This is a genomic window from Candidatus Avelusimicrobium sp. (assembly GCF_056976295.1).
The window spans coordinates 115,344-173,014 of the sequence record NZ_DBMCTG010000001.1 but is presented as its reverse complement, the minus strand read 5'-3'; the positions used below and the strand labels follow the sequence as shown (position 1 = coordinate 173,014).

The following is a 57,671-nucleotide window of genomic DNA, read 5'->3' as shown; positions in this document are numbered from 1 at the left end:
TTTTAGGAGTGCTTTTGAGTATTTTGTGCGCCTGGCCGACCGCTGCCAAAGCCGATAACTGGGGCATTGGTGTAAAAGTTGGCGTGGGCGAAAATGACCCCAAAACAATGAAAGATATGCAAGATAACGCCGGCTACTACGGTCTAAATTCGGATCTGGAAGAAAACAACGGCGTGTTTGGTTTAGAAGCCTTGTATGAATTTGACTTGAATGACAATGCCGATAAATTGGGTGTCAAATTAGGGTTGGACTTTTTTGGCGAAAACAAATTGGAAGTATCTTCCCCCGCGGGGTCCGGCGCATTAAAGGAAAACTCCTTTTCCGTTCCTTTGACGGTATATTATAAAAAAGATAACGGATTAAAACACTGGAGTCCTTTTGTGGGCGCGGGGCTTTCTTTGTACCGTACGGAATTCAAGGTTGAGGACACCGGCAGCAGCGAAAAAGTCACCAAAAGCAAAGTAGCGCCGCATATTATGGCGGGTGCTGAATATAGATTTTCCCCCTTGTTTGCGCTTGGCTTGGAAGCGAAATATAATTTTGGGGCCAAAATTAAAAAAGACGGAGATGTCCTGTCCGACCATTCCGGTTTTGGTGGCGCGATTACGGGCCGTTTCTACTTTTAGTTATTGATAAATTGTTTTGCACAAGGGCTTGCGCGAGAGTTTTACGCAGGCCCTTTTTTATCGGCATAAACGGGGTTTTTCCGGGCGCAAAAAACCGGGTGCTTGCAACTGCACCCGGTTCATCAAGGATTCAGTAAAAAACCCGCTCTTACGAGCGGGTTTAAATTATTTTTTAACGGACAAATAGCCCATTAAGCGGTAGATTAACTTGGAGACGTTAAACTCCGTAATGGTATCAGCCTTGCGTTGGCAGGCTTCCACTACATCCACCGCCACGATTTTTTTATGTTTAATGACTTCGCGGAACAAGTCCAGCGCTTCATACCACATAAAACCGCCGGGTTGCGGTGTGCCCGTGGCCGGAATAACAGCCGGGTCAAAGCCGTCCACGTCAATAGTGATATAGACGGTATCCGTCAATTTTTCAAGCACTTGTGGAATCAGTTTTTTAATGTCACGGTGTTCGTGCATTAAAAACGTGGTAACCTTGCCCGCATTGCAGTATTGTTTTTCTTCGCTGGCTACGCTGCGGATACCCACCTGTACCACCGGTACCTGACGGCTGGCCGGATAAAGCGCGCAGGCGTGGCTTTTAGGCGTGCCTTCAAAGGTTTCGCGCAAATCGGCGTGAGCGTCAAAGTGCAGGATGCTTAAATTTTTATATTTATCAATATACGGCTGGGCCAGGGCTTGCGTTACCGTGTGTTCACCGCCAATATAAAACGGGATGGCTTTGTATTGCATTAAATTCCGCACGGTTTTATCAATATTTTTAAAAACCGTGTTGGTGGAACCTTTGCAGTTGATGGCGGGTTGGGTGTTGATGCCCAATTCCCAGGTTTCGGTTTTGGTTTCTTCGTCCCACAGTTCAATTTGGGTAGAGGCTTCAATTACGGCAGCCGGCCCCTTGGCGGTACCGTGCCCGTAGCAGACCGTTTTTTCAAACGGCACAGGCACTACCACGAATTTACAAAGGGGCAGAGAACTATATTTGCTCTCTAGCCCCATAAACTTATCGGTTTGTACGTTATCGCTCACAAATATTACCGGAGTTATTTGACAAACACAGCCGCAGCCACTACGGTGGTCCAAAGGCCTTCCACGCAGATGGCGGACTGGGTAATGTTGGTCGTGCGGACGATTTTTCCGCTCATTTTCCAGATTTCTTCTTTCTGGTCCCACGTCGTATTGTTATCAAACTCAATACCCAACGTGGTAGAGAGCATCAAAGCGGCCAAGTCTTCCGCATAGTCGCCGGCCTGTTTATCGGTTTCGCCGAAACTGTGGTGTTCGGAAATATATCCGTGAGTGGTTTTCCCTTCTTTCGGGATAGCCAACCCCACCGAGGCGGAAATCAAGCGGCGGTATTCGTTGCTGGTATTTCTGCTGATTACACAATGCAGAATTTGGCCCGGGTGCAATTCTTGAAGCCCTTTGGAAACGGGCACGGTTTTGCAGCCGGGAGGGAAGATGCTGGACACAGGCACCAAGTTGAAACTGGCAATTTTGGCGTCTCTCAACGCTTCTTCAAAACTGGCCAATTTTTCTTTGTGTCTGCCAATTCCTTTGGTAAGGAATATCTCTTTGGGTACAAACGCTTCGTACATTTTTATTTTTCCACTAATTCCTTGATGTTGAGAATTAATATAATATTAATTATAACAAATAACACTGAAACAAAACACGTTTCTTTATTATTGTTACGGATTTTCTAACCGGCGGTTGCCCGCATAAGGGCAAAACCGCTACAATTAAGAGTGTATTATTTTAATATGAAAAAAACAAAATTACTTTTGGTTACGGCTTTGCTTTTAACCGCGACGGGAGCGTTTTCTATGGCAGATATGTTTAATAAAGACGGTGTTTTACATTTTAATTACCAGGCGCAGGACTTGGCCCCGGCCGAGGCCGAAGCGCGCGTGAAACTGGAAAAAGATTTAGCCGCTTTAATTGCTATCCCGCAAGCGGAACGCACCTTTGAAAATACCATTATGGGCTACGAGCGCGCTTTTGACAATTACGGCAACGCCTTGGGGATGAGCGGATTTTTGTCTTATGTGTCCACGGATAAAAAATTCCGCGATGCCGCCAACGATTTACAAATGCAAATCAGCCAATATATGGTGGACGTAGCCACCCGGCGCGACGTCTATAAAGCCATACGCGAATATACCGATACCAACCCCCGGTTGGATCCGGTGCAGGCAAAACTCGTTAAAGAAATGCTGATCGGGTTTAAAAACAGCGGTATGGATTTAAATGATGCGGACTTGGAAAAATTTAAAGCCTTAAATAAAGAAAAAGCCGAGTACATCATTAAGTTTGATAAAAATATCCAAGAGTACAAAGACCCCTTGGCCGTTACGCAAGAACAGTTGCAAGGATTAGGCGAAGATTATATTCAAAAACTATCCAAAACCGATGACGGAAAATACTTGGTTACGTTAGATTACCCCGACTATGTACCTTTTATGCAAAATGCCGATGACGAACAAGCCCGCAAAGAATTGGAATTTAAATTCAACCGCCGCGGCGGACAGGAAAATGTGGAACTGTTGGAAAAAACACTCACCTTGCGCCGCGAAATTGCCCGCTTGCTCGGTTATAAAAATCACGCCGATCTGCGGTTAGAGGACCGTATGGCCAAAAACCCCAAAACGGTAATGGCCTTTTTGAAAGACTTGCAAAAAAAATTAAAACCTCTTGGCAAAAAAGAAGATAAAGAAATGATTGCCTACAAAAATTCCAAAACAGGCAAAAACAGCCGCACGCTTTACTCGTGGGAGAGCGGCTATTGGAGCAATAAATTCCGCAAGGAAAATTTGGAACTGGACAGCGAAAAAATCAAAGAATATTTTCCTTCCCAGGTAGTGATTGACGGTATGCTTGATTTGTTTGGCGGTGTTTTTGGCATTACCTTTGAACCGGTGGATATTCCCGTATGGCACCCGGACGTAAAGGCCTTTAAAATTAAAGACAAAGCCTCGGGTGAACTGGTGGCCTACTTTTATATGGACCTTTATCCGCGTGAAGGCAAATACAAACACGCAGCCTGCTTTGGCTTGGTAGAGGGGGAGGAAAAGCAGAACGGCACTTACCAAATTCCGTTCGTGGCGATAGTAGCCAATTTAAATAAACCCTCCGGCGATACGCCTTCTTTATTAAAACACAGTGAAGTGGAAACTTTATTTCACGAGTTCGGGCACGTTTTGCATAATGCCTTAACCAAAGCCAAATATTCCTCCTTTTCGGGTACCAGCGTCAGTTGGGACTTTGTAGAAGCCCCCAGCCAAATGTTGGAACGCTGGGCGTGGGATCCGCAGGTGCTTAAAAAAATCAGCAAACACTATAAAACAGGCGAAGCCTTGCCGGATGATTTAATCAAACGGATGATTGCGGCCAAGAATTTCGGCGCGGGCGGAATGTACTTGCGGCAAGATTTTTTTGCCCAGTACGATATGACGCTCCATACGGCGGATACGACGCCAGACACCACCAAACTGTATTTTGAACTAACCAAAAAAATTCGCGGGCTTCCGCTTACAAAAGGCACGATTCCGCAGGCTTCGTTCGGGCATATTATGGGCGGTTATGATGCCGGATATTATGGTTATTTGTGGTCGGAAGTGATTGCCGAGGATTTCTTCGGCGAGTTTAAAAAGAACGGCATTTTTAACCCGGAAACGGGCTTGAAATTCCGCCGTGAAATTTTGGAGAAAGGCGGTACGCTGGACGAAGAAAAAATGGTAGAAAACTTTTTAGGCCGTCCGGCGGACAATAAACCGTTCTTAAAATCTATTGGGTTGGAGAATTTATGAGCGCGGTAATCGGTATTGATGTAGGTGGCTCCACCACTAAAATTGTGGGCTACACGGACGGCGGAAAATTAATTTCCGTTTTAAAAGTAGAAGCGGCCGACCCGTTGACCTCGGCTTACGGCGCGTTGGGTAAATTTATTAACGAAAATAATTTAACGCTGCCGGAAGTAAAGCAAATTATTTTAACGGGTGTCGGCTCCTCCTTGTTTAAAAAAGAGGTGTACGGAATACCCACTTCCAAAGTGGACGAATTTGAAGCCATTGGCCTGGGCGGGCTTGCGCTGTCCGGCAAAAAGGAAGGGCTGATTGTCAGTATGGGTACAGGAACGGCCTTTGTCCGCGCCGGGAAAGACGGCATCCGCCATATCGGCGGCTCAGGTGTGGGCGGCGGCACGGTGCTGGGTTTGTGCAGTAAACTGTGCGGGGCCACCTCGTTTAAAACGGTGGTGGAAATGGCTGCCGGCGGCTCTTTACAGCGGGTAGATTTAAACATCGGCGACATCAGCAAGGGAATAATCCCCACCTTGTCTGCCGATACAACAGCCTCCAATTTTGGCAAAATGGAAGACGGAGCCAGTCATAATGACTTGGCTCTCGGTATTTTAAATATGGCTTTTCAAACTATTGGGATGATGGCTGTTTTTGCCTGCCGCAACGATAGCGTGAAAGACGTAGTTTTAACAGGGACCTTAACCTTGGTTCCGTGCGCAAAAAAAGTATTTAATGCTTTGCACAAAATGCACGGCGTAAACTTTATTATTCCCCAAAATGCCATTTATGCCACGGCAACGGGGGCGGCTCTTTCGTATCTTTATAAAAACGGGACAAAGAATGACGGCAAATAAAAATTCGTACAAAAAATCCAGTTTTGGCCCGGCCTTTTTATTTTTAGAAAAAGCCCGCAGAACAGCCTTGGCCGATTATTACGAATTTTGCCGCTTAATGGACGATATTGCGGACGAACCTGATGTAAAAAATCCGGAAGGGGAACTTTCCTTTTGGAAGGAAGAAGTGTCGCGTATGTATGAAGGAACACCTGTTACAGATTTGGGTCGCCGTTTACAAAAGGATGTCCGCTTCTTTGGTATGTTGCCGGACCGTTTTTTACTTTTAATAGAAGGGATGCAAGCCGATTTAGCGGGCCGTACCTATCAGACCGAACAAGAGTTGGAGTGGTATTTGCTGCGTGTGGCCGTGATTGTGGGGCGTGCGACGTTGGACATTTTGGGCGTAAAGGGCCAGCAGGCCGACCAATTATCCTGGGAATTGGGCAGTGCGGTGCAAATTACCAATATCATCCGCGACGTGGCCGACGATAAAAAACTGGGCCGCGTGTATCTTCCGGCGGAATTGCTTGCCAAATATGGCTTGACGCGCGAGGCTGTTTTGCAGGAAGAAATGCCTCCCAAATTGGCTGGGGTTTTGCGTGAGTTGTCTGCCCGGGCCGAAAAGCATTACCAAAAGGCTTTCAGTTTAATGGGCCTGTTCCCGCGCCTAAAAATGCTGCCGTGTAAAGTAATGGGGTATGTATATTTAAAAAATCTTGCTAAAATAAGAAAAGAAGGTTTTTTAGTATCGGTTCCGGTTAAATTAACCAAGGGCGAAAAATTACGAAGCGTATTTTATGCACTATTCAAAACTATTTTCTAACGGTATTTTAATTGCTTGTTTGCTTACTCCGGTCTCCTCGTTTGCGGCGGATAAAGTGTCTGCTTGTGTGGAGAGCGGCAAAACGCTTTATGCCGCAAAAAATTATACCAAGGCCAAAGAAACCTTTACACGTTGTGTGAAAATGGATGCTTCTAATGTGGATGCCCTGTTGTCTTTGGCGGGAGTGCTTTTAACGCAGGACGATTTGAACGGAGCCGAAAAATATTTTAACGAAGCGTTAAAATATATGAAGCGTAATTCTCCCTATTGGTCTTATGTCTATTCTATGTTAGGGGATATTTCGCTTAAACGCCAGCAGAACGACCAGGCCCTTAAAATGTATTCTAAATCGTTGGAATATAATGCCGCTAATGTAAATTCCTTGGTCGGAAAAGGTGTTATTGTGGAATATCAGGGCGATAAACAGGGCGCGGCGGAATATTACCGCTCGGCGATTGCCGTGGAACCGATGAACTTAATCGCGCGGAAGAGGCTTGTTAATTTGGAGCCGGACTATTTAACCGACGAGGAAATACTGGAAGCGCTGAAACAGCGCTATGCCGTCAAGCCGGAAACGGCCGAACTGACGGATGCGGACAGAGAATTATTTGCCGCAATTCACCGCGACGAACAACGCCAAGGCGTAACGTATTTAAAAAACAAATATCCCAAAATGCCGGGCGAGTATGTGGTAACGCTTAATAAAGGAACGGGTTTTGAGCGGGAAATTTTAACGCTGGACGGCTACAAAGCGCTTGAAAAAAGTATCGGGCAAGACGCGTTTAATGTATTCAACCGCGCGGGTGTAGCGGTGCGGGATATTTATAGCCTGCGCGATATGAAAGGCAACAAAATCTACACGCCCGAAAGCACCTTAACCGACAGCGGTTTTTATGTTTATACCGAAGCCTTAAAAAACCGTAAACGCTTTTTGCTCCCCAGCGAATCCGTTCCGCCAACCCCGGCCTTTTTGGCCCAGTTGGAACAGCGGCAAGAGGACTTGAAAAAGGCGGGCTATATTGAAATTTCCCGCTCCGAAGTAAAAATGTTGGAAAACCAAACCTTGTGTTCCGAGGATACTTTGCGCAAAAATTTGGGACTGTATGTTTTAAATATGTCCAAAAACGAGCGCCGCTATTTTGTCCAAGCCCGCACGTCGGACGATAAGGCGGGGGTGTCTTACTATTATGTAATGTCCTCACGCAAGAAACGCAACCCCAAAGTAAAAGTTCCCTCCAACGCGTTGGTGGAAACTTACGCTCTTTATGGCTACACGCTATGCGCGAGCGACGGCGAACTTATCCAATAAAAGCAGATTTGTTGACATAAAAATCCCCCGGGACTACGCGCCCGGGGGTACTTTTATATATTAAAAACCCCGGGGAAATTGTAAAAAATTCCCCGGGGTTAAAGTTTTATATTTTGCCACAGAATCCGCGCGCATAAGGCGGGCTACTGGCTAATACTTACAAGTTATCTGCCGCGCAACGATTACAGTTCGTTTTGGGCGAGGACTTCTTGCAAGGTTTTGGCAGATTTTTGCAGGTCGGCCGCTTCTTGTTCGTTGATTTCAAACGGAACGTGTGTCTCTACACCGTTTCTGCCCACGATAGCCGGCATACTCAGCGCAATACCCGAAATGCCGTATTGGCCTTTCATTAAAGAAGAAATCGGCAAGATAGATTTTTCGTTGCGCACAATGGCTTCGCAAATGCGGCGCACGGCCATAGCAATACCGTAATAAGTGGCACGTTTGCGTTTGATAATTTCATACGCGCTATTTTTTACCTCATCAGCGATACGCTTCATTGCTTCCTCGTGCTTAAAGAAACCGCGCATTTCGCAGAATTTATTTAATTTAATGCCGGACACGTTGGCGCAACTCCAAGCGGCAATTTCGCTGTCGCCGTGTTCGCCGATAATAAATGCGTGTACGCTGCGGCTGTCCACGTCCAAATGTTGGCCCAAGTTGTATTTCAGACGTGCCGTATCCAACACGGTTCCGGAACCGAATACACGGTTGGCCGGGAAGCCGCTTAATTTAATGGCGACGGTAGTCAAAATATCCACCGGGTTGGCTATGATAAGCAAAATGCCTTTGTAATCAATTTTTTTGATTTCCGGGATAATAGACTTAAAGATAGCAATATTCTTTTTGACAAGGTCCAAGCGGGTTTCGCCAGGTTTTTGGTTGGCTCCCGCCGTAATAATGATAAGGCCGGCATCTTTTAAATTGCTATAATCACCGGCATAGATTTTCATCGGTTTGGCAAACGGCAGGCCGTGGCTGATATCCAGGGCTTCCCCCTCAGCGCGGGCTTTATCGGCATCAATAAGTACCATTTCGGTAAACATACCGCTCTGCATCAAACTAAAAGCGGAGGACGAGCCGACAAATCCGCAGCCAATAATGCCAACTTTGCTAAAATTGATATAATTTGTTTCCATACTTTTACTTCCCCCTTGGGGCTTTTGCCCCGCTGCTATTACTATACAAAATCTGTCTCTCTTATGGCACCATTAAAAAGAATTACTACTTAAAACTCCACGCGTTGCCCATAGTGTTTTCAATAAATTCCAGCAGCCCTTTGTGGAGCAAAATCCGCTTATTGGTGCGGATGCGGTGAACTTTGTCCGGGTGTTCCTTGGAGGGAACCTCCAAATATATTACGGTAGTTCCGCGCGTCATATCCAAATAAGTACGCAACTTTTGCAGATTATTTTTGGAATAGTTTGCCGGAATATGGATGGTAAATTCCTTGGCGATATTGGAAATCAAATCCGTTACGCTGCTGACGCCCTTTAAGTTAAGTTCAATGCGTGCGCTGTCCTCGTCCACCTTAATATCGCCCATAAAGTTCAAAATGGCATTAGGCGCCAATTTGTGCGACATTCCCTCATAGGCCGAAGCAAACGCATTAACCAAAATAGAGCCGGTACAGTCCTCAATCATCATTTGCGCCCACTCTTTCTTTTGTTTGTTTTGACGTTTTTTAAAGAGTGTAATAATGCCTACAATGTTAAGCCGTCCCGCGGCGCGCCCTTCCAAAATATCAATAATCGGTGTACAGCGCAGTTGCTTTAAATAGTTTTGGTATTTAGCAATCGGATGCCCGCTGAAATAAAGGCCCAAGACCTCTTTTTCATACGCGAGTAACTCGCTTTGGGTAAGCGGGTTCGCCTTAACGGTTGGCTTTTTCTTTACGCTTAGCACAGCCGAAAAATCGTCGCCAAACAGGTTGCCCGCATCTTTTTCTTTTTCTTTGGCTACCAGGTGGGCGGTATCCACGGCATTGTCTATATTGGCTAACAGCGTGGCGCGGACGGCTTTGGGATCCTCTCCCGGCATCATAGAGTCCAATGCCCCGGCCTTGGTTAAACTTTCAATTGTTTTCTTGTTGGCTTGGAACAGGTCAATACGGCTGCATAAATCTTCCAACGATTTATAAGGCCCGTCCTTTTTGCGTTCGCTGACAATAGAAAGACACGCTTCTTCCCCTGCGTTTTTAATGGCTTCCAAGGCGTAGCGGATGTATTCCTTGCCGTCAATTTCCTCTACTGAAAATTCCGGCTCGGATTTATTTACGTCCGGCGGAAGGGTGGAAAAACCCATTTTTTTGGCTTCTTCCAAATAGGTAACAATTTTGTTTTCCTTATCGTCGGAACCGATAGCGTTGTGCCCGATTTCGTTGGTCAGGGCCGCGCACATAAATTCAATGGGATAATTGGCTTTTAAATACGCGGTTTGATACGACACCAAACCATATGCAAACGAGTGGGATTTGTTAAAACCGTAGCCTGCAAAGGCCTTCATTTGTTCGTAAATATGCGTAGCGATTTTTTCGGAAATGTTATTCTTTTTACAACCCTCTACAAATTTCTTGCCGAACTTTTCCATTACGTCCAGTTTCTTTTTACCCATAGCCTTACGCAAGGTATCAGCCTCGCCGGGGGTAAAGCCGCCCAATGTTTTGGAAATTTGCATAATCTGCTCCTGATACACCATACAACCGTAGGTGTCTTTGAGGGTTTCTTCCAACATAGGCGTTTCATAGACGATTTTTTCTTGTCCGTTTTTGCGGCGCACGAACATATCCATCATACCTGATTCCATCGGCCCGGGGCGGTAGAGCGCCACCAAGGCGGACACGTCGCTAAATTGGGTCGGCTGCAACTTTTTAATCAGGTCGCGCATACCGCCGCTTTCCAACTGGAAAATGCCCAGCGTTTTGCACGCGCAAAGCATATCGTAGGTTTTTTTATCATCTAACGGAATTTTATTAATATCAAAATTGGGGTCGTGGCGGGCGCGAATCATTTTTTCGGCATTATCAATGACCGTTAAAGTACGCAAACCCAAAAAGTCCATTTTAAGTAACCCTAAATTGGAACACGGCTCCCCTTCAAACTGCGTAGTAATAGAATCACGCGCCCCGCGTGCCAAGGGGACATATTCGGACACGGCATCCTTAGTAATCAGTACCCCTGCGGCGTGGATGCCCGTATGGCGTTTTAATCCTTCAATTTTGCGGGCCATTTCAAAGAGTTTTTTGCTCTGCGGGTTGCGGTCAATTTCGTTTTTAAGTTCGTTGATTTCCAACGCCTTTTCCAATGTCATTTTAGGGTCATTGGGAATCATTTTGGCAATACGGTTGGATTCGGCTACCGGAATTTCCATCGCGCGGGCCACATCTTTTAAGGCCAGTTTGGCTTTCATTGTACCAAAGGTGATAATTTGGGAAACTTTATCGTGTCCGTATTTGCCGCGCACGTAGTCAATTACGCGTTCGCGCCCCGCGTCGGACATATCAATATCCAAGTCGGGCATACTTACGCGGTCCGGGTTCAAAAAGCGTTCAAACAGCAGTTTGTTGACGATAGGGTCCACCCGCGTAATATCCATACTGTACGCAACCAAAGACCCGGCGCCGGAACCGCGCCCCGGCCCTATCGGGATTCCGTTTGCGCGTGCCCAGTTAATAAAGTCCTGTACGATAAGGAAGTAGCAGTCAAAGCCCATTGTAATAATAACATTAAATTCAAACTCCAACTGTTTCCAATAATGCTCTGGCACATTGCCGTTCATTTTTTTGATAAGCCCTTTGCGGCAAATATCTTTAAAATATTCGGCGGAGTTGGGAAACTCTTTGGGAATATCAAAATTCGGCAAAATAAATCCGTGTTTTGGAAATTCCAAATTGCATTTTTCGGCAATTTCCAATGTGTTGGTGCAGGCTTGCGGCGTGTGCGAAAACAGCGCGCACATTTCTTCCGGCGATTTAAAATATAACTCGTGCGACATTTGCAAACGGTTGGGGTCGTTTAATGTCTTGCCCGTAGCAATACAAACCGCCACATCGTGTGCCAGCCAGTCATCCTTTTTGTAATAGTGGCAATCGTTGGTGGCCACTACGGGGATGCCCGTGCGTTTGGCAACATCTTTTAAAAGGGGCAGCGATTCTACTTCCTCCCGTATGCCGTGGTCCATCAGTTCAATGTAATAATTCCCAACTCCAAAGATATCTTGATATTCTTTGGCCAGCGCACAGGCTTTTTCAAAGCCGCCCGGCTCGCGGACATATTGGGATAAAAAACCCTTTAAACAGCCGGATAAACAGAGCAGTCCGCCGCTGTGTTGGGCTAAAATTTCCTTGTCTATGCGCGGGTGGTAATAAAAGCCGTCCACCCAGGCCATAGAGTTTAATTTCATTAAATTGCGGTAGCCCTCGTAGTTGCGGGCCAATAGGGTTAAGTGCCCGGTGCGCGACTTGTCCTTTTCGTTATATTTGCCTTCGGTAATGTAGAACTCGCACCCGATAATAGGCTTGATACCTGCCGCACGGCCTGTGTCGTAAAAGTCCAGCGCGCCGTACATATTTCCGTGGTCGGTCATTGCCATAGCGGGAATACCCTGCGCCGCTAAATCTTGCAAAAATTGCGAAGGTTTATGGTTGGATGAGATGCGCAGCATCCCGTCCAAGAGAGAATATTCCGTGTGGTTGTGCAGTTGTACAAATTCAGCCATAGAGGCAAATCCTTTTAAATGGGCGGACAGATAAACGGTCCGGGCGGGTCCAAATGTTATAAGATATTTATATGAAACATTATAGTAAATTAAAAGAGACAACGATTTCCTCCAAAACACTCTATAAGGGTGTATTGGGTGTAAAGATGGACGAAGTAAAACTGGTTAACGGTAAAACCTCCACCCGGTTGTATTTTGACCACCGCGGAGCAAGCGGTGTGCTGCCGGTAGAGGACGGATATGTCTATTTAGTCCAGCAATACCGCTACCCGATTGGCCAGGTTACCTTGGAAATTCCTGCCGGAAAGCGTGAAGAAAACCAAACTTTTTTGATGTGTGCCGAAGCCGAACTCAAACAAGAAACAGGATTGACGGCTAAAAACCTGCAAGAGGTAATGACGTTTCATCCTTGTAATGCTTTTTCCAACGAAGTGCAGCATTTGTACTTGGCAACGGGGCTGACCCGCGGGGAAGACCAACCGGATGAAGACGAATTTTTGAATTTAGAGCGAATCCCGTTGGATAAAGCCTATCAAATGGTGGAAAATGGCGAAATTACGGATGCCAAAACGGTGATTATGCTCCAATGGTATAGAATACATTTCCCTACTTTTTTTACCGAAAAAAAGTAGCAAAAAACTCGCCGCCCAAAGCGTTATAAAAAACAGAGTTGAACGGATATTTTGATAACTCGCCCTAACAGACTCAAACAAATCAAAATATTTTTCCGTTCAACTCGTTTTTTATCAGCAACGCACGGGCGGCCCAAACAGACTACTGTACAAGTGGGAAAAGGGGTGTTTTTGCCTTATACGCACCAGCCGGACGGGCCAAGACCCGTACGGAGTTTGCTTTTTCGTTTCACGGCGGGTTCAAAGGATTGCCAAAAACAACAAAGGAGGACTCTACTTTTTAGACTTGGTGCCCCCATCATAGGGGTCGCCTAATTCGCGGCGGATAAGTTCGTCAGCCAGGTTTTTGCCCTCGCCGTTGGTTACATCACACAGCAGGCGGAAATATTTATCCCGGCCGCAGTCGGAAAGTGTAATAGGTTTTTGGTCCAAAAACGCTTGGGTAAATTCCTTAGCCATTTGTGCCAATTTCTTTTCTCTGCCCGTTTTGCCCTTGATTTCGGGGGTGTCCACTCCGCGCACGCGCACAGGTACTTTTTCGCAATACACGGCAAGGGAACAGTTTAAATTAATTTTAAACGTGTCCCCGTCATATACCGAGGCAACAGACACATTTCTAAACATTTCCCCGTCCGCCACTTCGCCTGTTTGGGTGAGCGGTTTCCCCTGCTGTTGCATAATGTACAAAACAGCGGTGGCAATAACCGTTGCCCAAAATTTTACCTGCTTGTTGGTCTTGCGTGCGGAGGTTTTTCTTTTACGGGGCATTTATTTCTCCGGAAACAGTACATTTAGCGCACCGGGCTGTATGGTGATTTCCAGTTGGTCTTTGGTTTTGCGGGGTTCGCCGTCAATATGATAAACAATGTCGCCCGGCGAACGGATAACCGCGTGCTTGGCGTGCGTGGTTTCCGTAATACCAAAGGGTCGCCAGTTATCGGTAAAGAAAGACGGTGCTGCCAGGGCAAGTTTCCATTTGGGAGCATCTTGCACGATAACCATATCCAGTTCGCCGTCGCTTAAATTGGCTTTGGGGGCAATTTTAAAGTTACTGCCATATTGGCGTCCGTTGGCAAAAACCAACGTCAGGGGCGATAACGCGCAAGGGGTGCCGTCCAAATCCAACTGTAAGGTTTTAGGCTTGTAAGAAAAAACTGTCTGTGCGCCGATTTTAAAATAAGGCCACATCCCGCGGATTCCTGTTTTCCCCTGCTCCATAAATTTCCAGGCAATTTCGGCTTCAATGCCGACCCCGGCTAAATTTAAAAAGAGTTCCCCGTTAGCGCGGCCCGCATCGCACTTGTGCATTTGGGGGCGTTGCAAACGCATTACGGCTTCTTCAAACAAAAAGGGCATACCCAATTCGCGCGCAAAGCCGTTTCCCGACCCCTTAGGGATTACACCTAATGCCGTATTTGTACCCACCAGCCCGCGTGCGGTTTCGTTGATGGTGCCGTCCCCGCCGATTGCCACCACGGCTTCGTATCCGTTGGCGGCGGCTTCTTGGGCCAGTTCCGTGGCGTGTCCGGCGGACTTAGTCAGGCGCATATCGGCCCCCGGAAAATTGAGTTGGATACATTTTGCCATTGTTTCCAGCCGGTCTTGGTCCAGAAAGGTTTTCCCGCTTTTAGGATTTAAAATAAAAAGAATTTTCATAATTTTTTCAGTTTTTCTTCTTCCGTTTGGCTGTTTTTAATGGTTTCGCACAAGCGTTCGGTTTTTAAGAGGCCGTTGCCTATTTGGGCCACTTTGCTTCCGGCAGATAATACAAATATCATCAGTACCGCAAAAAGACCGAGGTTTGCCAATGTGCTTAAATTTTTCATTGGCAGTAACATAGGCCCGTATTGGGTATTAATTTGCATATCCGCAAATTGCATAACGGGCATTACGGCCCCGCCGTTTACAAACACCTTGTACATCCCGGTTAGGGAGAAAAAAATTAATCCTAATCCGGCGCAAATCAGTAAGTATCCAAAAATTTTGTTCATAGAAAAATTATAACAAAACGGGCAGTAAATCTGTAAGTTTGTCCGTTCAAAAACAGCAACCGCCACGCGGGGAAGCCTCTGTATTTGATATACTTTATTATATATGTATTAAATGCTATGTTAAGAAGGTTTTATGAAAACAAGTACAGAAATCAGAAACGGTTATTTGCAATTTTTTCACTCCAAAGGCCTGCCGGTTATCGCGTCCAGTTCCCTTATCCCCCACTCGGACCCGACACTTCTTTTTACCTCTGCCGGTATGGTTCAATTTAAAGCCAACTTTTTAGGCATTGACGATTCTCTCAAAAATGCCACTACCTGCCAAAAATGCGTACGCACCACGGATATTGACAGTGTAGGTTTTACCGAACGCCATTTGACGTTTTTTGAAATGTTGGGCAACTTTTCTTTTGGGGATTATTTTAAAAAGGAAGCCATTGACTGGGCTTGGGAATATTTAACCAAGACGCTTGGCTTGTCGCCGGACAGACTGTATGTCAGCATCTATAAAGGCGGTATTGCTCCGCGTGACGAAGAAGCCTACAACTTGTGGTTGAAGTATGTGCCCAAAGAACGCATTTTTGAACTGGGCGAAGCGGACAACTTTTGGACGATGGGTTCTACCGGTCCGTGCGGCCCGTGCAGCGAAATTTATTACGATTTCGGCGATAAGGGCTGCAAAAATCCGCATTGTGATATCACCTGTGATTGCGGACGCTTTGTAGAAATTTGGAACATTGTATTTGAAAGTTATAACCGCCAAGAGGACGGGACCTTTAAACCTTTGCCCCACAACAATATTGATACGGGTATGGGTTTGGAACGGTTGTGTATGGCAATGCAAAATGCCAAAAACGTGTTTGAAACGGACCTTTTCACCCCGCTTATCAACCGCGCCAAACAAGATTTGCATATTACGGGAAACACCAAAGAAGAAGTTTCCGCCTTGCGCATTATTGCGGACCACGTAAGAAGTTCCAGTTTTTTGATTGCCGAGGGGATTTTGCCTTCCAATGAGGGCCGCGGGTACATTTTGCGCCGCTTGATTCGCCGCGCCGCCCGTTATGCCAAATTAATGGGCAACGATAAACCCTACCTTTATACGCTGGTGCCCGTGGTAAAGGATATCTTTGCGGGGTTGTATCCGGAAATTGACAAAAATTTATCCCATATCCAAGATGTGCTGAAACTGGAAGAAAGCACTTTCTTAAAAACCTTGGTAAACGGAGAAGAAAAACTATCTGCCTTGCTCTCTTCTTGCGGCAACACCTTGCCCGGCGAAGAGGCTTTCCATTTGCACGAAACCTATGGTTTCCCCTTGGAACTGACCAAGGAAATTGCGGCTTCCAAAGGTATCACTGTGGAAGAAAAAGGTTACGAAAAGGCCAAATCTGCCGCGCAGGAAAAAAGCCGCTCGTATGCGGACGAGTTTACCAAAGACAAAGCCTATATGATGCAGCACGTGGAAACCCACAACCCGGCCACCGTATTTACGGGGTACGATACGTTGACGGACGAGGGCACGGTGTTGATGTTATTAAATGACAAATTTGAACTGACGGACGAAGTAAACGGCGAAGGTTATGCTGTTTTTGACCGCACTCCGTTCTATGCCGAATCCGGCGGACAGGTGGGTGATAAAGGCATTATTTTGGCAGACGGAAAAGAAATTGCCCGCGTGGACGATGTGCAAAAGCCCATCTCTAAGGTGTTCTTACATAAATTTTCCGGCTTGCTGAAAAAAGGCCAAAAGGTTACTCTTGCGGTGAACGCGGCCTTGCGCAAACGCTGTATGGCGAACCATAGCGCAATTCACTTGGTCAATGCGGCCTTGCGTCAGGTATTTGGGCCGTCCGTACATCAAAGCGGTTCTTACGTCTCTCCGGAGCGTTTCCGTTTTGACTATACACTTTCAAAAACCCCGACCGCCGAGGAATTAAACACGGCTTGGGAAATTGCCAATCAAGCCGCCGAAGATGCTCTGCCCGTGGCTTGTGAGGTGCGTCCTCTTGCCGATGCCGAAAAATTAGGTGCGGTAACTTTGCTTGGCGAAACATACGCCGACCCTGCGCGCTTTGTGTTAATGGGTGGCAGTTTTGCTCATCCGGAACAAAAGTACAGTTTGGAACTCTGTGCCGGTACACACGTTAAGAATACGGCGGACGTAATGACGGTTTTGGTGCTTAAAGAAGGTTCTGTTTCCGCCGGAGTGCGCCGCGTAGAAGGTGTGGCGGGATATGCCGCGCTGGACTATTTAAAGAACGTAAACCGCCAGGCCGAAGAATTGTCCGTACGCTTGGAAGTTCCGTCCAAAGATGTTTTTGCCCGCGTTAATGCGATTGCGGACGAATTGAAAGAAGTGAAAAAACGCTACCTGCAATTCCGCGAAAAAACCTTGGCCGCCGGAGGCATTAACGAAATGAGTTTCACGCTGAAAAACGGCACGGTTTTGGTCGTGCGTAATGCCGAAGGAGCCGAGCCGAAGGAATTGCGCAATATTGCCGATACGATTGCACAAAAATATAAGCAAGCATTAATTATTGTAACTTGCGATAAAGAGGGCAAACGTGCGTTTGTTGTTAAGACAGCGGGAAAATTACCTAATACGGATGCTGCTGCGGTTGCCAAGCAAATTGCGGCAGATCTAAACGGCCGCGCGGGAGGACGCGCCGACTTCGCCCAAGGCGGCGGCGAGGCCAAACGCCCGTGGCAAGAGTTTATTGACGGCTTAAAAGGTTCGTTATAAGGCTTTTGCCGGACACTAGCACCGCGAGTTTTCTCTGCGGTTGCCGGTATAGTTCTGTAACCAAACACCCTGGGGTTTCTTTCCCCAGGGTGTTTGTTATGTCCCTGTTATAGTGATTATCCGCCCCCATCATCGTCGTTTGGTATCTGTCGTTTTGTCCTCATCCCCGATAACATTTTTTGGAAACAACGATACAATAGCAGATGCCGACGCGCCAACAAGTGGCGGTTAATTCTTATTGAAGTAAGTTGCCTGCTTTTCTATCCCATAAAAAAACCACCCGTAAGGGTGGTTAAATGGTGGTAGGAATAGGATTCGAACCTATGTAGGGCGTAGCCCGACGGTTTTACAGACCGTTGCTTTTGACCGCTCAGCCATCCTACCGAACAAAACATTAAAAACGCCGGAACTTAAAAGTCCCGGACCGTAGTTATTACTTAAACAACTAGGTACAAATATTATAACAAAAAATTACGTTTCTGTCATTTCTTTATCTATGTATAAAATTATTCTCCGCATAAAAGGTTGCCGTCGGGCCATAAAAGGGGAAAAATTGCTAGAATATCACTATGCAAAAGACTGCCCTTACCCCTTTAATGAAGCAATATTTTGACACGCGGGCCAAATACCCCGATATCGTGTTGTTTTTCCGTCTGGGTGATTTTTACGAAATGTTTGATGACCAGGCGCGCGAAATTAGCGCCCTTTTGGGTCTTACTCTTACTGCGCGCAACGGTATGCCGATGTGTGGTATTCCGTATCACGCGGCCAATAACTATATTGTCCGCTTATTAAATGCGGGAAAAAAAATTGGTATTTGCGAGCAAACCAGTACGGTAATGGACAAAAACACCAAACTGTTTGAACGCAAAGTTATTCGCGTGATTACCCCCGGTACGCTAATGGAAGACACCTTGCTGGATGCCAACCAATCCAATTATTTGGTTTCTGTTATGTCGTTGCCGGCGGGGTGGGCAATGGCGTGCGTGGAGGTTTCCACAGGAGAATTTTGGATAAACCAGAACGATAAAGATATTTCTTTAACCAATCTGGCCGCCGCTTTGGCCGCGGTAAATCCTTCCGAAATTATTGCGGATAAAGACACTCTTTTGCAACTTAAAACTAAAATTGTTTTGCCCGCTAATTTAACGCTTACCGAGCAACCCGCTTTTGACGGGGACTATACCCTTCCGGAAAATTGGCCTGCACTGAGCGCTTGGGGCAGTAAGCGCAGTGCCTTGGCGTGCGCGCTCCTTATTATGCGGTATTTAAACGTTACCGAGCCTAGTTTTAAACGGGTGCTGGTTCCGTCCTACCGAGAACTTAAAAATTGCTTGCAAATTGACGAAAATGCCGTAGCCTCTTTGGAATTGGTTAAAAGCCAGGAAGGGAACAGAAAAGGCAGTTTATGGGCCTTGCTGGATAAAACTAAAACAGCGGTGGGCAGCCGCAAGTTAAAGGAGTGGATTTTGCATCCGCTTATGGACCCGGCGGATATTGCCGTGCGCCAAAACGCGGTGGAGGGATTTGTAAATAATCAATCTGCCCTTGCCGATTTATCTGCTTTGTTGGAAAACATTTCCGATATTGAACGCATTATGACGCGCACCGCTACGGGTACGGCTTCTCCGCGCGATATGTCTGGCCTACGCAATTCCCTTTTAAGCGTGGACCCGATTGCCCGTTGGTTTGAACAATACGGACACGTCGCGCCGTATTTGGCTGCATCGTTCAAGGAGCATTTGCCAGTGCTACGCGATATGGCGCGTGTGCTGTATGATGCTATTAGTGAAAATCCGCCCTTAAAAATTTCCGACGGACACGTCATCCGTCAAGGTTACAATGCCGGGTTAGATGAACTTCGCTCGCTCAAAGCCAATAGCAATAAATGTATGGAAGATATCTGTGCGCGCGAACGCGAAAAAACAGGTATTACTACCTTAAAAGTGGGTTATACTTCTGTTTTTGGTTATTATTTTGAAGTTACCAAAAGCCATATTGCCAAAGTGCCTTATAACTATGTGCGCAAGCAAACCTTGGTAAATGCCGAGCGTTTTATTACCGAAGAACTCAAACAACTGGAAGACAAAATCTTAAATGCCGAGCAAAAAATTATCCGTTTGGAAAGCAGTTTGTTTGATGAAGTCCGCAAAACCTTGGCGGCGCAAATTAACCATTTGAAAGCCTTTGCGCAAATTGTTGCGGAACTGGACGTATATATGTCCCTTGCGTTGGATGCTATGAAAGGCAACTGGACTAAGCCGGAGGTAAACAACGGAACCGAACTCTATTACGAAAACGGAAGACATCCGTTAGTGGAAGACACCTTGCCCGCGGGCAGTTTTGTGCCGAATAATTTGGATATCGGCAGCCAGCAAATCCAAATTATGCTGATTACCGGCCCCAATATGGGGGGAAAGAGCGTATTTTTAAAGCAAACCGCTATTATTACGATTTTAGCGCAAATGGGCAGTTTTGTGCCCGCTTCGGCGGCGCGTTTGGGCGTGGTGGATAAAATTATGACGCGTATCGGCGCGCACGATGCATTGGGCCGGGGCAATTCTACCTTTATGGTGGAAATGAACGAAACGGCCCATATTTTGGCTTCTATGACTCCGCGCAGTTTGATTTTATTGGATGAAGTCGGCCGCGGAACTTCTACCTTTGATGGCATTTCTATTGCGTGGGCCATTGTGGAATATTTATATAAACCGCACGGCGGCCCCAAGGTGCTGTTTGCCACGCACTATTTTGAACTGGTGGATTTGGAAAATAAGTATGCCCGCGTGCGCAACTATCACGTGGAGGCCAAGGAATATCAAGATGCTTCCGGCGAAAGCAAACTGGCTTTTTTATATCAAATTTTACCGGGCGCGGCAGACCGCTCGTATGGGATTCACGTCGCTGAGATTGCGGGCTTGCCGGCGGCCTGTACCTTGCGCGCCAAAAAGGTTCTCAAAGATTTAGAGGCAAAAAAAGGTTCCAAAATTTCCGCCAAAGAGCAAGATATGGTAAAAGATTTATTTTCCTCTCCCATTGTGGAGGAAATCAAACTGGCCGATACCGACCAGTTGACCCCTATGGCGGCATTACAGTTAATTTGCGAGTGGAAGAAACGGATTAATGAGTAATATTCATCTATTGGACGAAAAAACCGCCGGAAAAATCGCCGCGGGCGAGGTAATTGAACGCCCGGCGGGCGTGCTTAAAGAACTGCTGGAAAACGCAGTGGACGCGGGCGCGAGTGCCATTAATATTGATATAGAAGGCGCCGGCCGCACCTTAATCCGCATTAACGATAACGGGTGCGGAATGAGCGAAGATGACCTGCTGTTAAGTATCCGGCGCCACGCTACCAGCAAAATTAATTCATTTAGTGATTTGGAAACCTTGCAAACGTTTGGTTTCCGTGGGGAAGCCCTGTATTCTGTGGCGGCCGTATCGCGGATGGCGATTACCAGTTGCCGGGAAGGCGGGCAGGGGCATCGGGTGGAAATTCACGCTGGAAAGATTTTTGCCCAAAGTCCGGCTCCGTCTATCAAGGGAACTACGGTGGAAATTCGTGATTTATTTTATAATGTTCCCGCGCGCCTCAAATTTTTGAAAAGTGATTCATACGAACGTGCCTGCCTGTTAAAGGTGATTGAGGAAAGCGCACTTGCCAATTTAAAGGTGGGCTACCGCGTGATGATTAACGGACGTTCTGTGTATGATTTACCCGCCCAAACAGGCGAACTGCCGCAAAGCGCCGTGAACCGCGCCAAACAAATTTTGGGCGAAGAAGTGGCGCAGTCTCTTTTATTTAAAGAATTTGGGGAACTGGGCCTGAAACTCTTTTTGACCCCTGCCGACAAATTGGTTTCCGTTCGGGATATGCAATATATTTTTGTAAACCGCCGTCCGATTGATTCCAAAACCGTCCAACAGGCTATTTATAAGGCTTATCAAAATGTCCGCCCGAAGGACCGCCACCCGGCCTTTTTGGTGTATATGACGTTAAATCCTGCGGATTTTGATGTAAATATTCATCCTCAAAAGCGCGATATCCGCTTTGTAAACGAAAGCAAGGTGTTTGGTTTTGTAATGAACGCCGCGGGAGAAACTATTTTCAAAAATGCACGTCCGGTGCAAGTAACGCTGCCGCCCAAAATAGATTTGCCCATACCCGCGCAGCCCGCGGCGGAGAAATTATTTACACCCTCCCCTATGGAAACTTTTGCCCAAACGGTGGCGGAACCTTTAAAATTGGGTGATTTTAAACCTAAAAATAATTTTACTTTACGGGAAACCGAGGAACCGGCCGAATATGTGGCCCGGCCGGAGGAACCGTCCAAAATTCCGTCTGTTCCGGCTAAGTCCGTGGCATCACCTGCTGAACCGGCAGACTTGGTTTCTGCTGATGCGCCGAAGTGGTACCGTGGCCCGTATCATTATTTGGGCCAGTTACAGCGCAGTTATCTGTTGTTTGAAAATCCGTTGGGGTTGGTGATAATTGACCAGCACGCCGCGCAGGAGAGAGTTCTTTTTGAACATTATTTGGAGGCTTTCGAAGCCCGCTCCGTAAAGGTGCAAAAACTGCTTTTCCCGGTACACGTTGACTTGCCCCCGTCCAATACGGAAACGCTTTTGTCTTGGGCCGGTTGGCTTAAAACGGCGGGTTTTGAGTTAGAGCCTTTTTCTGCCCGTACGGTACTGGTGCGCACAATGCCGCATATGATTCGCTTTAAAGAGGACGATATGAAAGAATTTATCGTCTCTTTGTCGCAAGTGGTAGGGGACCCGTCTAAATCTACCGAAACCTTAAAGCGCAAAATGGTGGCAATGCTGGCCTGTAAAAAAGCCATTAAAGCGCACGACCAAATATCGCCTGCCGAAGCCGAAGGCCTTTTAGAAAATATGAAGAAATGCAAGGACGGAATGCATTGTCCGCACGGACGTCCGTGCGTAGCGCAACTGGATATGAAGCAGTTGGATAAACTTTTTGGTCGCTAATTTATCAAACGCCTAATAAAAAGCCCCGCCTGCAAGCGGGGCTTTTGCTGCTAAATGTAACTTTTGTGTTTGGGCCCAATTGGCATAGTTTTAGGCGCAGGGCAAACCTCCGGTTTTTGTTCTTGTTCAACGCGTGGTTCTGCCAAAATTATTCCATAGGTACAATGGGAAACTATATCATTTTTTAAGGCATTAGGTTTTTTATAATTAGGGTTCTTTTGGAGAAACTCCTCTTCTGTTAGGCTAACCCACAGTGGAAGTTTTTTATTTTTCCAATTTTTATAGGATTGATAAGTTTCTTCTTCTGTTTGGTCAAGCGATTGTTTAAAGGTAGTACCACGGGTTACTTGTTCTTGTAAACGGGCGTCCTCTTGGTATTGTTGTTGGTCATTGGTAATGGCGTATTGTTCCCCTTTTAAAAAGCGCGTTTCATAGTATTTCCCAACGGCCGGGTCTATTGGATCCGTAGGAAATAACGCAATATGGGCAAAATCCTTGCATTTAAGCAGCGTTGGCAGATCATTGGAATAGGTGTTACGTAAATGGCCGCTGCCAGCATATACCAAAATCAGATCATAATGGGGTTCTACCGCCTTTATTCGTCCGGCCCATTGGTAATTGCGTTCCAAAACCCCAAACGGGGATATCCCAATAAATTGATATGCGGAAGCCCACCGGGTAAATAAGGGATCGTCGCACTCTGTGTATGATAAAAGTGGGAGTTTATCCTGTGGAGTTACCTCAACCAAGAATTTTCTTAATTTTACGAAGACATTTTTGTCTTCTGCATAATAGGGGGTATCATCTAATGCCAGTTGGTCTATCCCCAATGTGTCGGCCGCTTGGGTTACTTCCGGATAACTAGAATATAGTTCGGAATTTTGGCCCGGTTTTTTAAGCAAGGAATCATTACTTTCTCCCGTCCAACTTAAAAACTCTTGGGCGAGTAAAATTTTGGCATTTGGGCGCGCGTTGCGGGCGGCCTTCAAAATATTAATTACTTCTTGCGGGGCGGATTTAGTGTCGTGAGAGATGTTCTCTGAAATAAAAATATATTTGTGCGTAAAGGCGTGCGAATAGTCTGGCACGGAATTCTTATATTCTATTTGTGGTGCAACCATATTAGGATTTTCTTTTAAGTCCAATTCCAGGGCTTTTGCCTCCAACCGGGTGGATGCTAATAAGCGCTCTTTTGCCCTTTCATTTAAACGCAAAAACTCCTGCCAAGAAATAACCTTTGATAGGTTTATATCCGTTTCTTGGCGCAGGGTTCTCTGCATCTCTAAATTTTTATTAGTTGTAAGGGTGCGGATAGATATTTGGAGCCGTTTGTCCAAATCCGCGTTTTTACCACATTGTCCCCACACCGGGGCGAGGGTAAATAAAAAAGCAGTGAAAAGAATAATTAGTTTTTTCATATTAATATGATAAGGTTTTTCTTTCCCCGGGACAAGGGCCAAAAGGCCTAAATTCCCCTAGGTCCGGTCCTCTTTATTTTCAGGCGAAAAAAAGGTATCCTGTATTATATATCTCTATTGGAGGGGTTATGTCTGATATTCCCGTTTTAGAACGTGTTTTATTTTCGCAGGAACAACTCGCGGCGCGCTGTGCAGAACTGGGCCGTCAAATCTCCGCCGACTACCGCGGTAAACAGCCGTTATTCGTAGGTATTTTGCGCGGGTGCATTTTATTCTATTCCGATTTGATGAAGAACATCAGCGTAGATTGCAATATGGATTTTATGTGCTTATCTTCTTATGCGGGCGGAACGGCCAGCACCGGTCAGGTGCGCACGATGTTGGATTTGCGTGAAAGCATTAAAGGCCGCCACGTTGTTATCGTAGAAGATATTGTAGATACCGGGCTTACCTTGGATTACTTGCTCGGCAATTTAAAAAACCGCGGCGCGGCCAGCATTGAAATTTGCTGTCTGCTGGATAAACCCTGCAACCGCAAGGCTGATGTCCACCCCAAATACATTGGTTTTACCGTGGGGGATGAATTTGTGATTGGGTACGGATTAGATTATAACGAACTGTACCGCAACTTGCCGTATATTGGAGTATTTAGAAAATAATGAAGAATAATAAACGTCCGAACAACCGCCGGATTGTATCCGTCGGTCAAATTGTAGGCTGGTTGGCTATTTTTGCGCTGGCCGTGTTGTTGTTTAATAAACAGGGCCCCAAGCAGGCGGAATTAGACTATTCCGACTTTAAAAACAAAGTAGCCGCAGCCGAAGTGTCGGACTTGACGGTGGCCCCGGGTGTTATCTCCGGGATGTATAAAAAACAGGACGGGCAGTTCGCTCCCTTTAAAACGGTGCGTATGGAAGACCCGGACCTAGTGAACCAATTATCCGCCGCCAAAATTAAATACAAAGCCGAAAAGGACAACAGTTGGTTGGGCAATATTCTGTTCAACGTATTGTGGATTGTCCTTTTAATCGGTTTGTGGTGGTTTATTTTTCTCCGTCCGCAAAGAAATGACGGCAAAAGCGCCCTTAACTTTGCGCGCTCCAAAGCCAAAATGCAGGACCCTTCCCAGCAGACCGTAACTTTTAAAGATGTGGCCGGCTGCGACGAAGCCAAGGAAGAATTGGAAGACGTTATTAAATTCTTAAAGAACCCCAAAAAATTCCAGCGCTTAGGCGGAAAACTGCCCAAAGGCGTGCTTTTGTATGGGGCGCCCGGAACGGGGAAAACTTTACTGGCAAAAGCCGTAGCGGGAGAAGCGGGAGTGGCTTTCTTCTCCGCGTCTGCTTCGGAATTTGTGGAAATGTTTGTAGGTGTGGGCGCGGCGCGCGTGCGTGATTTGTTTGACCAGGCCAAAAAGAACTCTCCTGCCATTATCTTTATTGACGAATTGGATGCCGTAGGCCGCCGCCGCTTTGCCGGTATTGGGGGCGGGCACGACGAACGCGAACAAACCTTAAACCAACTGTTAATTGAACTGGACGGCTTTGAAAGCAAACAAGGCATTATTTTAATGGCTTCCACCAACCGCCCGGACGTGCTGGACCCGGCCTTAATCCGCCCCGGCCGTTTTGACAGACATATTTCCGTTCCCGCGCCGGATTTAAAAGGCCGTGAGGAAATTTTAAAAGTTCACGCCAAAAAAGTAAAATTGGGCCAGGATGTAGATTTGAAAGTTGTGGCCAAAGGAACCCCCGGCTTTGTAGGGGCCGATTTGGCAAACGTCATTAACGAGGCTGCTATTTTGGCCGCGCGTGCGGACGAAGAGGCTGTAACTTCTGCCGATATGGACGAAGCCATTGAACGCGTAATTGCAGGGCCGCAGAAAAAGAGCCGTATTATTTCCAAACACGAACAGCGTGTCATCGCCGCGCACGAGTGCGGACATACATTAGTAGCGCGCCTGACGAACCACTCGGACCCGGTGCATAAGGTTACGATTATTCCCCGCGGCCAGGCATTGGGCTATACCTTGCAACTGCCGTTGGAAGATAAATTTTTAACCAGCAAATCTGAACTGTTGGACAAACTGTGTATTTTGTTGGCCGGACGTGCCGCCGAAGAAATTGTCTTTGGCGAAATCACCTCCGGTGCCAGCGACGACCTCAACAAAACAATGGCTTATGCCCGCAAAATGGTGGTGGAATTGGGTATGAGCGAAAAATTGGGGCCGATTGCCTTGCCAAATGGCGACGATGGCGAAGTCTTTTTAGGCCGCGACCTTTCGCGCCACAAAACATATTCCGAAGAACTCGCCCGCACCATTGATGAGGAAATATTAGATTTGATTAAATCGTCCTATGCCCGCGCAAAAGAGATTATTTCTTCCCACCGCGTTGCATTTGATAAATTGGTAGAAACCCTGCTTGCCAAAGAAGTGGTGGACGCCAAGGAAATTGACGAAATTTTGGGCTTGAAACCCGCCGCGAAGGAGGATGCTTCGCCCAAGCCCGCAGAGCAAGAACCCGTAAAAGAGGAACCGAAGGCGCCGAAAGCCGAAAAGCCGGAGGCTCAACAAGCGGAACTCTTTTAGGGCGTTTAAACTTTGTAGCGGGACTAACCGCGCCGGGGCCGCTGTGCGCCCGCCGGTGCAAAAGGAAGTGTATATGGGAAAGTATTTTGGAACCGACGGGGTTCGTGCCGTAGCAGGCCAGTTTCCGTTGGTGGATGATTTCATCCAAAAATTGGGCTATGCCGCCTTGCGTGAGTTGCAGGAATATGCCAAGTCCGAGCATTTAAAGCCCCAAGTCATTATCGCGCAGGATTCCCGCGCCTCCGGCCCGGCTATTTTGGCCGCCTTGGAAAAAGGTATCCGCGCCAGCGGGGCGGATGTTATTAGTGTAGGTATTGCGCCTACTCCTTGCGTGGCGTACCTCGTTAAAAAAACTGGCAGCCTGTGCGGGGTAGTTATTTCCGCAAGCCACAACCCGGCTGAATTTAACGGTATCAAATTTTTTACTAATCACGGCACTAAACTCCCCGAAGAATTGGAAAATTCCATTGAGGCCGAAATTGAATCTTTGCAGGATATTCCTTCCCCCAAAGGAGCCTTGAAAGAAGATGTATCCTTGGTTAAAGAATATGAAAAATTCTTGATGTCCACGGTGGATGCTTCTTTATTAAAAGGAACCAAAGTGGTGTTGGATTGTGCGAACGGCGCAAGTTCCAAGGTTGCCGTAAATGTTTTTGCGGGACTCGGTATGGACGTTGTCGTAACCGCTGCCAAGCCGGACGGAACCAACATTAATAAAAATGTGGGTGCATTACATACGCAGTTTATGCAGGAATTAACCCAAAAGGAAAAAGCCTTCGTCGGGTTTAGTTTTGACGGCGATGCCGACCGCGTGATAGCGTCTGATGAAAAGGGCCGCCAGTTGGACGGTGATAATATTATTGCCGCCTCCGCGCTGTGCTTGAAAAAAGAAGGCCGCTTGAACAATAACAAAGCCGTTTTGACCATTATGGCTAACTTGGGGTGCATTAACTATTTAAAGGAAAACGGCGTAGAGGTGGAACTGACAACCGTCGGGGATAAATACGTTTCCGAAGCGTTGGAAAAGGGAGATTTGTCCGTAGGCGGAGAAACCTCCGGGCATATTATCTTCCGCCACTTTGCCAACACGGGCGACGGTATTCTGTCTGCTTTACAATTTTTACAATTTGTCAAAAAATCGGGCCAACCCGTCAGTTGGTTTGCCGACCAATGGTCCAAATACCCCAGCCAATTAACGGCTGTGCCGGTAACGGCGAAACCCCCGTTAGATTCTTTGCCCGGCTTTTTGTCCGGTGTGTCCGAAATAGAAAAAACAATGAACGGTCAAGGCCGCGTAATTGTACGGTACAGCGGGACGGAGCCTAAACTGCGTATTTTGGTAGAGGGGAAAGAAATTTCTGCCGTCAACCGGGTAATGCAGGAAGTGGAAGCCCTTTATAAACAAAAAACGGAGGCGTGCAAATGAGTTTAAAGTTAGGTGTAAATATTGACCATATCGCCACCTTGCGCCAGGCGCGCCGTGCCGCGTGGCCGGACCCGGTGGATGCCGCAGCCGTATGCCTGGAAACAGGAGCCGATTTTATTGTGGTACATTTACGCAAAGACGAGCGCCACATTAACGAAAAGGACCTGTCTCTGCTGTGCAAAACTTTTCCGGGCAAAATCCATTTGGAATGCTCCTATACGCCGGAATTGGAAAAGGCCGCGTTAAAATACAAGCCTTATTCGGTGTGTATCGTGCCGGAAGAACCGGGCGAAGTAACTACTACCGGCGGTTTGAAATTTACCCCGCAGGTAGAAGCGCGTTTGCTTGAAATGATTGAACGGCTGCATAAAAAGGGTATTTTGGTAAGTCTTTTTGTCAGCCCGGACGCATCTTCTGTCCGCACTGCGGCCAAATTGGGCGCGGATATTGTAGAACTGTGCACCCGCGATTACAGCGAAGCCACTACCGCCAAACAAACGCAAAAATTATTGCAGGATTTGGCCCTTTCCACCTTGCTTGCCAAGGAATTAGGGCTGGAAGTACACGCCGGACACGGCCTGGATTACCACAATGTACTGGCGGTAGCCGATATTGGCGGAATGTCCTGTATGAACATTGGCTTTTCCATTGTTACGCGCTCCGTTTTTGCGGGGTTGCCTGCTGCGGTAAGCGAGATGAAGGAACTTTTATAGGAGCGTATTATGTGCGGAATTATCGGCTATGTAGGGAATAATAACTGCGTCCCTTATATTATTGACGGTTTGAAAAAATTGGAATACCGCGGATACGACTCTGCCGGCTTGGCCGTATTGCAAAACGGCAATTTGGTTACGGTCCGCGCCGTAGGCAAAGTGGCTGAACTGGAAAAAGCCACGCTGATTGCCAATCCCAAGGGCACTACGGGTATCGGGCATACGCGTTGGGCCACCCACGGCAAGCCCAGCGAGGAGAATTCCCACCCGCATACCGATTGCACCGGTGATATCGTTGTAGTGCATAACGGAATTATTGAAAACTATTTAACCCTGCGTGCCAAACTGGAAGCGCGCGGCCACCGCTTTAAAAGCGAAACAGATACCGAAGTAATCGCCCATTTGATTGAGGAAAATTTACTGCACGTCCGGGCTTCTCACGACCAAGACCGCTTGTTGAAAGCCGTTCAAAAAACGAATAAAGAAATTTCCGGTGCGTATGCTTACGGAGTAATGTGGGCGCGCACGCCGGGGTTATTGATTGGGGTAAAAAAACAAAGTCCGATGGTCGTTGGCGTGGGAAAGGACGAAAACTTTTTAGCCTCTGATGTACCCGCTTTTTTAAAACATACGAATAAAGTGCTGTTTTTGGAAGAAGGGGATGTGGCCGTTCTGCACGTTGACGGGGTAACTGTATTGGATAAAGACGGCAAAGAAAAAAAAGTAAAACCCGTTAAGATTTCGTGGGACCAAAAAACCGCCGAAAAAGGCGGCTATGCCCACTTTATGTTAAAGGAAATTTACGATCAACCCCAAGCCATTGAAGACACCTTGCGTACCGCGCGCACGGACTTTGGCAAAATATTAGGCTTGGATACCGATGGATTGCGCCAACTGCGTAATATTCATATTATTGCCTGCGGTACGGCTTATCACGCGGGTCTGGTCGGGAAATACTATATTGAACAGTTAGCCGGAATTCCGGTAAGCGTGGACTTGGCAAGCGAATATAAATACCGCACCGTTCCGCAATTGCCGAACACTTTGGCGATTGCTATCAGCCAATCTGGCGAAACGGCGGACACTATCGGGGCTGTTAAAAAAGCCAAAGAATTAGGTTTCCGCACATTAGCCATTTGTAATGTGCTGGGGTCGTCTCTTACGCGCACTTGCGACAGTACCTTCTTTACACATTGCGGTCCGGAAATCAGCGTGGCTTCCACCAAAGCCTTTACCAGCCAAATTACATCTATGTATGCGTTGGCTGCTTTCTTGGGGCAGGCCAACGGCAATTTGAGCCAGACTGCTTTTGAAAAGTTATATAAGGAACTGTTAGCACTTTCCAAGGATATGGGCGAAGCCGTCAAATTGGAATATGAGGTGCGCCATTTAACCCGCAAAATCTATAAGGCGGACCGCTTTATCTTTTTGGGCCGCAATGTCAATTTTCCCATTGCGTTGGAAGGGGCGCTTAAATTAAAAGAAGTTTCTTACCGCAGTGCGGAAGGTTTTGCGGCGGGAGAAATTAAGCACGGGCCGATATCCATTATTGATAAAGGCACTCCTGTTATCGTTTTAATGCCGCACGATGCGTTGTTTGAAAAAATGCTTTCTGCCTGCCAAGAGTGCCGCGCGCGGGGTGCTTTTGTGGTGGCGGTTACCACCAAGGCCGGAGCAAAATTGGCTGCGGACGTGGCAGACCAAGTGTTTATTGTGCCGCAAACAAACGAGTTGTTACAGCCGGTGTTGGATGTGGTTCTTCTCCAATTTTTGGCCTATTGGATTGCCAAACGGTTGGGGTGCGATATTGACCAACCGCGCAATTTGGCTAAAAGTGTAACGGTGGAATAATGCAGATAATCGGTTTGGGCACAGATATCGTAGAAGTAAAACGGATAGAAATCTTGGCCCAAAAGCCGGGGGCCTTATCCCGCCTGTTTACACAGCACGAACTTGATTATTCTTGGGCGCGCAAAAACAAGTACGAGCATTTAGCCGCGCGTTTTGCCGCCAAAGAAGCCGTTTTTAAGGCGCTCCCGTTTGCGGAAATTGCGTTTAAAAATATCCAAGTCAGTAATTTGGAAAACGGTTGCCCGCAAGTAACGGTGGCGGACGAGCGGGCCAAAGATTTGGTGATTTTAATTTCGCTCACGCATACAAAAGAGTATGCGTTGGCAACGGCGGTGGTGCAAAAATGAACTTAATTACGCCGGAACAAATCCGCTCGTGGCTTCCCTCCCGTCCGCAACAGGCCCATAAAGGTTCCTTTGGTCGGGTGCTGGTGGTGGCCGGGTCGCGCACTATGTGCGGTGCGGGTTATTTGTGCGCAAAAAGTGCGCTTTTAGCCGGGGCGGGGCTGGTGTTTTGGGCACTTCCCAAAAGTATGCAGCCTGCTTTTGCCGCCGCTTTGCCGGAAGTAATTACGCTTCCAATGCCGGAAACCGAAGACGGCTTGCTTTCCGCCGACGGGCTTTATGAACTGACTGATTTTACGGCGTGCCAAAAACCCTCTTTGGTTGTATTGGGGCCGGGGATGGGAGAAAGCCCTCTTATTATTCCGTTTTTGCAAACTTGTAATTTACCATTAGTGGCTGATGCGGATGCGTTAAACGCGCTTTCCAAAGACCCTGCTTGGACCATTTGGTGGCCTAAGAACCGCCCCTGTATTTTTACGCCTCATCCGGGGGAAATGGCGCGTTTACTGCGCTCCCGTATAGCCTCCACCGCAGAGGAGCGCGTAACCCAGGTGGAAGATTTACAGCAAAAGACGTCCGGGGTTTGCCTGTTAAAAGGGCCGCAAACTTTGGTCTGCGGAGCAGAGCAAACTTATCAAAACACTACGGGAGGCCCGTCTCTTGCTAAGGCGGGTTCGGGTGATGTGTTGGCCGGTGTGATAGCCGGGTTGTGGGCGCAGGCGGGTTCGCAAAAAGGATTTTTAAATACGGCTTTACCGGCTGCCTGCTGTGGTGTATATTTGCACGGATTAGCCGGAGATTTGGCCGCGCGCAAACGGACGGATTACGGCGTATTGGCGCGGGATACGGCCGCGTGTGTGCCGGAAGCATTTGGCGAAATTTTAAAATAAGGAGGACGTATGAGTCCCGTATTAACTGTTATCGTAAGTATTGTCGGTGCCTTGGCGCTGCTCGCGCTGTTTACCGTTTGGTTCTGCGTGCATTGTGCCAAGAAAGTTTTACATCCCACATCCAAGCGCAAGCCGTTGGATGCGTGGCCGGACCAATATGGGCTGCCTTATGAAAATGTATATTTTAAAACCGAGGACAAGGTGCAGTTGCGCGGGTGGTTTATTCCAAGTGCCCAATATTCCAATAAAACAATTATTTTAATGCACGGTTGGGGAATGAACCGCGCGGATATTTTAAAGAATACTTATTTTCTGCACGATTTGGGTTTTAACTTGTTTTACTTTGACTTCCGCGCGCTGGGGGAAAGCGGCGGCAAAACGAGTTCTATCGGTTATTTGGAAATTAAAGATGCGGCGGCGGCTATCCGCTTTTTAAAGGAAACGCGTCCGCAGTTTTGCGAAAAAATCGCCCTCTACGGTTTATCAATGGGCGGTATGGTGGCTATTTGCGAAGCCGCCCGTAATCCCGAAGTGGCTTGTGTAGTGGCGGAAGCCTCTTATTATTCGTTCCGCCGCGTGGTGTCCCGTTGGGCGTGGGTGCATAATAAGGTGCCTTATTTTCCTATTATCCCGATTATTTTGCACTATATCCGCAAGAATTTGGGTGTAAATCCGGAGCGGTACAGCCCCAAATACAATATACCTAAAATTGCCCCGCGCCCTGTGTTTATTATCCACGGACGGTATGATAATTTGGTCCCGGCGGCACAGGCCAAAATGCTGTTTAAAAAAGCAGGCGACCCCAAGGAAATTTGGCTCGTGCCCGGGGCGCGCCACAACAAATGCGCCGAGGTGGGCGGGTTTGAATACAAACAGCGCCTGGCTGATTTTTTCCGGCAGTATTTATAATTTTCTACCCGCCCAGAGGCGGGTAACTTTTGTAAGGAGTTTATATGAAGCAGTTGGTGATTTTTGATTTGGACGGTACTCTGTTAAATACCATTGCGGACTTGGCTGCCGCAGCCAATCACGCCTTGGCAGCGCTGGGACTTCCCGTGCGCTCGCAAACGGAGTGCCAAAGTTTTGTGGGAAACGGAGTGGGCAAATTGTTGGAGCGCGCTTTGCCGGAGGGGTGCAAAACCCCGGAGTATATGGCTAAAATCCGCCCGGTCTTTTTTGAATATTACGATAAACATTTGGCTGATAATACGCTCCCTTATACGGGTATGACGGAGTTGTTATCTTCCCTGCAAAAACGCGGCATCAAATTGGCAGTGGCGTCCAACAAATACCAAAGCGCCACGGAGCGTTTGGTAAAATATTTCTTCCCGGAAATTCATTTTACGGCGGTTTTGGGACAGCGCGAGGGCATACCTGTAAAGCCAGACCCGACGATTGTAAACGATATTTTGTTTGCGGCAGGTTGCGCGCGCGAAGATGTGTTGTATGTGGGCGATTCGGACGTGGATATGCAGACCGCCAAAAATGCGGAGGTTCGCGTTTGCGGAGTGTTGTGGGGCTTCCGTACGCGCGAGGTTTTGGCCGGATATCAGCCGGACTACCTGACCGAAAATCCCCAAGAAATTTTAGATATGGTGATGTAGCCCTTTGTTTTACACGGCATAAAAAACTCCGCAGGTTGAAATCTGCGGAGTTTTTTGTGGCCTATTTTGATAATATTTTGGGAGAAATTTCTCTTAACAATTCCCGAACCAACCAAGTATATATGTACTATGACGTTTACTATACAGGATATCCACCGAAAGGTATTGCCGAATTATCTGTTTATTTTGAACATTCTTCCAAGCCCAACCAAATTGAGTGTACGGGAAAAACCGACGAGGGCGTAGCCTTGTGCAAGAGCCTTAATTTATAAATTTTGGGCAATTTGTTTTAGGTATTTTTCTGCGTGTAGTTGCGCACAAGTTTCGTCTGGGGCGAAGTCGGTTAGCACTGCTATTTGCTGGGGGACGAGTTTTTGGCGGACAAGAACCTTTTCATCCAGTTTTCCGCAAATAAAGAGAACGGGTTTTTTATATTTGTGCGCCAGTTGGAGTACTGCCAGGGGGGCTTTTCCGTAAAAAGTTTGTTTGTCTAATTTTCCCTCACTGGTAATAATAAGGTCCGCCCACGGAAAAAATTTTTCCAACCCCGCTTTTTGAAACAAAAAATCTGCCCCTAAAATTAATTGCGCACCGAAACAGGAGTACAGTCCCGATGCGATGGCTCCGGCCGCGGCGGTACTGGCGGCACGGGCGGGATTTGTTGCCCCTGCCGCAGCAAGAGCCTTGGCCCACACGCCCATTGCTTTATCCAGCACTTTGACCTGTTCGGGAGATGCCCCTTTCTGCGGACCGAAAACCTTGGCTGAACTTTTGGGGCCTAACAATGGGTTGGTTACGTCGGCTACGCCGTATATTTTTACGCCCGCAAAATTTTTCTGTAAGGCCGACAAATCTATGCGTTTTACGCGCAAAAGAGGTTCGGCTCCCAGCGGAAGTTCCTCCCCGTTTTTGTCATATAATTTTGCACCGCACGCTACGGCCATACCGGCGCCTCCGTCGTTGCAGGCTACCCCTCCTAACCCTACATAAATAATTTTTGCACCGGATTGGACGGCTTTGGACAACACCTGTCCTACACCGAAAGAGGACGCACCCAACGGGTCCAGTTCCTCTTTTTTTGCTCTGCCTAAACCGCAAACCCGGGCGGTTTCCACCACAGCAGTTTTTTTATCGGAAAGCAGTAAAAAAGAAGTCTTTTGATTTTTTAAGAAAGCATTTTTGGCGGTTAGTGAAATGGTTTTGGCGTGCGGGTCCAAGGTTTTAAAAAAATCTATAAATCCGTCCCCGCCGTCCGATACCGGGAGCGCGCGCACCTCGTGCTTTTTTTGCAAAGTACGCGTCAGTATTTGCGCCGCTTTTACTGCGCTTAAAGACCCTTTAAACGCGTTAGGCAAAACAAGAATCTTCATTAAAACTTCCAACTGAATTGTGCTTGTATTACCGTGTTGGAGGCGGCAGAGTTTTTCAGTTCGCCGCTGCGTTGGGCAAATATTTGGCGCGCTTCCAAGCCGAGCATAATATCGTCCACCCACGTTTCCACGCCCACACCTGCGCCGCCTGCAAAGCCGTTTGATTTAATGGAGTTGCTTTGCATTTCGCCGCGATAGTTTAAGGTCAGCATTTCATACATAGCTGAAGCGGTTACATAAAAAACGAAGCGGCTGTTGGGATTTAAATAATAGTTGGCGGCGGCGCCTAACGTAAGAATTTGTCCGCTGGTTCTTACGGTCGGGTCAGGGTAAGAAGGCTCGCGCCCGGCGGAACTGTCCGCCGCGTTGGCGGCTTGTACGGCAGGGTCTTTGTCTGCAAAGGAAGCATTGGCTATATTAGCAATACCCAAAACAGGACCCGCCCACAAATTGCTCTCTTTTACGCGCCATAAAAATTTGCTGGATACTGCCGCACTTGTGCCGCCTACATCAATAGAATCGTCTTGTGCGTCGTAGCCGTCGCGGGCGGAATTATCCAGTTTTAAATCAAGCGGCATTGCCCCCGCCTGGATAGCAAAATATTTGGAAAAATCTTTTTCGCGCGGTTTGCCCGCAGTTTTTACTGCCGGCTGAACTACTTTCTTTTTATTTAATTCTTCCTTAGCCGCTTTGGCAAAATCTGTTTGGCTGACAGCGCCTGTTTTTACCCCTTTTATAAAGGCTTCTTCGTCCGTCAGCAATTTGGGTGCGGCTTGGGTAACCGTGGCGGAAGGCGTAACCACGGAGCCGTTGACAACAGTGGCCTTTTGCGCGGCAAACACTTGGTCAATGTCGGAGTCAAACGTAAGTCCTCCGGCGGCTTCCACTACGGGGGCTGCACCTTTGGCGGCGGCCGCTTGTTTGGCTTCCTCTTTGGCCTGTTGGACTTGCTGTGTTTTTTCTACAAATTCTTTTTGAGCGTTTTGTCCGCGGTCGTAATCGTAGGCTTCAATAGATACAATTTGCGGCATATCCACGTTTACGGTGGCGCCGTCGTCGGTTTGTAATTTGAGGTTAAATTCGTCTAAGTCTAAAATCACGCCGACCAACTGGGTACCGCCCTTTAAAATAATGCGGTGTTTGTCGGGTAAGATTTGTTCAATTTCGCGTTGGTTTAAGGTAATGGTACCAAACGAGGTAGCCAAATTAAGCGTATATTCGGTTTGGGATAAAATAGACCCGCTGATAAATTCCCCGGACTTCATTTTAATCGTTTCGGCTTGCACGGCGCAGGCCAGGCACAATAAACATAAAACGGCAAATACGCTTTTTTTCATACAACCTCGCTCACATAAAAAAGGCGGTACGCCAAGGCGCACCGCCGGATAAGTTATTTGGATTCTTCTTCCACAACGTCGGCGATATGCTCTTCTTCGGCGGGTGCTTCGTGAGAGCAGCAGCACGGCGCTACGGCACTTTTGATTTTGCGCAATACTTTTAATACTTTGGCTACGGTCAAAAAGCCTACGGCGGCGGCTAAATCGCTGGCGACATAGAACGCGGCGGCAAGCCACATTTCACTGCCGGAAAGTTGCGGATGCGAGAAAATAGCATACGCTTGAAAAACAGCATAAACAAGCGCCAAATAAAAGAGTACCAGGAACAACACGGACAAGCCTTTTAAGCACAGCCAGTTGTGCGGAAACCATTTGGCACATTTGCAGCAATTAGACATAATGTATCTCCTTTTATGAGGGGAGCATTTACCCCCAACACATATATTGTATCAAAAGAACACGCCCCCGGCGATATTCCTTCTATCCGCTAATTTACCTTTTTGTGCGGTCGTGCGCAAGAAGGAAATTCGGGCTATTTCGTAAGTGCTTTTTGGGTGTCGTCCAATACCTGTAAACCCAAAATAAAAAAGCGTATGCCCGCGCAGGCCAACGCGGCTTGCAGGGCGGCTAATCCGTAAATACGGCGCATCGGCGCGGACGCGGCGGCCAAATCTCCGGCCGGAGCAAAAAAAGTGCCCGCCCAACACACCGCCGCATATAGGCCGATAGCCAAGGTTAAATAAAACACCACTAAAAAGAAACGCCGCAAGCCGTTTAATTCCACCCAGTTGTGCGGCAAATAGGCGGTAATTTTATTAAAAGCGTTTTGCATTTTTAAGCAACTCCTCTGCGTGTGAAAAAGCGGCTGAATTTTTATCTGCATTTCCGCCAAGCATACGGGCAATTTCCGCGGTAAGGTTTTCGCCTTGCAGGGGCATAATGGTTACCTCGGTGGAATTTTTATCCGCTTTTTTGGTTACGTGAAAGTTATGGTCTGCCTGTGCGGCTACTTGCGCCAGGTGCGTTACACAGAGCACTTGGCGGCCTTGGGCGGCTTGGTGGAGTTTTTCGCCCACGAGCCAGCCCGTTTCTCCGCCTATGCCAGCATCTGCTTCATCAAATACCATTACCGGCACGGTAGGAGCCAGCACGGTTTTAAGGCCCAACATTACGCGGGAAATTTCTCCGCCGGAAGCAATATTTTTTAGCGGACGAAGGGCTTGCCCGGGGTTGGGGGAAAATAAAAACTCCACTTTATCGGCCCCCGTCGGGCCTAGGTTTTCTTCGTCCATTTCTACCGCGGCGGAAAAGCGCACCGCATTAAAGCCCAGCGGACGGATTTGCTCCGTCAGCAGGGCGGATAATTTTTGTGCAGCGGCAAAGCGCTTTTCGTGTAAGGCGGCGGCTAATTTAAGCAAGGCTTTTTTGCCCTTTTCCAGTTCCGCCAAAAGTTCTTGTTCGTGTTCTGCGGAGTTTTGCAAATTGTTAATGCGTTCGCGCAGTTCGTCCGCCGTTTTTAACACGTCGCCTATTTCCGGACCGTATTTGGCCTTTAACCGTTTGATTTTTTCGTGGCGTTCTAACATTTTATCCAAAGCGTCAGGCTCTAAATTAATATCATCTTTGTATGAGCCAAGCGTGTCTGCCACGTCCTCTAACGTAACGAGTGCGTTGTTTAAATCGGCGGCAAGCGCGGATAAATTTTCATCTAATTCCGCCATACTTTCCAGTTCGCGTGCGGCTTTGCCCGCGCGGGCGGTGGCAGAATCTTCTGCATCGTACAGTTCGTGATAGGCTTCGCTCGCCATTTCCAACAGCCGACCGGCGTGTTTCATTTTGGGTAAGGTTTGCTCTAATTGTGCATCTTCTTCTGCCGAAGGATTAACCGCCTCTATTTCTTGTAATTGGTAGCGGCTCATATCTAAGAGTTGTTCTTTTTCTTGCGCGCTTAAACGGGCAGAGTCCAACTTGGCCTGTACGGCTTGTACTTGGCGGTAGGCATTTTCCATTTGTTTAACAAGCGTATCGTGTTTGGCAAATTTATCTAAAAGTAATAAATGTACGGACGGATGAAGCAAACTCTGGTGTTCGTGTTGTCCGTGAAAATCCACCAACGCGCGCCCGATTTTGGCCAGCGCGGAAACTGTTACCGCACGCCCGTCGGCCCAGGCTTTGTTTTTTCCTTTTTTGTCCAGTTCGCGCTTTAAGGTAAAAACGTCGCCCGCAATCTGAAATTCCTTGCGTAAATTTTCCGGCAGCATATCACTGGAAAAGGTGGCGGTAACGCACATCTTGTCGGCTCCGTCTTTAATAACAGACACATCCCCGCGTGCGCCTAAGGCAAAACCCAGGGCTTCAATTACAATAGATTTTCCGGCACCTGTTTCACCGGAAAAAACATTTAAGCCGGGTGCAAAGTCCAATGTTAAATCGGAAATAATGGCAAAATTTTGTACGCGCAGACGCGAAAGCATTAGCGGTTCCCCCAATTCAGTTTACGGTTTAAAATAGAAAAAAATCCGCGTTCCTTCGGGCACAGCAGTTTTGCCCGTACGGGGCTGCGGGTAATTTCCAATTTAGCGCCGGGCGGCAAGGATAAATTAATTTGTCCGTCAATGCTGGCCAGGGCGCGGCTGGTTTCCTGTTTGAAAGTGGGCGCGAGTGTGAGCGTGGCATTACCTGGCAAAATAAGCGGACGTTGGTTAAGGGTGTGCGGACAAATAGGCGTAACTAAAAGCACATCAACTTCGGGTTCAATAATCGGGCCGCCCGCCGCCAGCGAATAGGCTGTGGAGCCGGTAGGAGTGGAAACAATCACTCCGTCTCCGAAATAAGACGGAATTTTTATTCCGTTAAAAGCGGCTTGTGTCAAAAAAGAACGCGGCTCGGCGGCACGCAACACACAATCGTTAAATGCCAGAAACTCTTGCACCTGCCCGTCTTGGTCCAACAAACGGGTTTGGAGCATAAAGCGTTCGTTGAGCGCACATTTTCCGTCCAGTAACTGCTGTAAAGAATTTTTAAAATCGTTTTTTTCGCACGCGGCCAAAAAGCCGAGCGTTCCGCAGTTAATGCCAAAAATCGGGATATGCAACGGCGCGGCGGCGCGGGCACAGCAAAGCATAGTGCCGTCTCCGCCCATACTTACGAGCAAATCGGCCGGGTGTTCCGCCAGCTCATCAAGCGACGTAATAACACGCATCGCCAAGCCTTTTTGGGCCAAATAATCCCGCACCTCCTGCGCCAGCGGTGCGACGGAGGTTTTGCGGATATTGTAAAAAACGGCTGCGGAGCGGAATTGCATTACTTTTATTTTAGCAAAAAACAAATAACCCTTTTTAGACTTACCGCACGCAGGCCCCACTAGACCAAAATGATATAATATACATATAAGGTAAAAGAAAGGGGGCCTACTATGTGGGACTATACGGAAAAAGTAATGGATCATTTTAAAAATCCGCGCAACGTGGGAGCCATTCCCAACGCCGACGGTACGGGCCAAGTCGGCAGCCTGGTGTGCGGGGACGCCCTCAAATTGACGATTAAAGTTAACAAGGATACGGACGTAATTGAAGACGCTAAGTTTGAAACTTTTGGCTGCGCCAGTGCGATTGCCTCCTCCTCTATTTTGACGGAAATGGTCAAGGGCAAAACGATTGCCGAAGCGTCCAAAATCACTAACCAGGATATTGCGGACGCGCTGGGCACTTTGCCCGCCGAAAAGATGCACTGCTCGGTAATGGGGATGGAAGCCTTAGAGGCCGCCGTTAAGAGTTACCGCCAAGGCGGAAAAGCCGTGGTGTTTGAACAGCAGTCGGAAAAGATTGTCTGCCATTGTTTTAACGTGTCGGAAGAAACGATTATCAAGGCTATCCGCGCCAACCACTTAAAAACGGTGGATGATGTAACCCACTTTACCAAAGCGGGCGGCGGTTGTGGCCGTTGCAAAGGCGAAATCCAAAAGATTTTAGATAAAGTAAACGGAGTAAACGAAGCCTCAAACGCGCCGAAAACTTTTGCACAAATGACACTTGTGGAAAAAATTAGAAAAATTGAACAAGTGCTGGAAAGCGACGTCCGCCCGATGCTAAATATGGACGGCGGTTCTGCTGAACTGGTGGACGTAAACGGTACGGTGGTAAAGGTCCGCTTGGTGGGTATGTGCAGCGGGTGCGCCGGTGCGGCGGGGACGCTCAAACACGTTATTGAAAAAGCCTTGCAAGAAAAAGTGGACTCTTCCTTGACGGTGGAACAGGCTTAATATGAAAGTGATTTATTTGGATAATAACGCCACAACCCAATGCGTTCCCGAAGTAGTGGAAGCGATGCTTCCTTATTTTAGCGAGAAATACGGCAACGCATCCAGTATGCATACTTTTGGCGGCAACAACCGCCACGTGATTGATGCTTCCCGCAAGCAAATGGCTGATTTTTTGGGTGCCGCGTACGCGGACGAAATTATTTTTACATCTTGCGCGACGGAAAGCGACAATACGGCTATTTTTTCCGCGGTGCGTTCTTTCCCGGGGAAGAAACATATTATTACCTCGGCTGTGGAACACCCGGCTGTTATGGAGCCGTGCCGCTATTTGGAAGCGCAGGGCTACCGCGTGGATTACATTGGCGTAGATGAATTTGGTCGCTTTAATATGGACCAATTTAAAAAAGCCATTGACGGAGATACCGCTATCGTTTCCGTAATGTTTGCCAACAGCGAAACGGGAACCATTTTCCCAATTAAAGAAATTGCCCAAATCGCGCACGAGAACGGGGCTATTTTTCATACGGACGCTGTACAGGCGGTGGGTAAAATTCCGGTTGATGTGCAAGATTTAGGCGTAGATATGCTATCCTTATCCGCCCATAAATTTCACGGGCCTAAGGGTATTGGCGTGCTTTATGTGCGCCGCGGCACCCGGTTTATGCCCTATTTAATGGGCGGACACCAGGAAAAACAACGCCGCGCCGGCACGGAAAATGTACCGTACATTGTGGGGATTGCTAAGGCGGCGGAACTTGCTCAAAAGCGTTTTGCGGACGGTGTTCCCGCCAAAATTTCCGCCTTGCGCGATAAATTAGAACAGGGCATTTTAGCCACTATCCCGGATGTAAAGGTAAACGGAGACGTATCCAACCGCGTGCCGAACACCACCAATATCAGTTTTGGCTACATTGAAGGTGAATCTATTTTGATGTATCTTAATGATTTTGGCATTTGTGCATCTTCGGGCTCGGCTTGCACGTCCGGCTCGTTGGAGCCGTCGCACGTTTTGCGTGCAATGGGGGTGCCTTTCCAGTTTGCGCACGGTTCTATCCGTTTTTCGCTCTCGGACCAAACGACCGAAGACGATATAAACCTGGTGCTCAAAGAGTTGCCTCCAATTATTGAACGGCTGCGTAAAATTTCGCCGTTTTCGCGCTTTGCCGCTTAAATAAACTGCTCCCTAGGGGAGCAGTTTATTTATGTAGGAGAGTCAAATGAAAAAACTGTTGCTAATTTTATTACTGTTATTTCCATTAGTTGTTTCCTCCAAAACCTTAGTTATCTTTCATACGAGCGATACTCACGGTTTTTTTTATCCCCAAAATAAAATAGGCGGTTTTGCCGCTTTAAAAAATGTGATCAACCACGAGAAAAAACCGTTTCTTCTGTTGGACAGCGGGGATTTTGCCAATGGTACGGCAGAAGCCAAATTCTCCCGAGGGGCCAAGGCCGTGCAACTGATGAACGCCGTGGGGTATAGTGCCGTTACTATCGGCAACCATGAATTTGATTTTAAGGATGCTGGGATTACCGCATTCATCCAAGAGTCTAAATTCTCTATTTTGGCGGCTAACTTGCGCGAAAAAGCAACGGGACTCTTGCCCGCAGGCGTACAGGCTGCACGCGTGTTTAATGTGGACGGTATCAAGGTGGCGGTTATCGGACTAGCCAATAATCACCCCTCACAGCCCACGCAAAAATATACTTTTATTAAACCGCTTACGGCTCTGTCTAAAGCCTTGCAAGAAGTGGAAAAACAAGATCCTGCCGTGGTAATCGTGATTGTGCACGATTCTTTTGTGGATTACCAACACGATATTTTGCCCTATATGGGGCAAATTGCCAAGCATTTCCCCGGGCGGGTGCAGGTGGTGTTAGGCGGGCACGCGCATAAAATAGTCAACGAATATTTAGAAAGCACCTTGTATGTGGAAAGCGGAGCGCACTTGGAAGCAGTTTCCAAAATCACGGTGAACGTGGACGACGAAACAGGTAAATTTTTATCCGCCCAAGCGAAGTTAATCTCCTTAAATGTGGACGAGGTGGGACAAGATAAAACCGTTGCTAAACTGGCCGAAGAATTGCGGGAGCCGGGGCTTGATAACGAGGTGGCGGTGATTACCAAACGCCTGTCCAAAAAGCCGATTTTACCTAATACGTTAGACGGCGAACTGGACGATTGGTTAGCAGATGAAGGACGTAAAATAACCAAAACGGAAATTTTTATTCACAATACAGGTGGTACTCGTATGGATTTGTTGCCCGGGTCGCTGACTCGCCGCCAACTGATTGATTTATTTCCTTTTAACGATGTTTTAATATCTATGGATGTGCCGGGTTATACTCTCAAAAAGTTTATTAAATCTGGGCTTGTGCCGTGGAATAAATACACTTATTCCGGCATAACAGTTTCTTTTGATAAAATTGGTCCTAACCGTGTAAAAAATTTACAAATAAAGATAAACGGCAAACCGCTTGAAAAGCGTCAAATCTATCGCGTGGGGACGAACTCTTATATTGCCAGGCAGGCATTGTTTACGGATTTGCCCCAAAAACAGGTTGGCAACCAAAAGGTCAGCCAATTAATTGAGCAAGCGCTATCGTCAGGCGAGTTATTTACGCCCCAGACCGGCAGGATTACCTATCAGCAAAAATAAGAGCAACTTGAACACATCCCGTCGTTTTTGTTAGGATAAATTATCTGCTTTTAAGGAGGTTTCCAATGAAAAAAACTTGGCTTTTGCTGTTTGCGGCAATGTTGTTGCCCGTAGCCTTACTGGCTAAAACGACTACGATTTATCATACCAGCGACGTGCACGGCTTTTTCTTTCCGCGCAACGGACAGGGCGGTTTTGCCGCGTTAGAATCCGTGCTGAAAAAAGGCCCGCAAAATTATTTGCTGTTGGACAGCGGGGACTTTGCCAACGGCACTGTGGAAACCCGTAACTCCAAAGGCTTAAAAGCGGTGCAAATTATGAACCGTATGGGTTACGACGCGGCCACTATCGGAAACCACGAATTTGACTTTAAAGATGCCGCGGTTGCGCCTATTTTAGCCAATGCACAGTTTGCTGTTTTGGCCGCCAACTTTTTTGATAAATCTACGGGCAAATATCCTGCCACTGTACAGCCCTATAAAATTTTTGATGTAAATGGCATTAAAGTAGCCGTTATTGGGCTAGCCAACCGCACTCCCACCAATCCGGCGAAGTCCTACTCCTATGGTAAACCGTTTGATGCTTTGGAAAAAGCCTTAAAGGAAGTGGAAGCCAAACAGCCTAATTTCGTGGTGGTTATCGTGCACGATTCGTTTAAAGACGAAAAACACGGGGTGGCCTCCTATGTAGGGGAAATTGCCAAGCGTTTTGAAGGCCGCGTGCAGGTGGTGTTGGGCGGGCACGCACACAACATTTTGCAAAACAAATATGTAAACGGTACGTTATTTGTAGAAAGCGGTTGCTATTTAAATAACGTAAGCCGTATTACCGTGGAAACGGACGACAAAACGGGCAAGGTGCTATCTGCCAAGTCCGAACTGGTTCCGCTTATCATAGCCGAAACGGGCGAGGATAAAGCGATGAAGGAATATGTTGATTCCTTGCGTGAGCCTGGGGTGGATGAGGTAGTCGGCGAAGCCAAGGAAACCTTGTCCAAACTTCCGTTATCCAAGGACCGCCAGGATTCCCCGCTTAACGACTGGATTGCCGACTTACTCCGCAACTATTCCGGTGCGCAGATTGCCGTGCACAACAACGGCGGCACGCGCGTGGACCTTAAAAAGGGGGAAGTAACAAAACGCGATTTGATTGAAATCCATCCGTTTGATAATACGGTTACGCTGGTAACGGTGGACGGTAAATTTTTAAAGAAATTTGTAAAAAAGGGTTTTGCCCCGCGCAGTTTATATACTTATTCCGGGTTGACGATTACTTATAAACAAACAAAACGCGGAAAGGTGAAAGACCTGAAACTGTTTATAGACGGAAAACCCGTAGAAAACAACAAGAAATATACGTTGGTTACCAATTCTTATATTGCCGGTGGCGGGAGCGAAGGCTGGATGTTTAAGCAAATTCCGGCGGAAAACAAAAAATTAGCCGGAAATAAAACTATCCGCGATTTAATGGAAGACGCCCTTAAAAAGGGGCCGGTAACTGCCCCCGAAACCGGGAGAATTATCAAACGCTGATATGCGCGTAAAGTCTATTCTTTTTATTTTACTGGCGGCCGCCTTATCAGGCGGCTGCCTGCACGAAGAACTGTACCCGGTGGATGTTTATTATACTGCTGATGTGCAGGGATTTTATTGGTCCCGTATGGAGCCGCGCTTTGAAAATAAAGAAGCGGGCGGATATGCGGTGCTAAAAAATTTCTTGCAAACCCGCCCCGCCCCGTATTTGCTGTTTGACGGCGGCAACTGGTTCGGTTCTGCGCCGGAGGGAAATTTGACCAAGGGTGCGTATGTGGCCGAACTGACCAAAACCATCCCTTATACAGCCGGGTCTGTAAGCGATAAAGACTTGGCTTACGGTTGGCCGTCCTTGCGCAATACTGTGCGCGAATTGCCTTATCCTTTTATCGTTTCCAATTTGAAGTTGGAGGGCAAAATTCCGTGGCCTATGCACGATTATCAAATTCGTACGGTGGACGGTATAAAAATCGGCATTTTTGGTTTAATTGACCCACAGGCTATTAATAAAAATAAAGGCCGTTTGTTGGGTTTAACCGCGCAGGACCCGGTACAAGTAGCCAAGGATATGACATCTCTTTTGCGGGAAAAAGGTGTTGATTTTATCATTGTATTAAGCGCGCTCGGCGAGGAACAAAAGGACGGAGTCAGTGATGCTTCTTTGGCCGGAGAGGTGGAACATTTGGGGCTTATTTTAAGTGCCAATAAGGACCGCGAAAACGCCGAAACCGATACCGTCAATAATACCTTTATCGTTTATCCCGGCTCCAAGTTGGATAGTATCGGGCATATCCGCCTGTTGTTTGATAAAAACAAACAAGTGCGTGAGGTGAAATTTGAAGATATCCCTTTGTTTAAGGAAGAATTTGGGGAGGATGAGGAAATTGCCTCCCGTGCCGCGGCTCTGCGCGCGGATACCCGCAAAAAAATGAATGCCCGCGTAGCCGATATGCCACAGCCGGTGGCAACCTCGCTTACGGCGGAGTCTCCGCTGGGGGATTTGTTAGCCCAGTGCTTATACAAATGGTCCAAACTGGACGGCGCAATTATCAATTCGGACTCTATCCGCAACGCGTTGCCCGAGGGCCGGGTAACGGAGTATGATTTGTATAAAACATATCCGTATGGTGACAATATTACCTTTATTACTATTAAAGGCGCGGCCTTTTTAAAAGCATTGGAAGATTCTTTAAATGCCAAGGATAATTTTCCGCAAGTGGCGGGGTTTACGGTGTCGTATGCGGTTACGCAAGAGGGCAAAAAAATCCGCCAAGTAGTGCTTGAAAAAAACGGACGCACAGTCAATCCGCGCGAAACATACCGCTTTGCTGTTACGGACCACGTGTTGGCGGGCGGTTTTGGACATGACGGCTTTATTGATTCGCTGGAATTTAAAAATACCTTTGTGGAAGCGCGCCAAATTATGCGCTCCTGTTTGGTCCGCCAAAAAACGGTTGAACTGCCCAAATTGGGACGCTGGAAGAAAGTAAAATGAGCCTAATCCGTCCTTTAAAAATAGGGTCCTTTACCGTTCCCAACAATTTAATTTTAGCCCCGATGGCCGGTATTACAGATTCGCCCTTCCGCGTGCTCTGTTTAAAAGGCGGGGCGGGACTTGTGTGTGCGGAAATGGTGTCCGCGCACGCCTTGCACTATGGTAACGAAAAAAGCGGACGGATGTTGCAGGTCAACCCAAAAGAGCACCCGGTTTCTATGCAGATTTTTGGAGCAGACGAAACCACTATTGCCGAGGCCGCCAAAAATGCCGAAGCCTGCGGAGCCGATATAGTAGATTTAAATGCAGGGTGCCCTGTTAAAAAAATTAATAAAGCGGGAGCCGGCTGTGTTTTGATGAAAGATGAAGCAAAATTGGGCCGGTTGTTGGAAGCCGCCGTTAAAAGCGTTAAAATACCGGTAACACTCAAAACACGCATTGCGTTAACGCACAAGGAATTGCTGGGAGTGCGCCTTGCTAAATTGGCCGAGAATTGTGGCTGTGCGGCGGTAACGTTGCACGCGCGTGCGGCGGTGGACGTACACAGCGGAGAGCCAAATATCGGGGCAGTTGCCGAAGCGTGCGCAACAGTTAAAATACCTGTTATCGGCAACGGTGGGGTATTGACGGCCGAAACGGCAAAAAAATTTTTACAAGCAGGATGCGCCGGGGTAATGATTGGGCGCGGAGCCATTGGCAATCCGTTTATCTTTCAAGACATTATTAATGCTTTTGAAGGCAAAGAACCCGCCAGCAATTCGCCTGCAAAGCGGCTTGAAATTTATTTGCACCTCATCCGCGAAAATGTTTCTTATTACGGCGAGCGTATTGGTGTAAACCGCAGCCGGAAAACGGCCGGATATTGGATAAAGGATTTCCCCAACGCCTCGGAAATGCGCGGCCTTTTTGTGCGGCTGGATACCTTGGCGGATATTGAAAAGTTATTTGCGGAAACCCTGTCCCGTCTGTGCGCATAAAAAAATCCCATAAAATCTTGTACATTTTGATATAATATATAGGAAACCACGAGTCATTAAGACAGCGGCCAACCACTCCGCTGCGCATTAATTACAAAAGGTAGAAACAAAATTATGACAAAAACTTTTTTGCCTTCCGTAAAGGAAGTGGAAACCACCCGCAAATGGCATCATATTGACGCCACGGGCCAAACCCTGGGCAGATTGGCTACCCAAATTGCCGTCTTGCTTATGGGTAAACACAAAAAGACCTATACGCCCAATATGGACTGCGGCGACTTCGTCGTCGTTACCAATGCCGGCAAAATCAAATTGACCGGTAAAAAAATGGAACAAAAGGTTTACTTCTCCCACTCCGGTTATGCCAAGGGTGGTAAAGAAACCCCGGTCAAAAGAGTGTTGGAAAACAACCCCACCAGAGTTTTGGAACTGGCCGTTAAAAGAATGTTGGACGAAAACAAACTTCGCGCGCCCAGGATGAAACGCTTGCGCTTGTTTGCTGGCGAAGAACACGCTTTCACCGAACGCTTTGGTAAATAAGAGGGATAGAAATTTATGAACAATACGAAAGAACTCAAAACCGGAAGAAGAAAAACCTCCGTCGCCCAAGTTGAACTTTTAAAGGGTAAAGGGGTTATTACCGTAAACGCCAAATCTTTGGATGAATACTTCGGCAACCACGCCCGCTGCAAATCTGCCGTTAAGGCCCCGCTCGTGGTTACCAACCTGGAAAAAGAATACGACGTTACCGCCAAAGTAGTGGGCGGTGGTGTATCCTCCCAGGCAGGTGCTTTGCGCCACGCGATTGCGCGCTCTATCGCCGCAATGAGCGAAGATCTTAAAAAAGCCGTCAAAAAGGCCGGTTATCTTACCCGCGACCCGCGTATGGTTGAAAGAAAGAAACCCGGTCAGCCCGGTGCCCGCAAACGCTTCCAGTTCTCCAAACGTTAATCGTTGGCTGGAAACTTGCAGGAAATGTTTTACAAAACCCCCGCTCTTTGGAGTGGGGGTTTTTGTGTGTAGAGAAATAGTAAGCGGGGGGGGGATATTTATTGTTGTTTTCCCCAAGTGGGAGCGGGCCGTGCTAAGGTTGCGGTTTGTTCAGCGTGATATGCCACAGGTATTCGGTATTGCCGTGAGTGCCTTTAATCGGGCTTTCTATCACTTCGCCGCAGACGCCGCCGTATTTTTCTTTTAACTGTTCATTAAAAAAATCTTGTACGCGCTTAATGGCCAGTTGGCGGTTTTCTTCGGTTTTTACAATACCGTGCGGCACCTGTTTGGGGGTGAGTTCAAATTGCGGTTTAATTAAAAGGACTATTTCGCTTTGCAGTGCCATTACTTTAAAAAGAGGCTCCATAATCATTGTAAGCGAAATAAAAGAAACATCTACCGCCGCAAATTGCGGGGCCGAATCAAACAAATCTGCCGTCATATAGCGGGCATTGGTTTCGGGTTTAAAGTGGAAATTTTTGTAACGGCGCATTTCGTCGGCCAGTTGGCCTTTTCCTACGTCCACACCGTAAACTTCTTTGGCTCCGGCCTGAATCATACAGTCGCTAAATCCGCCGGTCGCCACTCCGATATCCACGCACACTTTGTTTTTAATATCAATGTTCCAATGTTTTAAGGCTCCTGCCAGTTTTAGGCCGCCGCGGGAAACATACGGGCAAGATTTTTCTTTAATAGAAATTTTATCTTCGGGCAAAATGGTGCGGTCGGCGCGGGTGTCAATTTCACCGTTTACCAATATTTCTCCGGCCATAATGGAAGCCTGCGCGCGGTTGCGGCTTTGAAAAAATCCCTGTTCTACCAAGGCCATATCCAGACGTAATTTTTTATTTGCCATTTTCGTCCTCGGCGAGTTCCGTGTTAAAGGGCTCGGTCATCATTTCGGCTCCTTTCTTTTTTAATTCTTCCACTTTAAATTTAACCGTTTCCAACTTTTGTGAAAGTTCTTTTGAAAGGGTTACTCCCTCTTCAAACAGTTTGACGGAGGCGTCCAAATCGGTTTGTTCTTCTTCCAACTTGGCGACGATTTCTTCCAAGCGGGAGAGTTGTTTTTCAAAATTAAATTTTGTCATAAATCCTCACTTAACAGTGGCATGAATCATACCGTCCTGTACTTGAATATATACGGTTTCGCCCGGGGCGGTTTGGTGCACCCGGCTGATGACGGAGCCGTCCTGCTTGCGCGTAATGCTGTAACCGCGTTTTAACACGGCCTGCGGCCCTAATGCCGCCAGTTGGCCTTGGGCTAGTTTAAAGCGGTGCGAAAAGTTATTTAATTTTTCCTTCCAGGCATTTTCTAAACGCGTATTTAATTCATCTAAATCCTGTTCTTTGCTTTGCGTAATAGTTTCCGGGTGAACGAACACGCGGCTGTTTGCGCACAAGTCATATCTGCGTTTGGCGCGTTCGTAAAATAAACTGACAGATTGTAACAGCCGCTTTTGCAACTGCTTGATATAATCCTGCGTATTTTGGGAATTTTTTACCACCAGTTCGGCCGCGGCTGACGGAGTGGGGGCGCGCAAATCGGCCACGAAATCGGCAATCGTAAAATCAACCTCGTGCCCCACACACGAAATGACCGGAATTTTGCTTTTAAAAATAGCCCGGGCGACGGCTTCTTCGTTAAATGCCCATAAATCTTCTATACTTCCGCCTCCGCGCCCTACTAACAGCACATCTGGCGCAGGCTTAAAGCGGTTCAAATCGGCGATGGCTTGGGCAATTTGCGGGGCGGCTTCGTCCCCTTGTACCAGTACCGGGGCTATTAAAATTTCTAAATGCGGGCTGCGGCGCTTTAAAACGGATAAAATATCCCGCACTGCCGCACCCGTGGGCGAAGTTACAACGCCAATTCTTTGCGGATACGCGGGAATCGGTTTTTTATGTTCGGGGGCGAAAAGGCCCTCTGCTTCCAACTTCTTTTTTAATTTTTCAAATTCTAAATAGAGGTTTCCCTTGGCTAACGCTTCCACGGTTTTTACAACAATTTGGTAGCGCCCCTGTTTGGCATAGCAGGAAAGGCTGCCCCATACGCGCACCTGCAAGCCTTCTTGCAGTTCTCCCGTAAATTTGCGCGCATCCCACTTGAACATAACAGCAGACAACAACGCTTCCCTGTCTTTTAAATCAAAGTAAACGTGCCCGCTGGCGGCTTCGCGCAAATTGCTGATTTCGCCCTCTACAAAAATATCGCGGAATACTCCCTCCAAAGTTTGCTTAACGGCAAGCGTAATGGCGGTAACGGTAAAGACCTGTCCTCTAAAAGGGGCTTCCGGTTCCATTTATTCTCCTTTGATTTTTTTGAGCCGCTCAATGAGTGCGGCTTCTTTGCCCAATATGCCGGGAGTAAAAAATTTCATTGGGCTGGGCATATAAAGTTGCCGGACATAATGATTGGGGTAATCGTGCGCGTATTTGTAGCCGTTGTTTTTTCCGCCGGAACGCAGATTATCCGGCACCGGGCGGTATTTGCCTTCGCGCACTTCTTGTAAGGCCGCATTGATAGCCAGGTAAGCAGAGTTGCTTTTGGGACAACAGGCCACATAAATAGCCGCGTGGGCCAAGGGAATACGCACTTCGGGCATACCCAATTCTTCTGCCGCTTGAAAGGCGGATTGCGCAATCATCAGCGCGGCCGGTTCAGCCAACCCTACGTCTTCACTCGCACAAATTAAAATACGGCGGGCAATAAAGCGCGGGTCTTCGCCGCTTTCCAGCATACGCGCCAACCAATACACGGCGGCATCCGGGTCAGAGCCGCGCATAGATTTAATAAAAGCGGAAATGATATCGTAATGCTCGTCGCCTTTTTTATCATAATTTAAGTGGCGGCGCTGGATGCACTCTTGCGCAATTTCCAAAGTAATGTGCTTTATTTTATCCTCGCCCGGTTCGGTGGTAACGAACGCCAATTCGGCGGCATTTAGCATTTTTCGGCTGTCGCCGTTGGCTTGGGTGATAAAGTATTCGGCGGCATCCGGAGCGATTTGTGCGTTTTCTTTCTCGGCGGCACGCGTTAAAATTTTAAGCAAATCTTTTTCGCCCAATGCTTTAAATTCAAAAACGGAAAAACGGGATAACAGTGCGGTGTTAATGTAAAAATAAGGGTTTTCGGTTGTAATGCCGATTAAAATAATATCTCCCCGTTCCACGGACGGCAACAGAACATCCTGCTGGGTTTTGTTAAAATGATGAATTTCGTCCAAAATAACCAAAGTGCGCTTTTGGTCAAAAGAGGGGGTGCGGGCGCGGTCTTTGGCTTCCGCCAACACTTTTTTGATGTCTGCTACACCGGCTGCCGCCGCATTTAATTCTACCGTATAGGCCTGCGTGCGTGAGGCTATGTAACGTGCGGTGGCTGTTTTGCCGCAACCGGGCGGGCCGAAAAATACGGCGGATTTAATCATATCCGCTTCCAACAGGCGGCGAAGCATTTTGCCCGGCCCTAATAGATGCGGCTGTCCGGCAAATTCCTCTAATGTTTTGGGCGCCTGGCGCGCGGCCAGCGGGATATTTTCGTTTTCTTGCATAAAATTATTTATGGTTAGCGTTCAAGGCGGATTGTAATTTTACAATCAAATCGTCCACGCGCGATTCTTCTTCCTTGCGTTTTCCGCCGTCATTTTGACGTTGTAAATATGCCACTGCCGCAAAATGGAGCGCGGTAATAAGGGCTTGTTTGAGCGTGTCTATTTCGTCTAATCCTTGCATATATTTTTCCACCGTTGCGGCTAGGTCTGTCAGTTCCACGGCGCCGAGTTCGGTGGTTTCTATATCCAGCGGGATACGCTTTATTTCTACTTGAACAATCTCTTTGGCCATATAAGTTTATTTTACTTTTTTCCTTCTTTTTTGTGTAAAAAGAAGCAAAGTTTAGATGTTCTTTTTCTAATCGTAGAAAAAGAACCAAAAATACTCGTTGCCCAACGCCTTATAAAATGCAGGTTTTGGTGGGTATTTTTATAACTCGCCTGCGGCTCAAACAAATAAAAATGCGACCCTGCCAAAACCGCCTCTTATAAACAAGGCAAGGGGAGCAGAAACGGACAAACGGGAAAAACGGCTTTAAAATTCCTCTTTATTTTCCCTATACAGCCGCCTAAAATACTATAATAAGTATATGACTATTACCGAATTTCAACAAGCCTGCTCCGCTATTGAGCAGGACTATAAAACAAAAATCAGCCAAGCGGCCGATTTAGCCGCCGTGGAAGAATTGCGCGTTGCGGCCCTCGGGCGCAAAGGCGCATTAACGGAACTTTTAAAAGGCTTAAAAGATTTTTCCATTGAAGAAAAGAAACAAGCCGGTCCCTTGGGCAACGCTTTGAAAGTCGCCTTGTCTGCCGCGCTTGACGAAAAAACTGAATTTTTTACTGCTAAACAAATTAATGACGAATTAAATAAAGTTACCTTAGATTTAACCCTTCCCGGCTACCCCGTGGCCAAAGGCCACCGCCACCCGCTTTCCGTGGCGCAGGACCGTATGACGGAGATTCTTTCTCGTTTGGGTTTTGAGTGGGCCGAAGGGCCTTGGGTGGAGGACGAAAAGCACAACTTTGATTTGCTGAATATCCCGCTGCACCACCCGGCGCGTGATGCACAGGATACTTTCTTTGTGGACGGCAAAATGCCGCTTGTCTTGCGCACACATACCTCTAACGTGCAAAGCCGGTATATGGAAAAACACAAACCGCCGCTTCGCATTATGGCCCCCGGCCGCGTATTTAGAAACGACAGTTTGGACGCTACACACAGCCCCGTATTTCACCAAATTGAAGGCTTGTATGTGGATAAAAATGTAAGTATGGCCAGCCTTAAAAGCGATTTAACCGCCTTTATGAAAGGGCTTTTTGGCAATAAGGCCGAAATCCGCTTCCGCCCCTCGTTCTTTCCGTTTACGGAACCCAGCGTAGAGGTGGACGTAAAGTGCGTTTTCTGCCAAGGAAAAGGGTGTAATGTGTGCAAGGGCAGCGGTTGGATTGAAATGCTGGGTGCGGGTGTGGTTCACCCCAACGTACTTAAAAACTGCGGCATTGATCCCGAACAGTTTAGCGGGTACGCCTTTGGTATGGGCGTGGAACGCTTGGCTATGATGATGCTTAACATTAAAGATATCCGTACATTTTATGAAAACGACTTGCGCGTATTAAAACAATTTTAAGGACAGATTATGAAAATTTTGTATTCTTGGCTCAAAGATTTTATTGATATTGATTTAACCCCCGAGGAATTAGTAAAAAAACTGACCGACCTTGGTATTGAAGTGGCTTCTGTGGAAAAGACAGGGGCAGATTTTGAAGGGGTCCGTGTGGCCCAAATCATCAAAATAGAGGACCACCCCAATTCCGACCATTTGCACTTGGTAACACTGGACTTAGGCGGTGGAAAAACACAGCGCGTGGTGTGCGGCGCGCCAAACGTGGCCATTGGGCAAAAAGTGCCGCTTGCACTCTTGGGAGCCCGCGTGGGTAAAATGGTAATGAAACCGGTGGTGCTTCGAGGTGTTCCGTCCGAGGGGATGATTTGCTCGTCTGACGAATTAGGTTTAACCCATACCCGCGCACACGGAATTTTGGTGTTGGATGAAAATTTGGAATTGGGCACGGATGTTGCCTCCCTCTATGGCAAAGCGGATTCTTTGTTTGATTTGGAAATTACATCAAACCGCCCCGATTTGCTCTCCCACCTGGGGGTGGCGCGTGAATTGGCGGCACTGTTAAATAAGCCCGTTAAAATGCCTGCTATTAAAGATTTGCCCGGCGAAGGAAAAGCATTAAATGTGGAAATTAAAAACGCCGAAGCCTGCCCGCGCTATATCGGGCGCGTTATCCGCGGGGTAAAAAATGCCGAATCGCCCGAGTGGCTCAAAAGCCGTTTGGCTGCGATGGGGCTGAACCCCAAAAATGCGCTTGTGGATGTAACAAATTATGTGATGTTTGAACTGGGCAATCCGCTCCACGCATTTGATTTGCGCGAAGTGGAGGGCGACACGGTTATCGTGCGCAACGCGGAAGAAGGGGAAAAGTTTACCGTGTTGGGCGGGCGCGAACTGACGTTAAACGCCAACTGCCTGATGATTGCCGATAACAAAAAGGCAACGGCTCTGGCAGGTATTATGGGCGGAAAAGACAGCGGTATTAAGGACGATACAAAAGATATTTTTCTGGAAGCCGCGTATTTCAACCCGCCTACCGTTAACAAAACAGTCAAAAAATTTGCCATTTCGTCCGACTCCTCCCAACGCTTTGAACGCGGAACGGATATTGAAGGGGCTATGACGGCAATGCGCCGCGCGAGTGATTTGTTTGTACAAATTTGCGGCGGTACTCCCAGCGAAATCAACGATGTTTATCCCGTTAAATACGAAAACCCGACGGTTATGTTTACTCCGGCGGAAATTAACGGCATTTTAGGCACGCAGATTAGCGACGAGCGCTTAAAAGAAATCTTCGGTCGCTTGGCTGCTGAATTTCACGCGGACGGCGAAAAATGGACCTTTAAAGCTCCTACGCACCGCCGGGACTTGAACCACAAATGGGACTTGGCAGAAGAAGCCGCCAGATTTGCGGGCTATGATATGATTCCCGTAAGTGAAACAAAAGCCAGCCTGATGTTTGCCGATAATCCAAAAGGGATTGATTTAGGCAAAAAATATGCCTCTGCGTTAATTGGGGCGGGCTTCTGCGAGTGTAAAAATATTGATTTCTTGGGAGAAAAAGAACTCAAAACTTTTGGTTTTGACCCTAAGTTCTGCATTAAAATTAAAAATGCCTTGGCCCAAGGGTGGGATTATTTGCGCCCGACTTTGTTGCCTTCTTTGCTCAAAAATGTGGAGAGCAATTTTCGCTTTGGCAATACTAATTTAGCCTTGTTTGAAACGACCAAAACATTCCAATCTATTAAGGGCTTCCCGGTGGAAGGGTACGCGGTGTCCGGCGTTTTAACGGGAACTTTGGAGCAGGAAAAATTCTTTGGAGGGGCGGAAAAACCGGTAGATTTTTATTGGTTAAAAGGCCTGATGCAGGCGGTGTTGTCCGACGTGGAGAGGGTAACTTTGGTTCCGTCCAAAAAAGCCCCGGTATATATGCACCCCAAAATTTGTATGGATATTATGCTGGGCGGCAAGGCAATCGGCTTGTTTGGCAAATTTCATCCGCTTGCGTTAAAGGCTTGCGGCATTAAAACTCCCGAAGTATGGGGCTTTGAGTTTGCCACGAAACTGATTGAAAAGGCTTTTTCTGCGCAAGATTTTAAGCCTGCCAAAGCGGTGGCGGTATTTCCGCCGTCTTTGCGCGACTTGTCGGTTGTGGTGGATGAAGAAAAATCTTATGCGGATATTATCAGCGCGCTTGAAAAAACACCGCTTGATGTGGACCTTTCGTACCACTTGATTGATTTGTATCAAGGCGAACATTTGCCTGCGGGCAAAAAAAGCGTAACGTTCAGTTTAGCCTTTTCCAATAAAGAACGTACCTTGAAAGACAAGGAAACGGACGACGCGTTTAACCGCATTGTGGAACAGTTGCGCGTGCAAGTGGGAGCGGAACTGCGGTAATATGCAGGAAAAATTAAAACAACTGGAACTTTTAACGTCGCAAATACTCGCCCGGCAGAAGGAATTGCAGGGCGAGAACGGCGCGTTAAAGGCGCGGGTGCGCACCTTAGAGGACAGTTTGGAAAAATTAAAAAATACGGAAGCCGAATTGCGCGAACTGAAAGAGTGGAAAAAGAACACGCAAACGGTTCTAAAACGATTATCCGCCCGGTTGGATAAAGAAATTGCAAAGGCCAAAGAAAACGAAGAAAACATCGTTTAGCGTGGCCTAAGCGGTAGATTTAAAAAACGGAACGCTCCATACTGGGCGTTCCGTTTTTGTCTGGCTAAAAAAAGATTTATGCGGCGGGCATCATCGCGGCTTTTACGTCTGCCCCCATCGGAGTAGGCATTCCGTTTTTATTCACGCAAACCAGTGTGGTTTTTCCCTTGGTGCATAAACGGCCGTCTTGGTTGGTAATGAGGTTTTCAAACACAATCTTAATGTCCGACACTTCCAATACTTTGGCGGATACGTCAATTACGTCTGCGTAACGTACGGAATATTTGTATTCCACTTCCTGCCGGGCTACCACAAAGTACAATCCGCGTTCAATAAGCGCGGGAACAGAAAAACCTTTTTCCGCCATATAGAGGGTGCGCGCTTCTTCAAAATATTTTAAGTAGTTGGCGTAATAGACTACATTTCCACAGTCTGTATCGTGATAAAAAATAGTTTTTTTCATTTTATTCTCCAATAATTTTAATCAAAATCCGTTTGTTTCTTTGTCCGTCAAATTCTCCGTAAAAAATAGTTTCCCACGGGCCGAAATCCAGATGTCCGTCCGTAACCGCCACCACGACCTCGCGTCCGAGCAGGGTGCGCTTTAAATGTGCGTCGCCATTGTCTTCTCCGGTCAAGTTGTGTTGGTATTTATCAATCCCGTAGGGGGCCAGTTTTTCCGTCCAGCGTAAAAAATCTGCGTGCAGGCCGCGCTCGTTATCGTTGATAAATACACTGGATGTAATGTGCATAGAATTAACCAGGCACAAGCCTTCTTTTATGCCGCTTTTAGCCAATGCTTCCTCTACTTGCGGCGTGATATTTACGATTTCGTAATGTTTTTCCGTACAAACAGTTAGATATTGGGTATAAGATTTCATATAATAAATTATACTTGATATGGAGGTCCGGCAGAACGGCCGTATGTTATGAAGAAAGAAGAGTTAATGGATTTACTGCGTAATCCCGCCAAGTATCACCAGAAAAAACAAGCGGCCCAAAACCCGCAGGGGGCGGCCAAGGCCCAGTCGGCCGCTACAACTGAAAAACGCACACAGGACACGCTTTTGTTGGGTGTGGGGATAGGTGTGGTGGCGTTGGTGTTAATTACGATAGTGATTATTTTATCTGCCCAAAAAAGAGCCGATAACTTAACGGCGGCATTGGACCCCAACCAAGTAAAGGGATTGGCGGCGGCGAATACCGAGTTTAATCCCAACACCGGGGTAACGTATGTGCAACTGCAAGAAGGGCAGGACCGCAACGTAGCCGTAAGTAACTTAGGCTCCACATTGCCGATTATCAGCCGTTTTAATTTTAAGGCATTTACTCCTAAAAGTTACGAAATTATCGGCGCGGCTCCGTGGGCACTTACGACCAATTTTTCATCTAATTTAGCAGACCCCGATTTGATGCGTTATCTGTTGGCTAACGATAAGATGTGTAAGGCCTTTTTAGCCCGCCCGGACGTGGCTCCTTTGTTGGAGGACCCGCAACTTCTGCTGGCGTTTAGCGAGGATCCAAATGCGATGTCAGAATTTTTTGATAGCGAAACCGTCAAACAGGTGCTTGCCAGCGAACCGATGGTATTGGCGGTGGCAAACAGCCGTTTTATGAGTTATTTGCTTATCAGCAAGGCTGTTAAATATTTCCGCGACCGTCCGCAGGAAGCCGCACGCATTATTGCATCAAATCCGCATTTAAAAGCCTTGCAAGGAAACCCCCATATCCGCAAAGCGGTGGAGCAAAATACGTATTTAAAGCCGATAGCAACTATTTTGTTGGGCGGAAATTCTACGACGGGAAAAGCACAAAAAACATCCCGAAAAAAATAAATATTGTACACAACGTAAAAAATTTGTTATAATTTTATTGTTGAGGGTAAACAGATT

Annotated in this window: 52 protein-coding genes and 1 tRNA gene (1 of these 53 only partly in view); 31 read left to right on the top strand and 22 right to left on the bottom strand. The window is 47.3% G+C overall.

Annotation, left to right across the window (positions count from 1 at the left end; translation table 11 throughout):
- Positions 1-626, top strand: partial view of an outer membrane beta-barrel protein gene (locus ACZOTW_RS00780; RefSeq protein ID WP_483997225.1) — the 3' portion only. Its footprint begins 16 nt before the window's first position; only the last 626 of its 642 coding nucleotides appear in the window; the start codon falls outside the window, past its left edge; its stop codon occupies positions 624-626.
- 165 nt (positions 627-791) lie between these two features.
- On the opposite strand, the gene speB is transcribed toward ACZOTW_RS00780, so the two are convergent.
- Both speB and ACZOTW_RS00770 read right to left on the bottom strand, forming a co-directional pair.
- Positions 792-1,664, bottom strand: coding sequence for an agmatinase (gene speB, locus ACZOTW_RS00775; RefSeq protein ID WP_428039392.1), 873 nt, complete (start codon positions 1,662-1,664; stop codon positions 792-794).
- Positions 1,665-1,678: 14 nt separating this feature from the next.
- The gene (locus ACZOTW_RS00770; RefSeq protein WP_177746613.1) at positions 1,679-2,233 is read right to left on the bottom strand and encodes a pyruvoyl-dependent arginine decarboxylase; all 555 of its coding nucleotides are present in this window, start codon (positions 2,231-2,233) and stop codon (positions 1,679-1,681) included.
- A 165-nt stretch (positions 2,234-2,398) separates the two neighbouring features.
- Here ACZOTW_RS00770 and ACZOTW_RS00765 point away from each other — a divergent pair, with 165 nt between their 5' ends.
- Genes ACZOTW_RS00765 through ACZOTW_RS00750 form a run of 4 tightly spaced genes read left to right on the top strand, consistent with a single transcriptional unit; the run spans position 2,399 to position 7,403 of the window.
- A complete protein-coding gene (locus ACZOTW_RS00765; protein ID WP_483997224.1) occupies positions 2,399-4,444 on the top strand; it encodes a M3 family metallopeptidase in 2,046 nt (681 codons plus the stop codon).
- The gene (coaW, locus tag ACZOTW_RS00760; protein ID WP_428055015.1) at positions 4,441-5,289 is read left to right on the top strand and encodes a type II pantothenate kinase; all 849 of its coding nucleotides are present in this window, start codon (positions 4,441-4,443) and stop codon (positions 5,287-5,289) included. Before ACZOTW_RS00765 ends, coaW begins: the two co-directional genes overlap by 4 nt.
- Positions 5,276-6,094, top strand: a complete 819-nt coding sequence (locus ACZOTW_RS00755; RefSeq protein WP_483997223.1) for a phytoene/squalene synthase family protein — start codon at positions 5,276-5,278, stop codon at positions 6,092-6,094. The genes coaW and ACZOTW_RS00755 overlap by 14 nt, the downstream gene beginning before the upstream one ends.
- Positions 6,069-7,403 carry a tetratricopeptide repeat protein gene (locus ACZOTW_RS00750; RefSeq protein ID WP_428040986.1) on the top strand — a complete coding sequence of 445 codons (1,335 nt, stop codon included), beginning with the start codon at positions 6,069-6,071 and terminating at the stop codon, positions 7,401-7,403. Before ACZOTW_RS00755 ends, ACZOTW_RS00750 begins: the two co-directional genes overlap by 26 nt.
- A 182-nt stretch (positions 7,404-7,585) precedes the next feature.
- On the opposite strand, the gene ACZOTW_RS00745 is transcribed toward ACZOTW_RS00750, so the two are convergent.
- Both ACZOTW_RS00745 and dnaE read right to left on the bottom strand, forming a co-directional pair.
- The gene (locus ACZOTW_RS00745) at positions 7,586-8,542 is read right to left on the bottom strand and encodes an L-lactate dehydrogenase (protein WP_440255963.1); all 957 of its coding nucleotides are present in this window, start codon (positions 8,540-8,542) and stop codon (positions 7,586-7,588) included.
- An 85-nt stretch (positions 8,543-8,627) separates the two neighbouring features.
- Positions 8,628-12,119 carry a DNA polymerase III subunit alpha gene (dnaE, locus tag ACZOTW_RS00740; protein ID WP_483997222.1) on the bottom strand — a complete coding sequence of 1,164 codons (3,492 nt, stop codon included), beginning with the start codon at positions 12,117-12,119 and terminating at the stop codon, positions 8,628-8,630.
- Positions 12,120-12,190: 71 nt separating this feature from the next.
- Here dnaE and ACZOTW_RS00735 point away from each other — a divergent pair, with 71 nt between their 5' ends.
- Positions 12,191-12,751, top strand: coding sequence for an NUDIX domain-containing protein (locus ACZOTW_RS00735; protein ID WP_428049754.1), 561 nt, complete (start codon positions 12,191-12,193; stop codon positions 12,749-12,751).
- Between the two features lie 273 nt (positions 12,752-13,024).
- On the opposite strand, the gene ACZOTW_RS00730 is transcribed toward ACZOTW_RS00735, so the two are convergent.
- Genes ACZOTW_RS00730 through ACZOTW_RS00720 form a run of 3 tightly spaced genes read right to left on the bottom strand, consistent with a single transcriptional unit; the run spans position 13,025 to position 14,742 of the window.
- Positions 13,025-13,519 carry a thermonuclease family protein gene (locus ACZOTW_RS00730; RefSeq protein ID WP_483997221.1) on the bottom strand — a complete coding sequence of 165 codons (495 nt, stop codon included), beginning with the start codon at positions 13,517-13,519 and terminating at the stop codon, positions 13,025-13,027.
- Positions 13,520-14,407, bottom strand: coding sequence for a diacylglycerol/lipid kinase family protein (locus ACZOTW_RS00725; protein ID WP_483997220.1), 888 nt, complete (start codon positions 14,405-14,407; stop codon positions 13,520-13,522).
- Positions 14,404-14,742, bottom strand: a complete 339-nt coding sequence (locus ACZOTW_RS00720; protein WP_483997219.1) for a hypothetical protein — start codon at positions 14,740-14,742, stop codon at positions 14,404-14,406. Before ACZOTW_RS00720 ends, ACZOTW_RS00725 begins: the two co-directional genes overlap by 4 nt.
- Positions 14,743-14,875: 133 nt before the next feature.
- Here ACZOTW_RS00720 and alaS point away from each other — a divergent pair, with 133 nt between their 5' ends.
- Positions 14,876-17,488 carry an alanine--tRNA ligase gene (gene alaS / locus ACZOTW_RS00715; protein ID WP_428040979.1) on the top strand — a complete coding sequence of 871 codons (2,613 nt, stop codon included), beginning with the start codon at positions 14,876-14,878 and terminating at the stop codon, positions 17,486-17,488.
- A gap of 297 nt (positions 17,489-17,785) precedes the next feature.
- On the opposite strand, the gene ACZOTW_RS00710 is transcribed toward alaS, so the two are convergent.
- Positions 17,786-17,872 (bottom strand) — tRNA-Tyr (locus ACZOTW_RS00710).
- A gap of 185 nt (positions 17,873-18,057) precedes the next feature.
- On the opposite strand from ACZOTW_RS00710, the gene mutS reads away from it, so the two are divergent.
- Both mutS and mutL read left to right on the top strand, forming a co-directional pair.
- Complete coding sequence (mutS, locus tag ACZOTW_RS00705; RefSeq protein ID WP_483997218.1) at positions 18,058-20,619, top strand: DNA mismatch repair protein MutS; 2,562 nt, start codon at positions 18,058-18,060, stop codon at positions 20,617-20,619.
- Positions 20,612-22,480, top strand: a complete 1,869-nt coding sequence (gene mutL, locus ACZOTW_RS00700; RefSeq protein WP_483997217.1) for a DNA mismatch repair endonuclease MutL — start codon at positions 20,612-20,614, stop codon at positions 22,478-22,480. The genes mutS and mutL overlap by 8 nt, the downstream gene beginning before the upstream one ends.
- A gap of 50 nt (positions 22,481-22,530) precedes the next feature.
- On the opposite strand, the gene ACZOTW_RS00695 is transcribed toward mutL, so the two are convergent.
- Complete coding sequence (locus tag ACZOTW_RS00695; RefSeq protein ID WP_483997216.1) at positions 22,531-23,898, bottom strand: hypothetical protein; 1,368 nt, start codon at positions 23,896-23,898, stop codon at positions 22,531-22,533.
- A 128-nt stretch (positions 23,899-24,026) separates the two neighbouring features.
- On the opposite strand from ACZOTW_RS00695, the gene hpt reads away from it, so the two are divergent.
- The 10 genes from hpt to ACZOTW_RS00645 all read left to right on the top strand — a co-directional run bounded on the left by hpt (position 24,027) and on the right by ACZOTW_RS00645 (position 33,588).
- Positions 24,027-24,557 (top strand): hypoxanthine phosphoribosyltransferase, encoded by a 531-nt coding sequence (gene hpt / locus ACZOTW_RS00690; protein ID WP_177746582.1) that lies wholly within the window; start codon positions 24,027-24,029, stop codon positions 24,555-24,557.
- Positions 24,557-26,488 (top strand): ATP-dependent zinc metalloprotease FtsH, encoded by a 1,932-nt coding sequence (gene ftsH / locus ACZOTW_RS00685; RefSeq protein WP_177746580.1) that lies wholly within the window; start codon positions 24,557-24,559, stop codon positions 26,486-26,488. The genes hpt and ftsH overlap by 1 nt, the downstream gene beginning before the upstream one ends.
- Positions 26,489-26,561: 73 nt before the next feature.
- A complete protein-coding gene (gene glmM, locus ACZOTW_RS00680) occupies positions 26,562-27,914 on the top strand; it encodes a phosphoglucosamine mutase (RefSeq protein ID WP_483997215.1) in 1,353 nt (450 codons plus the stop codon).
- Positions 27,911-28,627 carry a pyridoxine 5'-phosphate synthase gene (locus tag ACZOTW_RS00675; protein ID WP_483997214.1) on the top strand — a complete coding sequence of 239 codons (717 nt, stop codon included), beginning with the start codon at positions 27,911-27,913 and terminating at the stop codon, positions 28,625-28,627. The genes glmM and ACZOTW_RS00675 overlap by 4 nt, the downstream gene beginning before the upstream one ends.
- 9 nt (positions 28,628-28,636) lie before the next feature.
- Positions 28,637-30,478, top strand: a complete 1,842-nt coding sequence (gene glmS, locus ACZOTW_RS00670; RefSeq protein ID WP_483997213.1) for a glutamine--fructose-6-phosphate transaminase (isomerizing) — start codon at positions 28,637-28,639, stop codon at positions 30,476-30,478.
- Complete coding sequence (gene acpS / locus ACZOTW_RS00665; RefSeq protein ID WP_483997212.1) at positions 30,478-30,825, top strand: holo-ACP synthase; 348 nt, start codon at positions 30,478-30,480, stop codon at positions 30,823-30,825. Before glmS ends, acpS begins: the two co-directional genes overlap by 1 nt.
- Entirely contained in the window at positions 30,822-31,712 is an 891-nt protein-coding gene (locus tag ACZOTW_RS00660; RefSeq protein ID WP_483997211.1) for an NAD(P)H-hydrate dehydratase, read from the top strand. The genes acpS and ACZOTW_RS00660 overlap by 4 nt, the downstream gene beginning before the upstream one ends.
- Positions 31,713-31,721: 9 nt before the next feature.
- Positions 31,722-32,621, top strand: a complete 900-nt coding sequence (locus ACZOTW_RS00655) for an alpha/beta hydrolase (RefSeq protein WP_177746567.1) — start codon at positions 31,722-31,724, stop codon at positions 32,619-32,621.
- 44 nt (positions 32,622-32,665) lie between these two features.
- Complete coding sequence (locus ACZOTW_RS00650; RefSeq protein ID WP_483997210.1) at positions 32,666-33,316, top strand: HAD family hydrolase; 651 nt, start codon at positions 32,666-32,668, stop codon at positions 33,314-33,316.
- 56 nt (positions 33,317-33,372) lie between these two features.
- Positions 33,373-33,588, top strand: a complete 216-nt coding sequence (locus ACZOTW_RS00645; RefSeq protein ID WP_428041578.1) for a hypothetical protein — start codon at positions 33,373-33,375, stop codon at positions 33,586-33,588.
- On the opposite strand, the gene ACZOTW_RS00640 is transcribed toward ACZOTW_RS00645, so the two are convergent.
- The 6 genes from ACZOTW_RS00640 to ACZOTW_RS00615 all read right to left on the bottom strand — a co-directional run bounded on the left by ACZOTW_RS00640 (position 33,583) and on the right by ACZOTW_RS00615 (position 39,327).
- Complete coding sequence (locus ACZOTW_RS00640) at positions 33,583-34,686, bottom strand: glycerate kinase (protein ID WP_483997209.1); 1,104 nt, start codon at positions 34,684-34,686, stop codon at positions 33,583-33,585. The two genes, ACZOTW_RS00645 and ACZOTW_RS00640, sit on opposite strands and share 6 nt — an antisense overlap.
- Positions 34,686-36,023: an outer membrane beta-barrel protein gene (locus ACZOTW_RS00635; RefSeq protein ID WP_483997208.1), complete on the bottom strand. Its 1,338-nt coding sequence runs from the start codon at positions 36,021-36,023 to the stop codon at positions 34,686-34,688. The genes ACZOTW_RS00640 and ACZOTW_RS00635 overlap by 1 nt, the downstream gene beginning before the upstream one ends.
- Before the next feature lie 53 nt (positions 36,024-36,076).
- Positions 36,077-36,421, bottom strand: a complete 345-nt coding sequence (locus ACZOTW_RS00630) for a hypothetical protein (protein WP_177746557.1) — start codon at positions 36,419-36,421, stop codon at positions 36,077-36,079.
- 134 nt (positions 36,422-36,555) lie between these two features.
- Positions 36,556-36,855, bottom strand: coding sequence for a hypothetical protein (locus ACZOTW_RS00625; RefSeq protein ID WP_177746555.1), 300 nt, complete (start codon positions 36,853-36,855; stop codon positions 36,556-36,558).
- Entirely contained in the window at positions 36,839-38,497 is a 1,659-nt protein-coding gene (gene recN / locus ACZOTW_RS00620; protein WP_483997207.1) for a DNA repair protein RecN, read from the bottom strand. The genes ACZOTW_RS00625 and recN overlap by 17 nt, the downstream gene beginning before the upstream one ends.
- On the bottom strand, positions 38,497-39,327 hold the full coding sequence (locus ACZOTW_RS00615) for an NAD(+)/NADH kinase (RefSeq protein ID WP_483997206.1): 831 nt from the start codon (positions 39,325-39,327) through the stop codon (positions 38,497-38,499). The genes recN and ACZOTW_RS00615 overlap by 1 nt, the downstream gene beginning before the upstream one ends.
- Before the next feature lie 111 nt (positions 39,328-39,438).
- On the opposite strand from ACZOTW_RS00615, the gene nifU reads away from it, so the two are divergent.
- From nifU to rpsI, 8 genes are all read left to right on the top strand, one after another.
- Positions 39,439-40,284, top strand: a complete 846-nt coding sequence (gene nifU, locus ACZOTW_RS00610; RefSeq protein WP_483997205.1) for a Fe-S cluster assembly protein NifU — start codon at positions 39,439-39,441, stop codon at positions 40,282-40,284.
- A 1-nt stretch (position 40,285) separates the two neighbouring features.
- Complete coding sequence (nifS, locus tag ACZOTW_RS00605; RefSeq protein WP_483997204.1) at positions 40,286-41,455, top strand: cysteine desulfurase NifS; 1,170 nt, start codon at positions 40,286-40,288, stop codon at positions 41,453-41,455.
- Between the two features lie 46 nt (positions 41,456-41,501).
- Positions 41,502-42,944, top strand: coding sequence for a bifunctional metallophosphatase/5'-nucleotidase (locus ACZOTW_RS00600; RefSeq protein ID WP_483997203.1), 1,443 nt, complete (start codon positions 41,502-41,504; stop codon positions 42,942-42,944).
- Between the two features lie 65 nt (positions 42,945-43,009).
- Complete coding sequence (locus tag ACZOTW_RS00595) at positions 43,010-44,476, top strand: bifunctional metallophosphatase/5'-nucleotidase (RefSeq protein WP_428045247.1); 1,467 nt, start codon at positions 43,010-43,012, stop codon at positions 44,474-44,476.
- 1 nt (position 44,477) lies between these two features.
- Positions 44,478-45,971: a bifunctional metallophosphatase/5'-nucleotidase gene (locus tag ACZOTW_RS00590; protein WP_483997202.1), complete on the top strand. Its 1,494-nt coding sequence runs from the start codon at positions 44,478-44,480 to the stop codon at positions 45,969-45,971.
- On the top strand, positions 45,968-46,948 hold the full coding sequence (gene dusB / locus ACZOTW_RS00585) for a tRNA dihydrouridine synthase DusB (RefSeq protein WP_483997201.1): 981 nt from the start codon (positions 45,968-45,970) through the stop codon (positions 46,946-46,948). The genes ACZOTW_RS00590 and dusB overlap by 4 nt, the downstream gene beginning before the upstream one ends.
- Before the next feature lie 114 nt (positions 46,949-47,062).
- On the top strand, positions 47,063-47,488 hold the full coding sequence (gene rplM / locus ACZOTW_RS00580) for a 50S ribosomal protein L13 (protein WP_428037951.1): 426 nt from the start codon (positions 47,063-47,065) through the stop codon (positions 47,486-47,488).
- A gap of 15 nt (positions 47,489-47,503) precedes the next feature.
- On the top strand, positions 47,504-47,899 hold the full coding sequence (gene rpsI, locus ACZOTW_RS00575; RefSeq protein WP_177746535.1) for a 30S ribosomal protein S9: 396 nt from the start codon (positions 47,504-47,506) through the stop codon (positions 47,897-47,899).
- 133 nt (positions 47,900-48,032) lie between these two features.
- On the opposite strand, the gene ACZOTW_RS00570 is transcribed toward rpsI, so the two are convergent.
- From ACZOTW_RS00570 to ACZOTW_RS00550, 5 genes are read right to left on the bottom strand one after another with little or no spacing between them, the layout of a single operon-like run.
- Positions 48,033-48,797, bottom strand: coding sequence for a TlyA family RNA methyltransferase (locus tag ACZOTW_RS00570; RefSeq protein WP_177746533.1), 765 nt, complete (start codon positions 48,795-48,797; stop codon positions 48,033-48,035).
- A complete protein-coding gene (gene xseB / locus ACZOTW_RS00565; RefSeq protein ID WP_177746531.1) occupies positions 48,787-49,032 on the bottom strand; it encodes an exodeoxyribonuclease VII small subunit in 246 nt (81 codons plus the stop codon). Before xseB ends, ACZOTW_RS00570 begins: the two co-directional genes overlap by 11 nt.
- 6 nt (positions 49,033-49,038) lie before the next feature.
- The gene (xseA, locus tag ACZOTW_RS00560; protein WP_483997200.1) at positions 49,039-50,244 is read right to left on the bottom strand and encodes an exodeoxyribonuclease VII large subunit; all 1,206 of its coding nucleotides are present in this window, start codon (positions 50,242-50,244) and stop codon (positions 49,039-49,041) included.
- Positions 50,245-51,492: a replication-associated recombination protein A gene (locus ACZOTW_RS00555; protein ID WP_483997199.1), complete on the bottom strand. Its 1,248-nt coding sequence runs from the start codon at positions 51,490-51,492 to the stop codon at positions 50,245-50,247.
- A gap of 4 nt (positions 51,493-51,496) precedes the next feature.
- Positions 51,497-51,784, bottom strand: a complete 288-nt coding sequence (locus ACZOTW_RS00550) for a hypothetical protein (RefSeq protein WP_428037627.1) — start codon at positions 51,782-51,784, stop codon at positions 51,497-51,499.
- Positions 51,785-52,082: 298 nt separating this feature from the next.
- Between ACZOTW_RS00550 and pheS the strand changes: the two genes are divergently transcribed.
- The 3 genes from pheS to ACZOTW_RS00535 are packed head-to-tail and all read left to right on the top strand — an operon-like array spanning position 52,083 to position 55,779.
- The gene (gene pheS / locus ACZOTW_RS00545) at positions 52,083-53,123 is read left to right on the top strand and encodes a phenylalanine--tRNA ligase subunit alpha (protein WP_483997198.1); all 1,041 of its coding nucleotides are present in this window, start codon (positions 52,083-52,085) and stop codon (positions 53,121-53,123) included.
- A gap of 9 nt (positions 53,124-53,132) precedes the next feature.
- The gene (pheT, locus tag ACZOTW_RS00540; RefSeq protein WP_483997197.1) at positions 53,133-55,517 is read left to right on the top strand and encodes a phenylalanine--tRNA ligase subunit beta; all 2,385 of its coding nucleotides are present in this window, start codon (positions 53,133-53,135) and stop codon (positions 55,515-55,517) included.
- Position 55,518: 1 nt separating this feature from the next.
- Entirely contained in the window at positions 55,519-55,779 is a 261-nt protein-coding gene (locus ACZOTW_RS00535) for a hypothetical protein (RefSeq protein ID WP_483997196.1), read from the top strand.
- Positions 55,780-55,855: 76 nt separating this feature from the next.
- Here ACZOTW_RS00535 and ACZOTW_RS00530 read toward each other — a convergent pair whose 3' ends face one another.
- Both ACZOTW_RS00530 and ACZOTW_RS00525 read right to left on the bottom strand, forming a co-directional pair.
- Positions 55,856-56,242: an acyl-CoA thioesterase gene (locus tag ACZOTW_RS00530; RefSeq protein WP_483997195.1), complete on the bottom strand. Its 387-nt coding sequence runs from the start codon at positions 56,240-56,242 to the stop codon at positions 55,856-55,858.
- A gap of 1 nt (position 56,243) precedes the next feature.
- Positions 56,244-56,660, bottom strand: a complete 417-nt coding sequence (locus ACZOTW_RS00525; RefSeq protein ID WP_428037944.1) for a secondary thiamine-phosphate synthase enzyme YjbQ — start codon at positions 56,658-56,660, stop codon at positions 56,244-56,246.
- 48 nt (positions 56,661-56,708) lie between these two features.
- On the opposite strand from ACZOTW_RS00525, the gene ACZOTW_RS00520 reads away from it, so the two are divergent.
- Complete coding sequence (locus tag ACZOTW_RS00520) at positions 56,709-57,614, top strand: hypothetical protein (protein WP_428045256.1); 906 nt, start codon at positions 56,709-56,711, stop codon at positions 57,612-57,614.
- Positions 57,615-57,671: the final 57 nt, after the last annotated feature.

Coding starts and splice junctions, on each gene's coding strand:
- ACZOTW_RS00770 (WP_177746613.1), bottom strand. CDS start 2,233: ATGTACGAAGCGTTTGTACCCAAAGAGATATTCCTTACCAAAGGAATT.
- ACZOTW_RS00765 (WP_483997224.1), top strand. CDS start 2,399: ATGAAAAAAACAAAATTACTTTTGGTTACGGCTTTGCTTTTAACCGCG.
- coaW (WP_428055015.1), top strand. CDS start 4,441: ATGAGCGCGGTAATCGGTATTGATGTAGGTGGCTCCACCACTAAAATT.
- ACZOTW_RS00755 (WP_483997223.1), top strand. CDS start 5,276: ATGACGGCAAATAAAAATTCGTACAAAAAATCCAGTTTTGGCCCGGCC.
- ACZOTW_RS00750 (WP_428040986.1), top strand. CDS start 6,069: ATGCACTATTCAAAACTATTTTCTAACGGTATTTTAATTGCTTGTTTG.
- ACZOTW_RS00745 (WP_440255963.1), bottom strand. CDS start 8,542: ATGGAAACAAATTATATCAATTTTAGCAAAGTTGGCATTATTGGCTGC.
- dnaE (WP_483997222.1), bottom strand. CDS start 12,119: ATGGCTGAATTTGTACAACTGCACAACCACACGGAATATTCTCTCTTG.
- ACZOTW_RS00735 (WP_428049754.1), top strand. CDS start 12,191: ATGAAACATTATAGTAAATTAAAAGAGACAACGATTTCCTCCAAAACA.
- ACZOTW_RS00730 (WP_483997221.1), bottom strand. CDS start 13,519: ATGCCCCGTAAAAGAAAAACCTCCGCACGCAAGACCAACAAGCAGGTA.
- ACZOTW_RS00725 (WP_483997220.1), bottom strand. CDS start 14,407: ATGAAAATTCTTTTTATTTTAAATCCTAAAAGCGGGAAAACCTTTCTG.
- ACZOTW_RS00720 (WP_483997219.1), bottom strand. CDS start 14,742: ATGAACAAAATTTTTGGATACTTACTGATTTGCGCCGGATTAGGATTA.
- alaS (WP_428040979.1), top strand. CDS start 14,876: ATGAAAACAAGTACAGAAATCAGAAACGGTTATTTGCAATTTTTTCAC.
- mutS (WP_483997218.1), top strand. CDS start 18,058: ATGCAAAAGACTGCCCTTACCCCTTTAATGAAGCAATATTTTGACACG.
- mutL (WP_483997217.1), top strand. CDS start 20,612: ATGAGTAATATTCATCTATTGGACGAAAAAACCGCCGGAAAAATCGCC.
- ACZOTW_RS00695 (WP_483997216.1), bottom strand. CDS start 23,898: ATGAAAAAACTAATTATTCTTTTCACTGCTTTTTTATTTACCCTCGCC.
- hpt (WP_177746582.1), top strand. CDS start 24,027: ATGTCTGATATTCCCGTTTTAGAACGTGTTTTATTTTCGCAGGAACAA.
- ftsH (WP_177746580.1), top strand. CDS start 24,557: ATGAAGAATAATAAACGTCCGAACAACCGCCGGATTGTATCCGTCGGT.
- glmM (WP_483997215.1), top strand. CDS start 26,562: ATGGGAAAGTATTTTGGAACCGACGGGGTTCGTGCCGTAGCAGGCCAG.
- ACZOTW_RS00675 (WP_483997214.1), top strand. CDS start 27,911: ATGAGTTTAAAGTTAGGTGTAAATATTGACCATATCGCCACCTTGCGC.
- glmS (WP_483997213.1), top strand. CDS start 28,637: ATGTGCGGAATTATCGGCTATGTAGGGAATAATAACTGCGTCCCTTAT.
- acpS (WP_483997212.1), top strand. CDS start 30,478: ATGCAGATAATCGGTTTGGGCACAGATATCGTAGAAGTAAAACGGATA.
- ACZOTW_RS00660 (WP_483997211.1), top strand. CDS start 30,822: ATGAACTTAATTACGCCGGAACAAATCCGCTCGTGGCTTCCCTCCCGT.
- ACZOTW_RS00655 (WP_177746567.1), top strand. CDS start 31,722: ATGAGTCCCGTATTAACTGTTATCGTAAGTATTGTCGGTGCCTTGGCG.
- ACZOTW_RS00650 (WP_483997210.1), top strand. CDS start 32,666: ATGAAGCAGTTGGTGATTTTTGATTTGGACGGTACTCTGTTAAATACC.
- ACZOTW_RS00640 (WP_483997209.1), bottom strand. CDS start 34,686: ATGAAGATTCTTGTTTTGCCTAACGCGTTTAAAGGGTCTTTAAGCGCA.
- ACZOTW_RS00635 (WP_483997208.1), bottom strand. CDS start 36,023: ATGAAAAAAAGCGTATTTGCCGTTTTATGTTTATTGTGCCTGGCCTGC.
- ACZOTW_RS00630 (WP_177746557.1), bottom strand. CDS start 36,421: ATGTCTAATTGCTGCAAATGTGCCAAATGGTTTCCGCACAACTGGCTG.
- ACZOTW_RS00625 (WP_177746555.1), bottom strand. CDS start 36,855: ATGCAAAACGCTTTTAATAAAATTACCGCCTATTTGCCGCACAACTGG.
- recN (WP_483997207.1), bottom strand. CDS start 38,497: ATGCTTTCGCGTCTGCGCGTACAAAATTTTGCCATTATTTCCGATTTA.
- ACZOTW_RS00615 (WP_483997206.1), bottom strand. CDS start 39,327: ATGCAATTCCGCTCCGCAGCCGTTTTTTACAATATCCGCAAAACCTCC.
- nifU (WP_483997205.1), top strand. CDS start 39,439: ATGTGGGACTATACGGAAAAAGTAATGGATCATTTTAAAAATCCGCGC.
- nifS (WP_483997204.1), top strand. CDS start 40,286: ATGAAAGTGATTTATTTGGATAATAACGCCACAACCCAATGCGTTCCC.
- ACZOTW_RS00600 (WP_483997203.1), top strand. CDS start 41,502: ATGAAAAAACTGTTGCTAATTTTATTACTGTTATTTCCATTAGTTGTT.
- ACZOTW_RS00595 (WP_428045247.1), top strand. CDS start 43,010: ATGAAAAAAACTTGGCTTTTGCTGTTTGCGGCAATGTTGTTGCCCGTA.
- ACZOTW_RS00590 (WP_483997202.1), top strand. CDS start 44,478: ATGCGCGTAAAGTCTATTCTTTTTATTTTACTGGCGGCCGCCTTATCA.
- dusB (WP_483997201.1), top strand. CDS start 45,968: ATGAGCCTAATCCGTCCTTTAAAAATAGGGTCCTTTACCGTTCCCAAC.
- rplM (WP_428037951.1), top strand. CDS start 47,063: ATGACAAAAACTTTTTTGCCTTCCGTAAAGGAAGTGGAAACCACCCGC.
- rpsI (WP_177746535.1), top strand. CDS start 47,504: ATGAACAATACGAAAGAACTCAAAACCGGAAGAAGAAAAACCTCCGTC.
- ACZOTW_RS00570 (WP_177746533.1), bottom strand. CDS start 48,797: ATGGCAAATAAAAAATTACGTCTGGATATGGCCTTGGTAGAACAGGGA.
- xseB (WP_177746531.1), bottom strand. CDS start 49,032: ATGACAAAATTTAATTTTGAAAAACAACTCTCCCGCTTGGAAGAAATC.
- xseA (WP_483997200.1), bottom strand. CDS start 50,244: ATGGAACCGGAAGCCCCTTTTAGAGGACAGGTCTTTACCGTTACCGCC.
- ACZOTW_RS00555 (WP_483997199.1), bottom strand. CDS start 51,492: ATGCAAGAAAACGAAAATATCCCGCTGGCCGCGCGCCAGGCGCCCAAA.
- ACZOTW_RS00550 (WP_428037627.1), bottom strand. CDS start 51,784: ATGGCCAAAGAGATTGTTCAAGTAGAAATAAAGCGTATCCCGCTGGAT.
- pheS (WP_483997198.1), top strand. CDS start 52,083: ATGACTATTACCGAATTTCAACAAGCCTGCTCCGCTATTGAGCAGGAC.
- pheT (WP_483997197.1), top strand. CDS start 53,133: ATGAAAATTTTGTATTCTTGGCTCAAAGATTTTATTGATATTGATTTA.
- ACZOTW_RS00535 (WP_483997196.1), top strand. CDS start 55,519: ATGCAGGAAAAATTAAAACAACTGGAACTTTTAACGTCGCAAATACTC.
- ACZOTW_RS00530 (WP_483997195.1), bottom strand. CDS start 56,242: ATGAAAAAAACTATTTTTTATCACGATACAGACTGTGGAAATGTAGTC.
- ACZOTW_RS00525 (WP_428037944.1), bottom strand. CDS start 56,660: ATGAAATCTTATACCCAATATCTAACTGTTTGTACGGAAAAACATTAC.
- ACZOTW_RS00520 (WP_428045256.1), top strand. CDS start 56,709: ATGAAGAAAGAAGAGTTAATGGATTTACTGCGTAATCCCGCCAAGTAT.